Genomic DNA, 57,671 nt, shown 5'->3' with positions numbered 1-57,671 from the left:
GCGGCGCGGAGCCGTGGTCGTGGAGGTGTTCCAGCCTCGAAACCCCGTCCTGCCAGACGGGTATCACGCCGTCGGAGACCCACCAGAACACGTAAGCCGGGCGTCCTGTCCTCTCGAACCAGTCGTAACGCCTGTTCAGCGCCTCACGGTGCAGACCGGTGTAGATGGCGTCGAGGGCGGAGCGCAGGTCGGTCCAGAGGGAGAGGGTCGCGGCCAGGGCAGTGGTTTCCGCCGTGCAGCCCTTGCCGTACCAGGCCGGTACGGCGAACTCCCCCCATGCGCCCCAGTCCAAGTCGAAGTGCGTGCCCCGGCCGCCGTCTGCCGCTTCGGCATGGGCGAGGTACCCGGGGTGCTCGCTGATCTTCCGGTAGACGGCCTCGCCGGTGTCGTGGAGTTCGCGCGTGAGAGGTGAGGGATCGGCGAGAGGTGACTTCAGGACGCCGAACGTGTACAGCGCAAGATGAGGCATGCGTCTCTCCCTGGTTGGGGGTGCCTGGTGCGGGCCCGGTCGCGGGCGGCTCAGCTCGAAGGAACTCCCGTACGACCGTGGGCGATCGCCGAGGACCAGGTGAAGATAGCCGCCTCCGCGACCCCTGTCGAAGTTGCGTTTTCCCCGCCAAAATGGCCTCTCGCGCCGGCCGTTGCGGGCGCCCCGAACAGCCGGCGGATCGCGAGACGCCTCACCGCGCGTCGAGGAACGAGCTGTCTGCGAACAGGTGCTGGTCTCGGGAGTACAGGAACAGCTCCGCGTCGGCGGAACCGGAGACGAGCGCGCGGGCGGCATCGAGGTCCAGCTCCAACAGGGTCGGCGGATCGTAGGCCGTGACGGCGCCGGAGGCGATCACGGTGAGGCCGTCGGGATCGGTGGCCAGCCAGCGGAGCACCACCGCGCCGCCCTCCGCCGGATCCAACCGGCCGGCGGCAGCCAGCCAGCGCCGCAGCAGTGCCGGGCGCGACAGGTGCCGCCACACCGCGGCCACCGGCTGCGGGTAGTGACGGTAGAAGCACACAGCCTGGTGACCTGCGTCGATGGCGACGATCCTGCCGTCGGGCCTGGGGACGCTCGGGGTGCCGGTCACGCTCCGATCACCGCCTGCCGCCACCGTTGCGGCACCCCGGACTGCGTCGTCGGAGGAGGCTGGACCCACCACGCGGGAGCCCGCCGCGCGGCTCACGAACGGCGAGTCCGTGAGCCGCGCGCGGGTACCGCCCCGCACCGAGCCGTCGGCCTACGCCCCGGACACCGCGCGCGACAGGCGCGGCGGCGCCTCGACGGCGCTGGCGGCGCCGAGTTCGCGCACCGCCTCCCGCCGCGTCGCCGCGACCGGAGCCGCGAGCTGAGCCAGGGTCGCCGCCGGAGCGTGGACCGTCAGCTCGAAGTCGCGGCGGGCCTTGGCGTCCGGGGCGAGCGGCAGGCGGATGCGGCCGTCCGCGACCATCCGGCGGACCCGGCTGCGGCTGAGGCCGAGGCCGGACATGAGCAGGCGTTCGACCCGGACCGGGACCGGCAGCTCGAAGCTCACCAGCACTGTCAGCGGGGTCGGATCGTCGATCGCGTGGAGCGGCGTGCGTGCCTCCAGCTCCCAGGTGCCGCTCCAGTCCAGGCTGTAGTCGTTCTTGGCGGCGAGCGACGCACTCATCGTCAGTTCCCGCACCACGGCGAGGTCGTTGTTCTCGTACGCCTCCCTGCGGGCGGGTTCCAGCGACGACGTGTGGACGCGCTCGTGGACGGGCACCTTCGAGGTCCGGTCGCAGCCCGCGCAGCTGAGCAGCAGCCAGACGTCGAGGAGCTTGCCGTTGGCGTTTACACGGATCTTGCCCGAGGGCCGGTGCCGCGTGCTGGAGCAGTCCGGGCAACTGCGGACGACGGTGGGCAGCGCGGACTGGCGCACGGCCCAACGGGCCTTGCGTTCGGTATGCATGGTGGTCTGTTTCCTGGTTCAGCAGGAACGCGCGCAGGCCGGATCGGCTGGATCGGCCGGGGTTCCTGGGATCTGATGAGTGCTCACGAGGGCGCGTGTCATCGCCTCGGGGCGGGTGGCCGCATGGCGGGCGTCCCGAGGTCGATCGCGCAACAGGTCGTGCCTCTCCGTGGCAACTCGCGACAGCGCGTCTCATCGCCTCGGGACATGGCCGCATGGCCACATGGCCGAGCGCCGAGGGCGGTCGATCGCGTGAGCGCGCGTGTCATCGCCTCAACGCGCGGCCGGTGGCCCGGCGCAGAGGTCGATCGCGTAGGGGTGAGTTGCTACGTGGCAGTCGTCAGCACAGGTACATGCCGCACATCGTGATCTGGGGCGGCGCTCCCCCGCAACCGGTTTTTTCGGACCAACGCCGTCAGACCGGCGTAGTGCTCTGGTGATGCGCACGGCGGTCGTCACCCGCCAGGTCGGAGCGCCGGCCTTGACCAGCCGGTCGCCGCCCCGGGCGGTGACAACCGCCGTGACCAGGCGAGGCAGGTGACAACAATCTCGACCACTTGGTGACAGCTAGCGCGACCACGGCGAGGCGAACGCGCAGGTCGTAGATCGCCCTCGACCGTCGCCGGACCAGATGAACTGAGACAACACCTTGCATCCCAGCTTCCGGGACCAGCTCGCTTGAGATTTTCGGCACCTCAGCGCCTCAACCGATCTGGTCGCCACAGGTCAAAGTCCTTCCCGCAGACCAGATCATTTGGGACGGGGCATCCGCCGACTAGCGCTGACAGTCACATGTGCCCGTTCCTGTGGCCCGCGCACCGCTAACGTCGAGCCCATGATCGTATGGCTCAACGGCACCCACGGCGCAGGCAAGACGACGACCAGTGCACTCGTGCAGCAACTGATCCCCGACTCCCGGGTGTTCGACGCCGAGAAGGTCGGCGAGACACTCATGGACATCACGCCGGGCCTGCCCGGGACGGACAACTTCCAGCACTGGCCGCCGTGGCGGCCACTCGTAGTCGAGACCGCCCGCCACGTGCTCGACTACACCGGCGGGACTCTGGTGATGCCGATGACCGTCCTGGTCGAGCAGTACTGGCGTGAGATCAGCACGGGCCTCGCCCAACACGCCATTCCGGTACGGCACTTCGTACTCCACGCCGACCAGGAGACCCTCCGCGGCCGCATCGCGGGGGACACTGTGGTCGGCCCCAACTCCCGGTTCCGCCTCAACCACCTTGAGCCCTACGCCGAAGCGGCCCGTACCTGGTTGCACGCCGAGGCCGAGGTCGTCGACACCACGCACCTCACGCCCGCCCAGGCCGCCCTGCAGATCGCAGAGGCCGTCAGGAGTTGAGGTCCGCCCGCCACACGCGACAACAACGAGCTCCGGTGTCGATCGAGTAGCGCGAACAGCCTCCACCAGGGACCGGCTCAGCCCGCCCAACGCCCCACTGCGCAGGAAGTCGGCCGGCCCGACTTCCTGCGCAGCCCCGGCGCAGGATCAGACGCTGCCCGCCTTTTCCTCGACCAGGACGGCGCCGGATGCCGGTTCGGGCTTGCGCAGCGGGAGCTTGGACCAGCGGAACGGAGCCAGCAGCAGGCCGAGGTAGGAGTCCGGCAGGCGGACCTGGTCGGCCAGGCCGATGTCCTCGGGCGGCATCCGGTCACCGGGCAGGTAGAAGGTCCCGAACAGCAGATCCCACAGGACGACCTTGCCGCCGAAGTTCTTGTTGGCTTCGCGCAGGTCCCTTGAGTGGTGCCAACGGTGCCCTTCCGGTCCGGGCACCAGGTAGTTCAGCGGGCCCAGCCGGACGTCCATGTTGGAGTGCATGGTGACGCCGTGGCAGTTGTAGAAGGTGAGAAGGATGATCAGGCCGGAGATGCTGTGCAGCGTCCACCCGGTCAGGGCCAGCGGGAAGACGATCGCCACGTCGTCGAGGAAGAAGTCAATGGGGTGGAACCGGGCGGAGTTGAGCCAGTAGAGCCGCTCCGAGCTGTGGTGCACCGCGTGGAAGCGCCAGAAGACCCGCGAACCGTGAATCCAGCGATGCATCCAGTAGTAGAAGAACTCTCCCACCAGGAGCGCCAGTGCGGCCTGGGCGACGGGAGGCCAACTCGTCGGCCACAACGTGCTGTCCAGCTCTTCGGACAGCAGGACGGATCCGGCGAACAGGACCGAGAGGAACAGCGGCTCGATCAGCCGGGCGACCACCAGCAGGGCCACCAGACTGGAGGTGGCGTCCGACACGACGTCCTTGCGCGAGCGGTTCCAGCCCTCGTAGAACGGCTGGACCCGCTCCAGGACGGCCACGTACACCGAGGCGAAGAGGGTGACCATCGGCACGATGGCCCACTGCGGGAACGAGGTGTCGACCAGGGTGATGGACGCCCCGAGTGTCAGCACCATGAGGATCGGATAGCTGAGATAGCGGATGGTGAAACGCAGGGTTCTGCGCGCGGCGCCAAGTTCTCTTGCGGTTGCTAAGTTCATTCCTGATCTCCCCCTGGACTTCTTCGGAATTCTTCTGCACCCCTCCGCGCGGGACGGGCAGGTATTTATTGGCTTCCGGCCATCTGCTGCCATATCCGAACCGGCCCCAGCGGCGCGAATCCGTTTTCCTCGGCGGCCGCCAGCTCCGCGTCCCGCTCATATCCGACCAGGTCGACTCCCGGCGCCTCTTCGTGAGCACAGGAGACGAGACCGGCCCATGTCCGGGCGGATTCCCCCGGGGGGCCGAAGACGTTCGTCACCCCCGCCACACCATGGCTCAGGTGAAGCACGGCTCCCGCCACCAGGCTGTCGCCCGAGAATCCCCCGAGGAAGATCACGTCGTCATCGAGCAGAAGGGTTTCTGGGAACGTGTTCACCGATGTGTCGCCGCCCGCCCATGCCCGCTCCCACGTGCGCAACTCATCGGCACCGGTGATACGCCGCCACCGCTGGTCGGCGCCGCCCCGTGACGCCACCGGCACCGAGGCCGCGACCGCAGCCGGCCGATGGATCCACTCCGCCTCGATGAGAATTCGATAGTTCCCCGGGAGGAGATCGGCGTTGGCGAAACTGTCCTTGACGAAAAGCGGCCCCAGCGGTGCCTCCCGCAGGACGTCGAGAACCTCCGAGCCGGACATCGACGGGCTCAGAATCACCAGATTCGGGTAGTACGTGAGGCTCTTCTTCAGATTCACCCACGCGACGTCGGAGAGTTCTCCGGAGAACCCGTGCGCCCGACACATCGCCTCGCACCAGGACGAGTTGTTCCGGGCCGCGGCGAGCAGCATCGGCGCCACCTGGGAGTCGGCAGCCGCAGCCCGGTCATTGCCGAACCGTCTCACCGCGAAGGCCCCAACCGGGAGAACCGATCGACACCAGCGGACCCACAGCCTCGCAACGTCCACCAACTCCCTTTCATCAAGGCCGAATCCGCGCCCGGCCGGCTTCCGCACCGCCGACCCTTCGAAAGGGATGGGTCCTGTCCGGGAAATCCCCGGACTGCACTCCGGCCGCCCGAGCAAACGCCCCGACCGGCACACCCGAACACGACGGGCTACTGGACCGCCACTGACGCCTCGGGCCGAACGCCTTCAACGACCTTCTCGCGCATCAGCGTTGCGCAGTGCTCCGCTATGATCACCCCTGCTCATGACCACGTCAAGATCCTTTCCGGGGTCACTCCTACGGCACCCGCACACGCCCGCCGGCGTCGACGCGTCCGTGGACCGGAAGCGCGGTCGGGCCGACAATTACCGCGCACACTCGCGGTTTCGTGCACCACAATGCCCGCATGGAAACGGACACCGTGGCGGAGCTGGTCACGCGGGCACTGTCGGCAATGCGCGCCATCATCGCCTCGGACGACCCGGACGACCACGACGGCTGGGACGAGTACGCACCGCTGCTGTGGCGCGCGTCCGCCGACGAGGCGGCGCTGCCGCTCGGCCTGGAGCTCATCGGCTCCGCCGATCCGATCGAGCGCGCGACAGGCTGCGACCTGCTGCGCGACACCAACTACCACCACGAGGCAGTCCGCACCGAAACGGCCACCGCACTCGTCGCCCTCGCCCAGCGGGAAACCGACGAGCACGTGCTGCGCTCCCTGGCACGCGCGATCGAGCAGACGCACGACCCGCGCGCCGTCCCCGTCCTCGTCACCCTCGCCGGGCACCCTGACGCCGAGGTCCGCGAGCAGGTGGCCCGCTCGTTCGCCGAGGTCCTCACCGGCCTGCCGGACGGGCCGGACATCCACACCCTCATCGGGCTGACCCAGGACCAGAACCCGCACGTCCGCGACTGGGCGACGTTCACCCTCGGCGTCCAATCCGGGGCGGACAGCCCCGCGATCCGGGCCGCGCTCTGGGAGCGGACGGCCGACGAGCACGACGAGACCCGCATGGAAGCACTCCACGGACTGGCCAGTCGGCACGACCCCCGCGTCGTCCCGCTCCTCGCCGAACTGGTCGGCAACCCCGAGGGCGCACACGCCCTCACCTTCAGCGCGGAGCCGATCACGGGCGCCCCCCAACTCCTGCCGCCCCTCCCGGAGTACGAGCCCGGCGACGACTGGACCACCGACGCCGTGAACGCCTGCAACCCGGTGCGGCGGGCCCGCCTGGACGCCTTCGCCTGGGAACTGGTCTGCACGCTCCACCGGCTCCGCCCCGACCTGGACGCCGCCGTCTCGATGGAACGCTGCGGCTGGGGCCGTTTCCTCGGCATCCACGCCGCCTCGGAGGCAACGGGCTACGACATCGAGGCGCTGCTCACCCGCGCGGACGGCGACCCCATACGCGCTGCCGAACTGGTCTCAACCGACCTGCCGAGAACCCAGCCCGCCTGATCTAGCCCGACTGATCTAGCCCTTGGTGCCCCTGCCGCGCAGGAGGTCCGCGATGCGCGCGTCGACCTGCTCGCGGTCGTAGCCGCGCCGCACGATCTCGAACGCCGGCGGGGGCGGCGGTGAACCGGCTTCGGACAGGGCGCTGAGGTAGCGGTCGACTTGCTGGCGCTCGTAGCCACGCCGTACCAGGTCAAAGCCACGGAACTCTGGCGTTGTTGACACTTCGCGTGTCCTCCCACCTTCTGTGTCCACGTTGATCGCCATGGCACTGGCGATGGAAACGCCGGTGCGGCCACCGGTGCCCACCGGCGTGGCCGCAGCTCACACCCTAGACCCCACCCACCGACGGACGGCGGGCAGTCTCCGGGCCGTCGAAACCCGTCAGCCCAAGGCCGTCTGAACCCGTCAGCCCCCGCCCGTCAGCCCCGCCCCCTCCGGTCGAGTCGCAGCGGCAGCACCCCGCGGACGCGCCAGCCGCGGGCGTGCGGGCCGGCGGACAGGTCCCCGCCGAGGGCGCCGATCCGCTCGGACAAGCCGGCCAGGCCGGTGCCCCCACCGCCGGGGCGGCGGGCCGGCAGACCGCCTGGGCCACCGAGGCCGCCCTGCCGCCCGCTGTCGGTGACGGTGACCCGCAGGGCGGGGCCCGGGACGCCAACCACCTCCACCTCCAGCCGGCCCGCGCTCGGGGCGTGCCGACGGACGTTGGTCAGCGCCTCCAGGACGACGCGGTAGGCCGCGTCCTGGATCGCGTGCGGGGCGGTCCCCGCCAGGCCCGGCTCCAGTTCGAGGGAGCCGCCGGTCGTGCCGGACGCCAGGAAGCGGTCGACCATCTCCGGGAGGTCGGCGAGGCCGTGGACCTTGGTCGGCGGCGGTTCGGCGAGCGCGGGCGCCTCCGGGTCGCGCAGGGTCTGCAGGGTGTGGTCCATCGAGTCCAGCGCCCGCAGACCGGCCGCCTCCAGGCGGGACAGGAGCTCGCTGTTCTCCTCTTCGTCATAGGCGCTGACCTGGGCGGCCTGGACCTCCAGCAGGATCCCGGTCAACTCGTGGGCGACGAAGTCGTGGAGATCCCTGCCCACGTCGAGCCGCTGCTCCCGGCGGGCCCGCTGGACGGCGCGGGCCCGCTGGTTGTCCTGGCCCCGCAGGTAGAGCCCGACGCCGACGGCGCAGGCCACCGGGAACATCGCCATGGCGACGGCGACCACCGACGGTTCGAGGACCGCCTGCGGCAGCAGGCGCGTGAAGCGCAGCGGGAGCGCCATCAGCGCGAGCGCCAACGCCGAACCGACCAGGGCGGCTTGGCGGACCGGCGCCCGCCGGATCACCCTCCCGGCCAGCACCAGCATGGCCACGAACTCGACCGGGAGCCACGACAGTACCAATCCCTGCGGTCCGGGATGGACGGCGTCCGTGACGAGCGAGAGCCCCGCGACCAGGCCGGCCGCCAGGACGGGGGCGACCGGGCCCAGCGGCCGGCGCAGGATCGCGGTCGCCATCGCCGCGGCGGCGACGACGGCCCCGGTCCACGCACTCGGTGGGGCGATCGCCGCCGGGGCCGCGACCACTGCCGTCGCCGCCGCACACACCGCGCGGCGGCGACGCGTGTCAGGCACCAGTTCGGTCTGCACGGGCCGAGCCTACGCACGGCGGAGGAGCGGTACACCCCCCAGCACATGACGGATCGTCAGGCATCTGCCGTTCGGCAAACCGGCACTGGTCGACCGACTCCCCGAAGAGCCGTACGGGGCCGCTGACTTGACCTTCCCAGAGCTGTCCCTTGACCTTTCGAAGGCCGGCCACCGGCATTGAATTCGGTCCGCGGAGTCCACTCATCCGGGACGGCACATAAAAAGGCGTCAAGACCTCCCGGCTCGCCATATGGATTCCGTATGGAGTCGCGAGACGGAGGATTCCGGAACCTACGATCCATCCTTGCCGACCAGAAAGATGAATCCGATATGAAACCCCTGTCCCGCCTCAAACGCGCCCTGGCCTGCGGGATCGCCGCAGTCGCCATGGTCTCCGGCCTGACCGCACAGGCCCAGGCCGCGCCGGAGCCGCCCCTCCACGCGGACAAGACCTGTGGAACCCCGGCCTCGCCGGGCGGCGGCAACTGCATGACCGCGCTGATCAGCTCCGCCTTCGACACGATCAGGCTCATGCGCAACGCCGCCAACCTCAACAAGCTGGACAACGCGGAGTTCACCCAGAGCACCGCGTCGAAGTTGAGCGCGAAGTTTCCCGGGTTCAACGTCATGGTGTTCAAGACCGTGGGCACCGACCTGTACGACACCGAGTGGTTCAAGAACGAGTACAAGTCCGACATGAAGGGGGTGTTGATCGACACCACCTACAAGCTCAACCATTTCATGGACAAGGAGAAGAAGGAGCCCTCCGGCTACGACATATTCCGGATCTGGGTTTTCCAGGGGGACTCGACCCTCCGCAACCGCGGCGACGGCGGGTACATGAACTGGGCGTTCATCGGCAATGACGGCGACACCGTCAAGAAGGAGCCGTGGACCTGCCGGGCGGGCACCGCGCGGCCGTACAAGTGCGACGGCGACGTGCGCAGCATCCACTTCCCCGCGCGGTCCGGCTACGGCACCAGGACCGGCAGCCTGACCCCCGACTCCAGCCCCGGCTACCACGCCTGCCTGGACGTCAACGGCAACGGCAACGCGAACGGCACCCCCGTGCAGATGTGGGAGTGCAACGGCAGCGACGCCCAGAAGTGGACGTACAACGGGTACAAGCTCCAGGCGGCCAACGGCAAGTGCCTCGACCTGGAGGCCAACAAGGCCGCGAACGGGACCAAGCTCCAGGTCTGGGACTGCCTGGAGATCCCCGGTCAGCGCTGGAACATGTCGGCCAGCGGCGGTTTCCGGCACATGACGGACATGGACGACCGGTCCAAGGACGTCTGCATCGACGACTTCAACGGCCGGACCTCCAACGGCAGCACCGTGGCGGCCTGGGCCTGCGGCTCCGAGGACCGGCGTGACGCGCCCAACCAGAACTGGGCCTGGGACGGCACCCCGCCGACCACCAACCCGCCCACGCCCGGCGGAGGCGGCGGCAACAACGGCGCCGACGTGTACCTGAAGCTCGACAACGGTCTGGGCGCCGTCCCGGTCAGCGGCTCCGCCGGCGCGTCGGTCGTCCCCGGCCTCCGGGGTGGCAACGAGTCCAAGTGGAAGCTCACCTCGGTCGGCGGCGGTCGCTACCGGATCACCAGCTCGTACGGGCTGGAACTCACCGAGAACGGCAACTACATGGCTGAACTCCAGCCGTGGAGCAACTCCTCCCAGCAGAAGTGGGAGCTCGTCGGAGTCGGCAACGGCAAGTACCAGATCCGGATCTCCGACGACGACTGCCTCGCGCACGACGCCGACTTCAAGCAGCTCGGCGTGTGGACGTGCAAGTCGGGCTGGCAGCAGGCGTGGGTGCTGGAGTCCACCTCCGGCGGCGTGATCACCCCGACCGACCCGACCACCCCGACGAAGCCGGACCCGAAGCCCAAGCCGGACCCCAAGCCGAAGCCGGACACCAAGCCGACCGTCCCGACCGAGCGGCCGCTGTTCCTGAAGCTCTCCAACGGCCTGGGCGCGTCGGCCCCCACCGAGACCTCGACCTGGGGTGCGCCGATCGTGGGCGGGATCCTGGGGTACAAGGGGTCCACCTGGACGATCAAGCCGCTGGGCGGGGACCGCTACCGGATCGTCAACGACCTCGGGTACAACCTCACCGAGAACCCCGACACCTACGTCGCCGAGCAGCAGGCGTGGGGCGGCACCTCCAACCAGAAGTGGCAGTTCGTCGGCCTCGGCAACGGCAAGTACCGGGTCCAGATCGACGACGACAACTGCCTCACCCACGACTCCGACTTCAAGCAGCTCGGGGTGTGGAGCTGCGAGGGCGGCTGGAAGCAGGAGTGGACCTTCCAGCTCCTCTGACCCCGGCCGCACCAGGCCGCAGTCACGACGAAGGACGAAGGGCGCCAGCCGCGTACGGTTGGCGCCCTTCGGTCGTTCTTCTCAGCCGAGGTCCCGCCCGGAGGCGGAGTGGTAGCGCAGGCCGTCCATCAGGAGGTCGAGGAGGCGTTCCATCCGGGCGTGGTGCTCGGGGGTCGTCGCGGCCATGGACAGGCCGCTGAGGCTGAACAGCACGTCCTCCGGTTCGACGTCGGCGCGCAGCACGCCCGACTCGGCCCCGGCCCGCAGGAGTCGGGTGATCGCGGCGGTCAGCATCGCGCGGCTGTGCGAGAAGGGGTCGCCGCCGGAGGCTATGAGCGCGCGCAGCGCGTCGGACATCCCGCGCTTGGTCGTCATGTAGCGGACGAAGCCGTCCATCCAGGCGCGCAGCGCGGCGTCGGGCCCCCTACTGGCCAGGAGCTCCGCGGCGGAGTCGCACAGCTTGGCGAGTTCGCTGCGGTAGGCCGCGTCGACGAGTTCCTCGCGGGTGGCGAAGTGCCGGTAGAGGGTGCCGATGCCCACGCCGGCCTCCTTGGCGATCGCTCCGAGCGTCGCGTCCGGTCCGTCCTGGGCGAAGGCCCGTGCGGCCACTTCGATCAGTCGGTCGCGGTTGCGGCGCGCGTCGGCGCGCAGCGGCCGGGGGTCGGCGGTGGTCACGGCTGGTCCTCCTCGGGTTGCAAGCGGAGGATCCTCCGCTTAACCTGGAGACATGCGGAGGGCCCTCCGGTTTCCACTCTACCGGCCGCACCCTCCCGCGCACCCCCAGCTCCGGTCACCCAACCAGACGGGAAATGATCATGAACGCCAGCGCCCCGCGCCTCACCTCCCCCTTCGGCGCCGAGTCCACCGCCGCCGAGGTCATCTCCGGCGTCGACCTGACCGGCCGCCGCGCCGTCGTCACCGGCGGCGCCTCCGGCATCGGCGTCGAGACCGCACGCGCCCTCGCCTCGGCCGGCGCGCAGGTCACCCTCGCGGTCCGCAACCTCGACGCCGGCGCCCGCACCGCCGAGGACATCACCGCGACCACCGGCAACAAGGACCTCCGGGTCGCCCCGCTGGACCTGGCCGACCAGGCCTCCGTCGCCGCGTTCGTCGCCGCCTGGGACGGGCCCCTGCACATCCTGGTCAACAACGCCGGCGTGATGGCCTCGCCCGAGGTCCGCACGCCGGAGGGCTGGGAGCTCCAGTTCGCCACCAACCACCTCGGGCACTTCGCGCTGGCCACCGGCCTGCACGCGGCCCTGGTCCGGGACGGCGGCGCCCGCGTCGTGGCCGTCAGCTCCAGCGCCCACCACCGCTCCCCCGTCGTCTTCGAGGACATCCACTTCCGCGAGCGCGCCTACGAGCCCTGGTCCGCCTACGGCCAGTCCAAGACCGCCAACGTCCTGTTCGCGGTCGAGGCCGCCAAGCGCTGGGCGGCGGACGGTATCACCGTCAACGCCCTGATGCCCGGCGGCATCCGCACCGCCCTCCAGCGCCACGTCTCCGAGGAGGAGCTCGACCGGCTGCGCGCCCAGGCCGCCAACGGCGCGGAACTGCTGTGGAAGACCACCGAGCAGGGCGCGGCGACGTCCGTCCTGCTCGCGGCCTCGCCGCTGCTGGCGGGCGTCAGCGGCCGCTACTTCGAGGACTGCAACGAAGCCGTCCGCGGCGAACTCAGTGCCCGCACCGGCGTCGCCGAGTACGCCCTCGACCCCGAGGCGGCCGCCCTGCTCTGGCAGGTCTCGCGCGACACCCTGGGCAGCCGCGACTGACAGCCCCCAGCAGAACGCCCCGCTCCCCCAACTCGCAGAGGGGGAGCGGAGCGCGGGGCGGGCCAGTTACCTGCGCGGCCCCACCAGGGCGTAGACCCCGGCGCCGGTCACCAGCAGGCCCACCGCCGTCCAGGTGGACGCCTCCGTGCCAGGGGGGTAGGACATCCAACCGAACGCCTTCCCCACGGTGTTGGGCGGCAGCGGCGGGGAGAGGACGGCGAACGCGAGCCAGGCGGTCGGCAGGGTCCAGGCGAGGTGCGCCCCGCACACCACCGCCCCGAACGCGGCCAGGCCGGCCAGGCCCGCGGTGTCCCGGACGACGACCTCGGTGGGGGCGAACCTCGGCCCCACCGCCTGGACCGCCAGCAGCGCCGCACCCGCGACCACGCCGATCAGCAGCGCGTGCGCCGCCCGGCGGGGCGCCCACCGGATCGCGGCCGTCCTGTCCAGTGCGGCGTCCTGCCCGCCGAGCCCGACGGAGCCGGCCGCCACGCCCGCGGCGAGCACGAAGTACACGATCGGGTTGATCGCGTCCGCGTCCATCGCCCCCGTGCCGCCGCCCCGGTTGAAGGCCCACACCACCAGCGCGGTGAGCGCGACCGCGGCGGCCGACGTGGACACCTGCCGTGAACGCGCGTACAGCATCAGCCACCTCATCGCGACGCTCCCCCGGCCAGCTTCGGAACCTGCTTGTACCCCTCGCAGGAGAGCGCGGCGGCGTGCAGCTCGACGATCCGCGAGCGCTGCTCGGCCGGCGGCAGCGCCATCAGCTTCTGCCACGCGAGGTCGGCCTCCGCCCAGGTTTCGAGCGCGTACCGGCTGGTGCCCTTCTCCTGCAGCGGTTGGAGCTGGGAGTCGTGGAGGGCCCAGCTCACGGCGATGCTCTGGGCGGGGATGTCGTGGCTCCCCCCGCCCTCCTTGTCGTTGTCCGGGTAGCAGCTCGGCGCCAGGCCCCTGGCGATCAGCGCGCGGGTCAGCTTGTCACCCTTCGCGTCGGCGAGCATCCGGTCGTTGAAGTCGACCAGCAGCACGTCTGCGGAGAGTTCGCGTGGCGCGGCGAGCTCGTGCAGCGCGGTGTCCTCCCGCACCGAGGTCGGCGCCTTGTCGCCCAAGGCGTCGTGCAGCACGGGCATCGCGTCCTTGCTGCGCTGCGCGAGCTCGGCCAGGCGTGAACGGCTCGCCTGCGTCACGCACACCGGCCCGTCGCACACCAACGCCGCGGCGGCCTTGTCGACGACGTAGGTGTCGCGCGCGGCGGCCGGGAGCACCAGCAGGGCCAGGCCCAGGCCGGCCAGGACGGGAGTCACCGCGAGCAGCCGGGCCCGGCGGGTCACGGCCGCCAGCAGCGCGAAGCCGGTGGCGAGCAGGCCGAGCAGCCAGAGCGTCTGGCCGAGGTGGACGGAGCCGGACAGGGTCAGCAGCATCTGCCGCGGCTCCACGGTCGCCGGGGACAGCTGGGCGAACCGGTTCGACACCCTGCCCGTCGGCACCGCCGCTTCGTTGTTCATGCGCAGGAACAGGCCCGTCCCCACGAAGACGATCACCACCAGGGCCGGCGGCGTGAGGGTGGAGGGCAGCGCCCGCGCGACGCCCATGCCGAACACGGCGCCCGCGACCAGGGACAGTGCCGCCACCAGCGAGATCGGCAGCCAGCCGAGGGATGCGTAGCTGGTCGGACCGGCCGCCACCTGGACTCCGCCCACCAGAACCAGCAGACCGAAGCCCACCGCCAGCGCGAGCCCGATCGCACCGGCCGGCAGCGCCGCACGGCGCCAGGCCGGCAGCGGCGTGGTCGTCAGCAGCTCGGTCATCCGCGAGCGGGATTCGCGCAGCCCGTACACCGCCCCGATGCCGATCACGAACGGCCACCAGAAGGCCAGCAGGGACCGGGTCCACATGGCCATGGTGGTCCACTGGGCCGTCCACCCCGCGGTGCCGTGCCACCAGAGCGCGTCGAACGGGAAGAAGACCGCCAGGCTGCCGGCCAGCACGACGATGCCGGCCCACGGGGCGGCGGAGCGCCTCAGCTCCGTCCGCAGCACACGTCCGTTCACCAGGCGCTCCCCTGCTGGCCGGAGTTGCTGAGCAGCGCCGAGTAGCCGCGCTCCAGGGGGCTGTCGCCCGGGTGGTCGGTACTGCCCGCCGCGCCCAGTTCGTCCGGCGTGCCCTGGAAGACGAGGCGGCCGTCGGCGAACAGCACCACGTCGGAGCAGGCGGCCGCGACGTCCTCGACCAGGTGGGTGGAGACGACCACGCAGGTGTCGCGGCCCAGGTCCTGCAGCAGTTCGCGGAAGCGCAGCCGCTGTGCCGGGTCCAGGCCGGCCGTCGGCTCGTCCAGCAGCAGCACCGCGGGGGAGTTGACGATGGCCTGGGCGATGCCGGCCCGCCGCACCATGCCGCCGGACAGGGTCTTCATCCGGTGGTCGGCGCGGTCCGCCAGGCCCACCCGTTCCACGGCCCGCTGGACGGCCCCGGGGATGTCCGCCTTCGGCACCTCCTTCAGCCAGGCCATGTACTCGACGAACTCGCGCACCGTGAAGCGCTTGTAGTAGCCGAAGTCCTGCGGCAGGTAGCCGATCTGGCGGCGCAGGGCCCGGTGGTCGACCACCCGGCCCCCCAGGGAGGTGCCGAGCATCTCCAGTTCGCCCTCGGTGGGGCGCAGCACGGTGGCCAGCGTCCGGATCAGGGTGGTCTTGCCCGCTCCGTTGGGCCCGAGGAGCCCGTGGGCGCCGATGCCCAGGGAGAGGTCGAGCCCGTCGACGGCCATCTTGCTCCGTCCGACGCGTACCCTCAGGCCGCTGGCCCGGATCTCCCAGGCGTAGGTCTTCGGCGCGGTGTCGGCCGCGCTCGCCGTATACGTCATGCGATGGTCCCTTTCCAGGGTGGACATGGGTTTCACAGCGTTGAGTACGCGTCCCTGCGGGCGATCACGGCGCAGACGCCGAGCGCGAGGAGCAGCCCCCACACGGGCAACTGGTCGCGGTGCAGGGCGAGTTCGAGGACAGCGGGGATGCGGCCGGTGACGAACGTGGGCACCACGACGGCAGCGCCCCACACGGTCACCAGCCCCACGGCGGCGCGGGTCACGCCGATCACGGTGCCCAGCGCCAGGGCGGTGGAGGTGAAGGCCAGGGAGGGCAGCAGCCACTGCGCGGCCGTCGTGTTCCCGGTCAGCCATCCCCCCAGCAGGAGCCCGGGCACGACCACCACGAGGACCGCGGTGGTGCGCCTGAGCAGCAGGGCCAGGCCGGCCCGGGCGGTCGAGGCGGTCAGTTCGTGCGCCGGGTCCAGGCCGCGCGACCACGATGCGGCGACACCGCACAGCGGCAGCACGGGCGCGATCAGCGCCACCATCGAGGAGCCGCCGAAGACCTTCGCCGGCGCGGCCACGTCCAGCAGCAGCGCCATCAGGGTGACGACGGCGGTCATCGCCAGCCACGGGGTCATGGCCGGTGTCAGCCAGGCCGACACCCAGGTCGGGCGGTGCCGCCTCCGAGGCGCCCCGACGGCCGCGCCCAACTGCGCGTCCAGACCGGCCCGGACGGTGTCGACGAGCGCGGCGACGCCGGGCGCCTCGGTGGCCACGGAGGCCGCCAGCAGGCTCCGGCACGGCGCGCACGTCTCCAGGTGGGCCTCCAGTGCCCACACCGTGTCCGCGGCCATCGCCGTGTCACCACGCGCGTAGTCGTCGATCAGCCGCCTCGACGCGTGTTCCGCGTTCATGCCAGCGCCTCCCGCATCGCGATCCGGGCCCGGCGGGCACGGGTCTTGACCGTGCCTTCGGGCAGTCTGAGCAGGACGGCGGTCTCCCGGACGGAGAGCCCGTCGAGCACCGTCGCCTGCAGTACGTCTCGGAGTTCCGGCGCCAGCCGCCGCAGGGCGTCGCCCACGTCGCCGCCGACGGTCCCGGCGAGCGCCTCCTCCTCCGCCGCGGGCACCACGGCCCGCTCGGCGGCGGCGACCGGCGGTTCGGCGTGGTGGGCACGGCGCCGGAAGGCGTCGACGAGGCGGCGCGCCGCGATCGTCCACAGCCATCCGACGGCCGTCCCGCCGACGGCGCTCCCGGCGAACGCACCGGCCGCGCGCCACACCGCCAGATAGGTCTCCTGCATGACCTCGGCGACGATCTGCTCGTCCGCGCAGCGGCGGCGCAACCGCACCGCCAGCCATGGCGACGTGCGCCGGTACAGCTCGTCGAACGCCGCGCGGTCACTTCTGGCGATCAGCCGGACGAGGCGTTCCTCGTCCAGCTCGTCCAGTGCTCTCCTGCGTGATCTCACACCAGCCAGACGCCGGCGACCGCGCGCAGGTTCTGCGTTCGACATGACCTGCGTCACATGAAAGCAGCACAGGAAGTCGGCCTACCCGACTTCCTGCGCTGCGGCGACCTCGACGCCCGGATCAGGCACCTGCGGTGGCGAGCACCCCGCCGCCCTACCGGTCCTCGGCCGTCCGCGCCAGCAGCGCGATCTCGGCCGCCACCGCCTCCGGCTCGGCCGCGACGGCGATGTCGAACACCGGCAGCATGTCCCGAACCGGCCTGGCCGACACGAGGACCACCCGGTACCGGCCCGCTCGCACTCCCCGATCGCCACCGGCGCTCCGGCCTCCCGAAAACCGCTTGCCGGGCGGACGACGGCCCCCGTACCGTCGCCCGGCGTGACCCCGACCCTGCGCACCGAGCGCCTGCTGCTCGACCCGTACGTCCTCGCGGACGAAGAGGACTTCGTGACGCTGTTCCAGGACCGGGAGGTGTCCCGGTGGATGGGCGACGGCCCGCAGTCCGAGGCCGAGGACCGGGCCCTGTTCGGCCGCATCTTCACCCAGGTGTACGCCTCGAACCGGTTCGACGTCTGGGCCGTCCGGCAGGGCGGCCGCCTCGTCGGGCACGCCGAGATCAAGCCCACCACCGTGGTCGAGGGCTTCGAGATCGTCTACGCGCTGGCCCCGGAGGCGTGGGGCCGCGGCCTGGGCACCGAACTGGCGGCCGCGATCGTCGACTACGGCTTCACCGCCCTGGGGCTGGCCGAGGTGCACGCGACGGTCGCCGACGCCAACCTCGCTTCGCTGGCATTGCTGGGCAGGATCGGCTTCCGGCACGTCCGCGACATCACGGAGGACGACGGCAGCACGACCCGCCTGCTCACTCGGGGCCGCGCCGATGCCGCCGGAGCCGCCTCGCCGTAGCCGTCCCGCCGGAACAGAAAGACCGGAACGAACGCTCCCCCGATCGGGGGAGGCCCCCCATGAGCTGCGCCGCAATACTGGTGATCATGATCAGGGGAATCCGGCCGCTGCTGCGCGGCTCCACGTACTCGGGTGTGCTGTTCGCCTTCCTCGGCGCGCTGGCGAGCCTGCCGCTACTGCCGTTCGCGATGCTGCCGATGATGGCCTGGCCGTCCGGCCCCTACCTCACGCGGGCGGTGCTCACCCTGCTGTTCTGGGCGGCGCTGCTCGCCGTGGTCGGGCTGGCCCGCACCACCCGGCGGGTGCTGATCGGCGGCGTCCGCCGGCTGCTGAGGGTGTCGCTGCCGGATCCGGTGTCCGGCGCCCGGGCGGCGGACGCCCCCGGCACCGACCGTTGGCGCACCCCGCTGTGGCTGGTGCTGCACGTGGCGCTGGGCTGGGTGGGAGGCCTGGCCAGCCTCGTGCTGCTCGGCGCAGCCGTGGCCCTGCCGGGCGGCTGGGTCTCCGGTGATGCCCGGCTGAGCTGGCCCGGCCGGTCGGTGCAGCTGACGGGCGCCTGGAGCTGGGTGGTGGCGGCGGCCTGCCTGCTGCTGGCGCCGGTGGTGTGCGCGGCGGTGGCGGGCGCGCTGCGCGGGCTGGCCCCGAAGCTGCTGGGTCCGTCGGCGGCCGAGCGGCTGGCGCTGGCGGCGGAGCGGGAGCGCCGGCTGGCCGAACGCAACCGGCTGGCCCACGAGTTGCACGACTCGATCGGGCACACCCTGACGGCGGCCACGATCCAGGCGGCGGTGGCGGGCGAGGTGCTCTCCGCCGACCCGGTGGCGGCGCGGGCCGCCATGCGCAGCATCGAGGAGTCGACCCGGGCCGCCCTGGAGGACCTGGACTACGTGCTGGGCGCGCTGCGCGAGGAGGAGTCGGGGGCGGCCCCGGCCCGGACCTTGGCCGACCTGCCCGAGCTGCTGGACCGGCTGCGGCACGCCGGCGCGGTGGTGGAGCCGGAGCTGTCCGGCGAGCTGGCGCAGGTGCAGGGGACGCTCTCCCGGGCGGCGTACCGGATCCTCCAGGAGGGGCTGACGAACGCGCTGCGGCACGGAGCGGGCGGCCCGATCGAGGTCCGGGTGGCGGCCGGGCCGGACACCCTGGAGCTCAGCGTGGCCAACCGGACCGGGGCGGGCCCGCGCCAGGGCGCCTTCCCGACCTCCGGCCACGGCCTGCCGGGCCTGGCCGAGCGGGTCCGGCTGCTGCACGGCGAGATCGAGGCCGGGCCGGACGGGCCCCAGGCCTGGCGGCTGGCCGTCCGGCTGCCCGTACGGTTGTCGGCATGACCGGCCCAGATCCCACCGACGCCGCGCCCGACGCCCCGGGCGACGCCACCGGCACCCCCGTCACCCTCCTGATCGCGGACGACGACGAGGTGACCCGCAGCGGCCTGCGCACCCTGCTCGCGGCGCAGCCGGGGATCACGGTGGTCGGGGAGGCGGCCGACGGCGTCGACGCGGTCGAGCAGGCGCAGCGGCTGCGGCCGGACGTGGTCCTGATGGACGTACGGATGCCGCGCCGCAACGGGATCGAGGCCACCCGGCAGTTGCTGGCCGAGTCGGCCGCGCCGCCGAAGGTCGTGGTGATCACCACCTTCGAGAACGACGGCTACGTCACCGCCGCGCTCAGCGCGGGGGCGAGCGGGTTCGTGCTGAAGCGGCTTCCGGTGCGGCAGATCGCGGAGGCGGTGCGGGTGGCGGCGGCCGGGGAGGCGATCCTCTTCCCGGCGGCGCTGCGCCGGATGGTCTCCGCCCGCCCGCTGGACTCCGCCGAGGCGTTGCCCCGGGCGGCGTTGACGGTGCGGGAGGAGGAGGTGCTGCGGTCGATGGCCACGGGCCAGTCCAACCCGGAGATCGCGGAGTCGCTCAGGGTGAGCCTGGAGACGGTGAAGACGCACGTCGGGAACGTGCTGACCAAGCTCGGCGCGCAGAACCGGACCCACGCCGTGGTGATCGCGTACGAGTCCGGCCTGGTGGTGCCGGGGCTCGCCGGCTGACCCGGCCCGCCCCGGCACCCGCCCTCGGTCAGGAATCCAGCTCGCCGAGGAAGTCCAGCGCGATGGCCCAGGCCCGCTCCGCCGCCTCGGCGTCGTAGTCGGCCAGCTCGGTGTCGGTGAACAGGTGCCCGGCGCCCCGGTAGCGGTGCACCTCGACGTCGGCCCCGGCCCGCCGCATCCCCAGGTACCAGGCGTTCAGCCAGTCCTCGGTCTCGAACGGGTCCGGCTCGGCGACGTGCAGCTGCACCGGGATCTCGGTGGCCGCGTCCTCGCGCAGGTCGGAGGTGCCGTGCAGGAGCAGCAGGCCGCGGGCCTTGTCGTCGGCGAGGGCGAGGTTCTGCGCGAGCGAGCCGCCGAGCGAGAAGCCCGCGTAGACCAGGCCGCCGTCGGACAGCGGAGCGGCGGCGGTGACGGCCCGGCGCAGCAGTTCCTCGCTGCCGCCGACCTCCTCCTGGTACGCCAGTCCGGCCTCGATGTCGTCGAAGGTCCGCCCGTCGTACAGGTCCGGGGTGTGCACGGTGTGCCCGGCGGCGCGCAGCCGGTCGGCGGCGGCGTGGACGGCGGAGCGCAGCCCGAGGGCGGAGTGGAAGAGGACGATCTGGGCCACGGTCGGGGTCCTTCGGCAGCTGAGGGCGGGTACTCCCCCATGATCCCGCATGATCCGGCGACCCGACTTCCCCGGCCCGCCCACCCCGGCCTCCCCCGCTCGCCCGCCCCGGGCAACCACACCCGCCCGCTCCACGACGGATCGTCAGGTCACCTGATTTACCTACGCTTTACTAACGGGTAACCTTCCGGACGTGAACGATCTTGTCCATGACATGGCCCCTGCCCACCCGCGCCGCCGCCAGGTCCTGAAGGCCGGCGCGCTGGCCGCCGGCGCGACCGCCGCCCTGCCGATCGCCCTCCCCACCCCCGCCGAAGCCGCCGAGCCGGCCCAGGCCACCCAGACCGCCCAGGCCGCCGGAGCCGCCCAACCCGCGCAGGCCCCCGAAGCCGCCCCCCGCTTCCTGCACGGCATAGCCTCCGGCGACCCCCTCCCCGACGGCGTCCTGCTCTGGACCAGGGTGACGCCCCGCCCCGAGGCCCTCCCCGGCTCGGGCCTCGGCCCCGACACCGAGGTCCGCTGGGAGCTGGCCGCCGACCAGGCCTTCACCCGCGTCGTCGCGAGCGGCACGGTGACCGCCACCGCCGCCGCCGACCACACCGTCAAGGCCGACGTCCGCGGCCTGACCCCGGACACCCCCTACTGGTACCGCTTCACCGCCGCCACCGCCACCACTGGTACCAGCAGCGCCGTCTCCCCCACCGGCCGCACCCGCACCACCCCCGCCACCGACGCCGCCCTCTCCCGGCTGCGGTTCGGCGTCGCCTCCTGCGCCAACTGGGAGGGCGGCTACTTCTCCGCCTACCGCCACCTCGCCGCCCGCGGCGACCTGGACGCCTTCCTCTTCCTCGGCGACTACATCTACGAGTACAAGACCGGCGAGTTCTGCGCCCGCGGCACGGTCGTGCGCCCGCACGCCCCCGCCCACGAGATCCTCACCCTCGCCGACTACCGCACCAGGCACGGCCAGTACAAGACCGACGACGACCTCCAGACCCTGCACGCCAAGCTCCCGACCATCGCGATCTGGGACGACCACGAGTTCGCCAACGACGCCTGGTCCGGCGGCGCCGAGAACCACACCCCGGGCACCGAGGGCGCCTGGGCCGACCGGATGGCCGCCGCCAAGCAGGCCTACTTCGAGTGGATGCCGGTCCGGCCCTCGATCGCCGGCACCACCTACCGCCGCCTGCGCTACGGCAAGCTCGCCGACCTGCACCTGATGGACCAGCGCTCGTTCCGCTCCCAGCAGGCGAAGACGGGCAGCGGCGCCGTCGACTCGGCCGACCGCACCCTCACCGGCCGCGCCCAACTGGACTGGCTCAAGGCCGGGTTGTCCGCCTCCGACACCACCTGGCGACTGATCGGCAACGAGGTGATGATCTCCCCGGTCGCCTTCCTCTCGCTGCCCGACTACCTGCTGCGCCCGCTGGCCAAGCTGCTCGGCCTGCCCGGCGAGGGCGTGGCGGTCAACCCCGACCAGTGGGACGGCTACACCCACGACCGCCGCGAGCTGCTCGGCCACCTCAAGGCGAACGGGATCACCAACACCGTCTTCCTGACCGGCGACATCCACTCCGCCTGGGCCGCCGACGTCCCGAACGAGGCCGCCACCTACCCGCTGTCCGGCAGTGTCGCCACCGAGTTCGTGGTCACCTCGGTGACCTCCGACAACGTCGACGACCTGCTGAAGGTCGCCCCGCAGACCGTCTCGCTGGCGGCCGGCACCGCGATCAAGGCGGCCAACCCGCACGTCAAGTGGGTCGACCTGGACTCGCACGGCTACGGGGTCCTGGACATCACGCCCGAGCAGACCCAGATGGACTACTACGTCCTCTCCGACCGCACCCGCAAGGACGCGACCAGCAGCTGGACCCGCTCCTACCGCACCCGCACCGGCACCCAGCGGATCGAGCGCGCGAACGCCCCGATCGCCTGACCCCAGCCCTGACCCCCGCCCTGCGCCCCACCCCGGTCACCCACCCCGGTCACCCACCCCGGGCCCGCCGCACCCCCGCGGCGGGCCCGCAGCACAACGGCCCTACGACACCACGTCCTTGCGCGCGAACCCCCGGAACGCCAGCGCGAGCAGCACCGCCGCGTACGACAGCGACAGCGAGACGCCCTGCACCATGCCGCCCCACTCCAACTGCGGCTGCAGGGCGTCCGCCCAGGCGTACTGCCAGTGCGCGGGCAGCCACTCCCGCAGGCCCCCCAGCGCCGTGACGGCGTCCAGCACCCCGGTGATGATCGACGCGAACACCGCCCCGCCGACGGCGCCCAGCGGCGCGTCCGTCGCCGTGGAGAGCCAGAACGCCAGCGCGGCGATCACGATCTCGGCGAGGAACACGTACGCCGCCGCGACGGCCAGCCGGGGCAGCGCCTCCCCGGCCGAAAGGCTGGCCCCGGTGGGCAGTTTGAGGTCCCCCCAGCCGTACGCGGCGGTGCCGACGACCAGCCCGATCAGCGGCAGCATCGCCACCGCCACCGCCGAGAACGCCAGCCCGACCGCGAACTTGCGGGCCAGCAGCCGGGCCCGGGGCACCGGCGCGGCCAGCAGGTAGCGCAGCGAGGACCAGCTCGCCTCGGAGGCGACCGTGTCGCCGCAGAACAGCGCCACCGGGATGACCAGCAGGAAGCCGGTGCCCACGAACAGCATGGTGGCGGCGAAGTTGGGCCCGGACGCGGTGGCCAGGTCGATGAAGGTGGTCCGGTCGGGGCGGCTCGGGGTGCCGCCGATCTGGAACGCGGCCAGCATCACGAACGGCAGGGCGGCCAGCACCGCACCGATCACCAGGGTGCGGCGCCGCCGCAGTTGGCGCATCGCCTCCACCCGCAGCGGCAGTGTCCGGCCCGCCCGGTACCCCTCGGCGTGGTCCGCCGACACGACGCCGCTCACGTCACCGCTCACGCCATCACCCACCTCGCTGCTCACCTCACTGCTCACGCCACCGTTCGCACCCCTGCTCACGCCGCACCTCCGATCAACGACAGGAACGCGTCCTCCAGCCGCCGCTGCGGCCCGGCGCTCTCCACCGGCACGCCGAGGCGCACCAGTTCGGCCAGCAGTTCGTGCGCCGCCAGCCCGTCCAGGCGCACCAGCAGCCCGCCCTCGACGGCCTCCGCCGAGCCGACCCCGGCCAGCGCGCCGACCTTCTCGACGACCGACCCGGGCTCGTACCCGGCGGGCACGCCGAGGAACAGCAGCTCGCCCGCGCCGACGATCTCGCCGACGGCCCCGGTGGTGATCAGCCGCCCGCGGTCCATCACCACCAGGTCCGTGCAGCTCTGCTCGACCTCGGCGAGCAGGTGGCTGGAGACGATGACGGTACGGCCGGCGGCGGCGTACCGGATCATCACCTCGCGCATCTCGCGGATCTGCGGCGGGTCGAGCCCGTTGGTCGGCTCGTCGAGGATCAGCAGGTCCGGCATCCCGAGCATGGCCTGGGCGATGGCGAGCCGCTGCCGCATGCCCTGCGAGTAGGTCCGCACGGCGCGGTCGAGCGCCTCGCCGAGACCGGCGATGGCCAGCGCCTCGTCGAAGCGGGCGTCCTCCTCCGGCCGGCCGGTGGCCTGCCAGTACAGCCGCAGGTTGGCCCGGCCGGTGAGGTGCGGCAGGAAGCCCGCGCCCTCGACGAAGGCGCCGACCCGGGAGAGCACCGGCGCACCGGGGCGCACCAGGTGGCCGAAGATCCGGATCTCGCCCGCGTCGGGCCGGATCAGGCCCATCAGCATCCGCAGCGTGGTGGTCTTGCCGGCGCCGTTGGGCCCGAGCAGGCCGAGCACCTGCCCCTGCTCCACCCGAAAGCCCAACTCCCGTACGGCGTAACGGTCCTGGGCGCCCTTGTAGCGCTTGCTCAGGCCGGTGATCTGCAACGGCACCCCGGCCAGCGCCGGGTCGTACGCCGGCCCGTCGCCCGCCCCCCGCCGACGGCGGCGCAGCAGCCGGGGCGACAGCACCAGGCCCAGCGCCACCACGACGGCCGCCAGCGGCAGCAGCCAGGTGCGCGCGGGCAGCGGCGTGGCCTCGGTGACGAGTTCGTCGTCGGTCGGCACGGTGAGCGCCCCGGCCGGCGCGACCCGGTAGGTGGCGGGCTCGACGGGCGAGGCGTACGCGAGGTCGGTGGCGGCCAGCACGAGCCGCAGCCGGTGCCCGGTGGCGAAGGTGTGGTCGACGGCGGGCAGCGCGACCGTGACGGTGCGGCCCGCGTCGGCGCCGGTGACCCGCAGCGGGGCGGCGAGCTGCTGCGGGAGCACGGCCTTGCCGTCCGGGCCCACGTCGTACAGCTTGGCGAAGAGCACCGCGTCCGGCCGGTCGGCGTGCACCTGGACGGGCACGGTGGGCTGCCCGGTCAGGTGCAGCGGCTGGCCCAGCGGCGCGGAGTCGAAGGCGGCGTGCTGGCCGGGGAAGTCGAGCGACAGCCCGGCGCCGAGCGAGGCGGCCTGGCTGAGCGCCCCGATCCCGGGCAGCGTCGAGATCCCGGGCGGGGCGCCGCCGGGCGGGTTGGCGATGGTCTGCTCGCCGCCGGCCAGTTCGACGCCGTGGGAGCCGGTTCCGTCCAGGCCCGGGTAGCGGTCGGCGGAGGCGCCGCGCAGCACGGCCTGGAAGCCGGTGGAGTCGACGCCCCCGGTGCGGGTGACCCGGAACGCGGGGCCGGTGTCGTCGCCCTGCCCCTTCAGGTAGTGGTCGAACCAGGCGGTCACCCGGTCGTCGACCCGGGCGCTGGTGTCGGTGCCGCCGTCGTGCCCGCCGGCGAACCAGTCCACCGAGACGGGCGCGCCGTTGGCCGCGACGGCCCGGGCGATCCGGTCGCCCTGGTCGAGCGGGAACAGCGAGTCCTGCTGGCCCTGCACGACCAGGGTGGGCGCCTTGAGCTGCGCGGCCACCGAGGACGGGCTGGAGCGGTCCAGCAGTGCGACGGCCTCCGGGTCGGCGTGCCCGGCGGTGGCGACCCGGTCGTACATCTGGCAGAGCGACTCCAGGAACCGCCCGCAGCCGACCGGCCCGCCCGCGGCGTCACCGCCCTGCCCGGAACCGCCCTGCCCGGGAGCGCCCTGCCCCGGCCCGGCCCCGCCGCCGCGCGGCGCGCCGCCGGAGGGGCCGAGGTCGCCGGCCGCGCCGGTGGTGAAGAAGATCCCGGCCCAGAGCTTCTTGAACACGCCGTCGACGGCGCCCGAGCCCTGCACGCCCTGCGGGAACAGCGCGTCGGCCAGGTTCCACCAGGTGATCTGGGTGGCCACCGCGTCGATCCGGTGGTCGTACGCGGAGGCCAGCAGCGAGACGGCGCCGCCGTACGAGGCACCGGTGATGCCGACCCGGGGGTCGCCGGGCCCGTCGAGCTGCACCTCGGGCCGCTGGGCCAGCCAGTCCACCAGGTGCTTGACGTCCTCGACCTCGCGGTCGGGCGCGTTGAGGCCGATCTTCCCGCCCGAGTGCCCGAAGCCGCGCGCCGACCAGGTCAGCACCGCGTAGCCCTGTCGGGCCAGCTGCTGGGCGCGTTCGCGCTCGCCGTCCTTGGAGCCGCCGAAGCCGTGCGCGAGCAGGACCGCCGGGCGCGGGGTGCTGCCGGTGGTGAAGAAGGAGGTGTCCACCTGGACCTGCTGGTCACTGCCGGGGGTCTCCGGCATGGCGAGGAAACGGTCCTCCTGATGGACCGCCGGCTCACCGCCGGACGCCACCGTCGCCGTACCCGCCCCGGCCACCACCACCAGGGCCACCGCACCGGCCACCACCCTGCGCCGCACCGTCGTACCCCGGCTGCGCCACCGGCGCCACGCCCCACCGAACTCCATGGGGGCTGATCGTATCCGCCCCCCGGGTAGGCGTCCGATAAGGCCACCGCCGAAGCCGCCGCTTGCGCCCTGTTCACCCCGTTGCGTCCGGGTACCGCACGGGAAAACGGAGATCCCCGCACCCCGTCAGGGGCACGGGGATCCGCACGGCCGGGCCCGAAGCCCTACAGCACCCGCGTCATCGTCCGATGCGGTATCCCCGCGGACTCGTACACCGGGCCCTCGGCCGTGTACCCCAGCCGCTCGTAGAACCCCAGCGCCCCCACCTGCGCGTGCAGTTCCACCTCGACGGCCCCGCGGTCGAGCCCGGCCGCCTCGATCGCCCGCACCAGCTGGGCCCCGAGCCCGGTCCCCCGGGCCGCCGACACCACCGCGAGGCGTCCGAGCAGCACCCGGCCCTCGACACCCCCGGTGAGCTTCAGCGCCTGCTCCCCGAAGATCAGCCGTGCGGTCCCGAGCGCGGTCCCGTCCGCCGCCACGGCCAGCAGGTGCACCGAGGTCGCGTCGTACTCGTCGTACTCCAGTTCCTCCGGCACGTGCTGCTCGACGATGAACACCTCGCGCCGCACGTCCCGCACCAGAGTCAGGTCCGCGGCGCCCGCCGCGGTCCGGATGGCCGCCGTCATCTCAGCTCTCCGACGAGATGATGTCGAGCGCCTTGCGCAGGTCGGGCGAGTACTCGCTGGAGAACTCGACCCACTGCCCGTCCGCCGGGTGCTCGAAGCCGAGCGACACGGCGTGCAGCCACTGCCGGGTCAGCCCGAGCCGCTTGGCCAGCGTCGGGTCGGCGCCGTAGGTCAGGTCGCCCACGCAGGGGTGGCGCAGCGCGGACATGTGGACCCGGATCTGGTGGGTGCGCCCGGTCTCCAGCTTGATGTCGAGCAGCGAGGCCGAGCGGTAGGCCTCGACCAGGTCGTAGTGGGTGACGGACGGCTTGCCGTCCTTGGTCACGGCCCACTTCCAGTCCGAGCTGGGGTGCCGTCCGATCGGCGCGTCCACGGTGCCGCTCAGCGGGTCCGGGTGCCCCTGCACGAGGGCGTGGTAGCGCTTCTCGGTGATCCGGTCGTGGAACTGCCGCTTGAGGTCGGTGTACGCGCGCTCGGACTTGGCGACGACCATCAGCCCGGAGGTGCCGACGTCGAGCCGGTGCACGACGCCCTGGCGCTCGGCGGCGCCGGAGGTGGAGATCCGGTAGCCGGCCGCGGCGAGCCCGCCGATGACGGTGGTGCCGGTCCAGCCGGGGCTGGGGTGCGCGGCGACGCCGACCGGCTTGTCGACGAGCACGATGTCCTCGTCGTCGTGGACGATCCGCATGCCCTCGACCGGCTCGGCGATGATCCGCACGGGGGCGGCGGGGGCGGGGATCTCGACCTCCAGCCAGGAACCGGCGGTCACCCGGTCCGACTTTCCGGCCACGGCGCCGTCGAGCGTCACCTTGCCGTCGGCGGCCAACTCGGCGGCCTTCGTCCGGGAGAAACCGAACATCCGGGCGAGGGCGGCGTCGAGGCGCTCGCCCTCCAGGCCGTCGGGTACGGGGAGGCTGCGGATCTGCGCTGCGGTACTCACCCGTACGAGTATGCCGGAACCGCGGCCCTCCGCCGCCCGCCCGACCGCCCGGGGCCCCTGCTACTCGGTCTTGCCGCCCTGCTGGTGGACGGTGCCGTCCGGGTTGCTGCCCCGGAAGGAGAGCAGCACGACGAGGATTCCGCCGCAGACGATCGCCGAGTCGGCGAGGTTGAAGACCGCGAAGTGCTGGACGGAGATGAAGTCGACGACGTGCCCGCGGAAGACGCCCGGCGAGCGGAACAGCCGGTCGGTGAGGTTGCCCAGGGCCCCGCCGAGCAGCAGCCCGAGCGCGATCGCCCAGGGCAGGCTGTACAGCCGGCGGGCGATCCGCCAGATCACCACGATGACGGCCGAGGCGATCATCGTGAAGACGACGGTCAGCGCCTGCCCCATGCCGAAGGCGGCGCCGGAGTTGCGGATGACCTGGAAGGTGACGACGTCCCCGATCACCTTGATCGCCGCGTGGTTCTCCAGCCGGGCCACGACCAGCAGCTTGCTGCCGAAGTCGATCAGGAAGGCGAGCAGCGCGACGACCATCAGCACGCCGATCCGCCGACGGCCCTTCGGCGCCTCCGCCGCGGCCGGGGCGGTCGCCTCGGCGGGCTCGGCAGGCTCCGCGGGCTCGGTGGGCTCGGCCACGGCCACCTCCACGGCTTCGGCGGGGGTCGGGACGGCGTCGTCCCGCGTCTGGGGGGAACCTTGCGTACTGATGATCCGCTCCGCTGCCGGTGGAGCTCCCCCGGTTGGAGGTGGGGGAGGGTGGGCCCATGGTCGCCGTACCGGACACCTCCGAACCGGACGTGTCCCAGGATTCAGGCGACGTTACGGGGTCGAGCGTACGGCAAGCCCGACCCCCTGCGCCGCCCCGGTCGGCCGCGTCAGCGGCGTTCCTGCTTGGCCTTGCACTGCACGCAGAGCGTGGCCCGGGGGAAGGCCTGCATCCGGGCCTTTCCGATGGCCTGCCCGCAGGACTCGCAGGTGCCGAAGCCGACGCCCTCCAGCCTGGTCAGGGCCCGCTCGGTCTGGGCGAGGCTGTCCCGGGCGTTGTTGGCGAGCGCGAGTTCACTCTCCCGCGAGATGTTCTTCGTACCGGCGTCCACCTGGTCGTCACCGGCTCCGTCGTTGGAGTCACGCATCAGGCCGGAGATGGCCGCCTCGGCGGCGTCGATCTCGTTCTGCAGCCGCTCCAGCTCGCTGATGAGCTCGGTGTGCAGCTCGTGGACCTCGTCGGTGGTCCACGGGTCCTCGCCGGGCCGGACCGGCAACGTGGCCGGGTCCACCGACTCGGCGCCGCGCGGCACGGTGACGGTGTCGGTGCTGCTCTTCTGCCGTGCGGTAGTGGTCACGGTCCCCTCCCCTGGATCGGCCGCCACGGCCTTGCGTGCCCGCTTGGTGGCGGTACCCGCGCCGGTTGCCTTCTCAGCCATGGCTTCGACCCCATCTACGAACGAATCGAGCCGCCGGTTCCCGGCGGCCTCCAGTGCCGGAACGATAATCCCGATCAAAACCGGTCACAACATGACATTCCGACGCCCCATGATGATCCCACCCAGGCAGTCGCCCCAGCCGCCACGCCCCGCGCGCTGACCAGACTTGTGCCCAGATCACCCCCGCCTAACCACCACCGCCGCCGGCCCCGGAGCGCCCCGGCCGTCCACCGCGGGGAAAAACGATTTGGACAAACCGACTCACCCGGCCGATACACTGGCCCTGCAAGGCGCAGATGGGACGAGTACCGACGTACGCAGCCACCAGCGACCCGGGGACGGTGCGAGCCCGGGGGTGTGCACGGCGGGAAGATCACCCCGGAGCCGCCGGAAGAACGGCCGCCCGCCACCGCGCGGGCCGGCCCACTAGACCCGGCAGCAAGCCCAAACAAGAGGGCCGCAGCAGCACCGCGGCCAAGGAGGGTGGTACCGCGGGGCGGCTCGCCGTCTCGTCCCTCCGTCGGATCCCGTTCACATCCGCCGGAGGTATGACGCCCGCGATGAGCACCTACAACTCCGTCCCCGCACAGGTGGACCTGCCCGCCCTCGAACACCAGATCCTGTCGTTCTGGCAGGACAACAAGATCTTCCAGCGCAGCCTGGAGCAGTCCGAGGGCCGCCCCGAGTGGGTCTTCTACGAGGGCCCGCCGACCGCCAACGGCATGCCCGGCGCCCACCACATCGAGGCCCGCGTCTTCAAGGACGTCTTCCCGCGCTTCCGGACGATGAAGGGCTACCACGTCGCCCGCAAGGCCGGCTGGGACTGCCACGGCCTCCCGGTCGAGCTCGCCGTCGAGAAGGAGCTGGGCTTCTCCGGCAAGCAGGACATCGAGGCGTACGGCATCGCCGAGTTCAACGCCAAGTGCCGCGAGTCGGTGACCCGCCACACCGACGCCTTCACCGAGCTGACCACCCGCATGGGGTACTGGGTCGACCTCGACGAGGCCTACCGGACGATGGACCCGTCGTACGTCCAGTCCGTCTGGTGGTCGCTCAAGCAGATCTTCGACAAGGGCCTGCTGGTCCAGGACCACCGGGTCGCCCCCTGGTGCCCGCGCTGCGGCACCGGCCTGTCCGACCACGAGCTGGCCCAGGGCTACGAGACCGTCGTCGACCCCTCGGTCTTCGTCCGCTTCCCGCTGACCAGCGGCCCGCTGGCCGGCCGGGCCGCGCTGCTGGTCTGGACCACCACCCCGTGGACCCTGGTCTCCAACACCGCCGCCGCCGTCCACCCGGAGGTCACCTACGTGGTGGCCACCGACGGCGAGGAGAAGCTGGTCGTCGCCGAGCCGCTGCTCGCCAAGGCCCTCGGCGAGGGCTGGGAGGCCACCGGCGAGTCCTTCACCGGCGCCGAGATGGAGCGCTGGGCCTACCGCCGCCCGTTCGACCTGGTCGAGATCGAGAACGCGCACTACGTCCTCAACGCGGACTACGTCACCACCGAGGACGGCACCGGCATCGTCCACCAGTCGCCCGCCTTCGGCGCGGACGACCTCGCGACCTGCCGCAAGTACGGCCTGCCGGTGGTCAACCCGGTCCTCGCCGACGGCACCTTCGCCCCCGAGGTCCCGCTGGTCGGCGGCCAGTTCTTCAAGAAGGCCGACGAGGCCCTGGTCGCGGACCTCAAGGAGCGCGGCCTGCTCTTCCGCCACCTCCCGTACGAACACAGCTACCCGCACTGCTGGCGCTGCCACACCGCGCTGCTCTACTACGCGCAGCCGTCCTGGTACATCCGCACCACCGCGGTCAAGGACGCCCTGATCCGGGAGAACGAGGCCACCAACTGGTACCCGGAGACCGTCAAGCACGGCCGCTTCGGCGACTGGCTGAACAACAACATCGACTGGGCGCTCAGCCGTAACCGCTACTGGGGCACCCCGCTGCCGATCTGGCGCTGCGAGGAGGGCCACCTCACCTGCGTCGGCTCGCTGGCCGAGCTCTCCGAGCTCACCGGCACCGACCAGAGCGAGCTCGACCCGCACCGCCCGTACATCGACGACGTGACCTTCGCCTGCCGCGAGTGCGGCGGCGCCTCGACCCGGGTCCCCGAGGTCATCGACGCCTGGTACGACTCGGGCTCGATGCCCTTCGCCCAGTACGGCTACCCGTACCAGAACAAGGAGCTGTTCGAGAAGCGCTACCCGGCGCAGTTCATCTCCGAGGCGATCGACCAGACCCGTGGCTGGTTCTACACGCTGATGGCGGTCGGCACCCTGGTGTTCGACAAGAACAGCTACGAGAACGTCGTCTGCCTGGGCCACATCCTGGCCGAGGACGGCCGCAAGATGTCCAAGCACCTGGGCAACATCCTGCAGCCGATCCCGCTGATGGACCAGCACGGCGCCGACGCCGTCCGCTGGTTCATGGCCGCCGGCGGTTCGCCCTGGTCGGCCCGCCGGGTCGGCCACGGCACCATCCAGGAGGTGGTCCGCAAGACCCTCCTCACCTACTGGAACACCGTCGCCTTCCAGGCCCTGTACGCCCGCACCGCCGGCTGGTCCCCCTCGGCGGCCGATCCGGCCCCGGCCGACCGCCCGCAGCTGGACCGCTGGGTGCTCTCCGAGCTGAACACCCTGGTCCGCGAGGTCGACGCCGCCTTCGAGGCGTACGACACCCAGCGCGCCGGCAAGCTGCTGTCCGGCTTCGTCGACGACCTGTCCAACTGGTACGTCCGCCGCGGCCGCCGCCGCTTCTGGCAGGGCGACGCGGCCGCGCTCGCCACCCTGCACGAGGCGCTGGAGACGGTCACCCGCCTGATGGCCCCGATGACCCCGTTCATCACCGAGCAGGTCTGGCAGGACCTGGTCGTCCCGATCGCCGCGGACGCCCCGGCCTCGGTCCACCTGGCCACCTGGCCGCAGGCGGACGAGTCGCTGATCGACACCGACCTCTCCCGGCACATGGCGCTGGTCCGCCGCCTGGTGGAGCTCGGCCGGGCCACCCGCGCCGAGTCCGGCGTGAAGACCCGTCAGCCGCTGTCCCGCGCGCTGATCGCCGCCCAGGGCTGGGACGAGCTGCCCGCCGACCTGCGCGCGCAGATCGCCGAGGAGCTCAACGTCTCCACCCTGGAGTCGCTCGCCGAGGTCGGCGGCTCGCTCGTCGACACCAGTGCCAAGGCCAACTTCCGCGCCCTGGGCAAGCGGTTCGGCAAGGGCGTGCAGGACGTCGCCAAGGCGGTCGCCGCCACCGACGCCGCCCGCCTGGCCGCCGAACTGCGCGCCGACGGCGAGACCTCGGTCGAGCTGAACGGCGAGCCGGTCGCCCTCTCCCCGGACGAGGTGATCATCACCGAGACCCCGCGCGAGGGCTGGGCCGTCGCCAACGAGTCCGGCGCCACCGTCGCCCTCGACCTGGCCATCACCCCGGAGCTCAAGCGGCTCGGCGTCGCCCGCGACGCCATCCGCCAGATCCAGGAGGCCCGCAAGAACTCCGGCCTCGACGTCGCCGACCGGATCGTCCTGCGCTGGCGGGCCACCACCGAGGAGACCGCCGAGGCCATCGCCGAGCACGGCCCCCTCGTCGCCGAGGAGGTCCTGGCCACCGACTTCGCCGCCGGCACGGCCGACTGGGACTCCGAGACCTTCGCCGACGAAGCCCTCGGCCTCGCCTTCCAGCTCCGCAAGGCCTGACCGACTCCGAAGCCGCCGTCACCCCGCCCGGGGCGACGGCGGCTTCGCCGTACCCGCGCGCCCCTGAAGTGGCGTCACCACCCCGCGCGCGCCCATCCCCCGCCCCCGTCCGCACCACAGCAGAGCGCCCCCTGTTCGACCCGTGGGTCGAACAGGGGGCGCTCTCAAAAGGCCGTGCTACAACCTCAGTTGTCGCCGTCCTCGTCGATCAGGAAGCCCCGCATCGGCGCCGGAGCCTGCTGCATCGGCTGCGGAGGCTGCGGGCGGACGGCCGCCATCGGCTGCGTCATCCCGGCCGGCTGCATCTGCGGCGCGCCGGTGTTGCCACCGGACGCCTGGCCGCCGAAGCTCGGCGCCGGCGGGTTGCCGCCGAAGGAGCTCTGCCCACCGAACGACGGCGCGTTGCCGCCGAAGGCCGGCTGGTTGCCACCGAAGGCCGGGGCACCGCTCATCGCACCGGCACCGGCCGGAGCCATCGACGAGGCCGCCGGCGGCAGCGACGCGGTGGCGGGGATCCGCGGCGGGGCGAGCGAGTCGTCGGCCTGCGACTCCAGCTGGCGCAGCTGGGTCTCCAGGTACGACTTCAGGCGCGTCCGGTACTCGCGCTCGAACGCCCGCAGGTCCTCGACCTTGCGCTCCAGCGTGGCGCGCGCGGACTCCAGCGAGCCCATCGCGACGCGGTGCTTCTCCTGCGCGTCCCGCTCCAGGGCGTCGGCCTTGGCACGGGCGTCGCGCTCCAGGCCCTCGGCGCGGCTGCGGGCCTCGCCGACGATCTTGTTGGCCTCGGAACGGGCCTCCGAGATCGCCTGGTCGGCGGTCTGCTGAGCGAGCGCCAGAACACGGGCGGCACTGTCGCCACCGGGGCCCTGCTGCTGCATGGGGGCGCCGAGCGGGCCGCCCATCTGCTGCTGCGGCGGGCCGCCCATGGGGCCACCCATCGGCTGCATCTGCTGCTGCTGGCCCATGCCCTGGCCCATCGGGTTGCCCATCTGCTGCGGACCACCGGGGCCGCCCATGGGCTGGAGCATCTGACCGCCCATCGGCTGCACCAGCTGCTGCTGGCCGCCCATGGTCTGGTTCATCTGCTGCTGCTGGCCGCCCATCTGCTGGGGGCCGGCGGGGAGCTGCGGGGCGCCGGAGGGCAGGCCGAGCGGCTGGTTGCCCATCTGCTGCTGCTGCGGGCCGCCCATCTGCTGCTGCTGCTGCGGACCACCGGGGCCCATCTGCTGCTGCTGCGGACCGGGGCCCTGCTGGCCGGGAACCGGCGGGCCGGATATGGCGGCCGGGACGGGGGCGCCGGAACGGGCGTCCTGCGGCGGCTCCTTCCGCATGTTCGCCTGGTTCTGCGCGGCGGCGCGAGTCGCGGCGGCCAGCTTGGCGCGCAGGTCCTCGTTCTCGCGAAGCAGGCGGGTCAGCTCTCCTTCGACCTCGTCGAGGAAGGCATCGACCTCGTCCTCGTCATAGCCTTCGCGCAGGCGGACGGTCGTGAACTGCTTGTTCCGAACGTCCTCGGGGGTCAATGGCATCTCTTCACCTCAACGTGATCGTCGGCACACCGGCATCCTGTCGCATCGCTCACCTACGACTAGGGCCGCACAAGCGAGATCAGGACATACACAATGATCATCAGTACGAAGAAGGACAGGTCGAGCGCCACGCCCCCGAAACGCAACGGCGGAATGAACCGCCGAAGAAGCTTGAGCGGCGGATCCGTGACAGTGTACGTGGCCTCCAGGACCAGGACCATGGCCTTGCCGGGCCGCCACGAACGCGCGAACTGGAAGACCCAGTCCATGACCAGTCGCACAAGCAGGAACACCAGGAAGACGGTCAGGGCGTAGTAGAGCACCGCCCACACGATGTCCATCGCGTTTCCCTCTCCCCGGTTCCGGGCCCTCGGGCCCGCCGCTCGTCACCTGTCGCTAATCCACTGTTGATCAGATCCACACGTAAAGTCGTGGCCGGGTCAGCTCTGGTTGAAGAACCCACCCTCGGCGATCCGAGCCTTGTCCTCCGCCGTGACATCGACGTTAGCAGGCGACAGCAGGAACACCTTCTGTGTCACGCGCTCGATACTGCCGTGCAGACCGAAGACGAGTCCAGCGGCGAAGTCTACGAGTCGCTTCGCGTCGGTGTCGTCCATCTCGGTCAGATTCATGATCACGGGGGTCCCGCCACGGAACTGTTCCCCGATGGTACGGGCCTCGTTGTAGGTTCGCGGGTGCAGCGTGGTGATGCGGTAGGGCTCTCGTTCGTTCACTACCTTGGGCATGATCACCGGGGCGCTCTTCTCCAGGTTGTGGCGGCGTTCGGGTGTGATGGACGACACGGGGGCCATCCTCGGGGTCTCCTGCCGGATCGGCACCGCGGCCGGAACCGGCTGCGGGGTGATCGAGGAGACCGGGGCGGGCGCGGCGGCCGGCCGGGGGATGTCCTCGGTCCGCTGTCCCGTTCGAATCGGCTCGGGGTCCGCGTCGTAGTCGTCGTCAGGGTCGTACCCCTGACCGTCGTACGTCTCGTCCTCCACGAGGCCGAGGTAGACCGCCATCTTGCGCATTGCGCCGGCCATGCTCCTGTCTCCTCCGCTCATAGCCACCTCGCTGGCGCTCGGTGGCGGCTTCGCGAAACGCGCACCTTCCGATGGTCGCTCGCTCTGCTCGCTCCGTGCGGACCGGCTCCGTCCCGGCGGCCAGGCCGTGCGGCCCTGCCTGCGGATTCCGCGGTCCACCCACGACGGCCCGTCAGGCCGACGGCCGGTCAGAGTTCTTGGGGTGGGGGCCGCGGAGCTGCGATCCACGGTTCGCTAGCGCTCCGAGGAGCTGCTAGATTCTGTCCTATTTTGTCCTGCAGTCTGATCTACTACCCGGTGACGTTACCTGAGGGGTGACCTCACTCCGAGTACCGCCGTTCCGACGCGCACATGTGTCGCCCCGGCGGCAATCGCCTGCTCAAGGTCACCGCTCATCCCTGCGGAGACCATGGTGGCAGCAGGATGGGTCGTGCGTACTGCGGTTGCGATTTCCGTCAGCCGCTCGAAGGCGCGGAGCGGGTCCCCGGCGAGCGGACCGGCCAGCGGAGCGACGGTCATCACACCGTCCAGCCGCAGGCCGGGCGTGTCGGCGATCGCGTCCGTGAGTTCCGCGACATCCTCCGGGGCGACTCCGGCCCGGTGGGCCCCCTCGCCGTGCTCCTTGTCCAGGGCCACCTGCACCAGGCAACCCAGCTCCGGGCGCTCGGACTTGAGCACCGCCGCGGAGAGCGACCCGACCAGCCGCAGCCGGTCCACCGAGTGCACGTGGTTCGCGTACCGGACGACCGAGCGGACCTTGTTGGTCTGCAGCTGTCCGACGAAGTGCCAGTCAAGAGGAAGGTTTCTGCACTGCTCTGCCTTGGGTGCGGCGTCCTGGTCGCGGTTCTCCGCGACATCCGTCACACCCAGTCCGGCCAACAGCGCGGTGTCCTCGGCGGGGTAGGTCTTGGTGACGACGACCAGGGTGACCTCGTCGCGCGGCCGTCCGGCAGCCGCACAGGCGTCGGCGATCCGCCGCTCGACCACGTCGAGGTTGGTCCCCAGCTCCTCGTACCGGGCCCGCTGCCCCTCCGTCAGGGTCTCCAGCCAGCTCTGGTCGGGAAGGCCGCCGCGACTCCCCGGGAACGGTCCGTAGATGTCGTTCGTCATCAATGATCAGAGCCCAACCAGACGTAGCTCGCGAGCCGGCCGGTGCGCTGCTCGCGGCGATAGGAGTAGTGGTCCGCGGATTCGAGGGTGCAGACCGGTGACCGCACCAACTCGGTGACCCCGGCGGCGGCCAGCTGGGCCGCGACCCCCTCGGCCACGTCCAGCGCCGGTGTTCCCCAGGAGGTCTCGGCGAACGCGGCGGGCACCACCGCGGCGACCTCCGCCCGCAGGCCGGCCGGCACCTCGTAGCACCGGCCGCAGACCGCCGGGCCGGTGGCCGCGGCGATCCGGCCGGGTTCGGCCCCCAGTTCGACCATCGCCCGCACGACCGCGGGCACCACCCCGGCCGCCAGCCCGGGCCGGCCCGCGTGGGCCGCGCCCACCACGCCCGCCACCGGATCGGCCAGCAGCACCGGGGTGCAGTCGGCGGTCAGGACGGCGAGCGCCAGCGGCCGGTCGGTGACCACCGCGTCCACCGTGGGGGCGTCCCCCGGCGACTGGCGCTGCGTCACCACGGCGACCTGCGCACCGTGCACCTGGTTCATCCAGACCACGTCGGCCGGGTCGAGCCCGAGCTCCCCGGCGGCGATCGCCCGGTTCTCCCGGACGGTCTCCGGGTCGTCCCCCACCGCCCCGCCGAGGTTGAGCTCCCCGTACGGCGAAGTGCTCACCCCGCCCCACCTGTCGGTGAAGGCGAAGTGAGCACCCGCGCGTACGGCGTGATCGATCACTTAAGGAAATCCGGGACGTCGAGCTCCTCCGCCGGGCTCTCGACGTACGGCTGCCGGACCGGCTGCACCTGCGGCGGCACCGGGGCGGCGGTCACGGTCTCGGTGGCCCGCGGCGAGGAGTGGGTCTCCCCCTCCGAACGGGAGGTCACCGAGCCGATGCTCCCGTAGGACGGCCGGGTGGCCGGGCGCTCCGGGGCGGCCGGCGGCGTGGCCGCGGCGGGGGTGGCCTTGACCACCGGGTCGCGGACGATCGCCGGCGGCTGCCCGCCGTCGAAGCCGGCCGCGATGACGGTGACCCGGACCTCGTCGCCGAGCGCGTCGTCGATGACCGCGCCGAAGATGATGTTGGCCTCGGGGTGCGCGGCCTCGCTGACCAGCTGGGCCGACTCGTTGATCTCGAACAGGCCGAGGTCGGAGCCGCCCGAGATGGAGAGCAGCACGCCGCGGGCGCCGTCGATCGAGGCCTCCAGCAGCGGCGAGGAGATCGCCATCACGGCGGCCGCCTTGGCGCGGTCCTCGCCGCGGGCCGAGCCGATGCCCATGAGCGCCGAACCGGCCTCCGACATGACGGACTTGACGTCGGCGAAGTCGAGGTTGATCAGGCCGGGGGTGGTGATCAGGTCGGTGATGCCCTGGACACCGGAGAGCAGGACCTGGTCGGCCGAGCGGAACGCGTCGAGCACGCTGACCTGGCGGTCCGAAATGGACAGCAGCCGGTCGTTGGGGATCACGATGAGGGTGTCGACCTCTTCGCGCAGGCTCGCGATGCCGTCCTCGGCCTGGTTGGCGCGGCGGCGGCCCTCGAAGGTGAAGGGCCGGGTGACCACGCCGATGGTCAGGGCGCCGAGCGAACGGGCGATGTTGGCGACCACGGGCGCGCCGCCCGTGCCCGTGCCACCACCCTCACCCGCGGTGACGAAGACCATGTCGGCCCCCTTGAGGACCTCCTCGATCTCCTCGCGGTGGTCCTCGGCGGCCTTGCGGCCGACCTCAGGGTTGGCGCCGGCGCCGAGGCCCCGGGTGAGTTCACGGCCCACATCGAGCTTGACGTCGGCGTCGCTCATCAGGAGGGCCTGCGCATCGGTGTTGATCGCGATGAACTCGACGCCCTTGAGACCGACCTCGATCATCCGGTTGATGGCGTTGACACCACCGCCGCCGATTCCGACGACCTTGATGACTGCGAGGTAGTTCTGCGGTGCTGCCACGTCGAAGGCCTCTCGCCTCGAATTTCCGGGTCGGTCCGACCCGACGGGGGATCGTACCGACGGATGTCGATGGGTAGGGAGCCTGGTTTCTGACTGAATGTCCGAAATGCCGACCGCCGACCCCAACCCTAAACTTGACCTTTAGGGTTAGTCCTGTGCCTCCGTCACATCACCAGGGGGCACAGTCTGGTGACACAGGACACTAGGTGGCTCCAGGCACGTGTTTCAACGAACACGCCGAGCTTCCCCTTTTCTTTTGAGCCTATGTGATCATCGGCCGGCATATGAAACCGGGGTGACCACCAAGGGTCGGGCCGACACTTCACAGCGTCAACCCCTCCCTCAGGCACAGAACCTACCGGATCATCCCGACACCGCCGGCGCCTCCGGCGCACTCACGTCGAAGTTCGAGCCCTTCTGAGCCATCAACGCGACCAGTGTCCGGGCCTTGCGATCGGTCTGCTCCGGGCTCCCCCAGCGCACCGTTGCACCCCCGCTGAGCTGCAGCTGAATATCGTCGTACGAGTGCACCAGCACCGCTCCGGCCCGCTTCGCCACCTCGGGCGGCAGTCCGGCGGCCACCGACACCGCGCCCTGCACCAGCTGCGCACGGGAGATCACCCCGTCCGCGTCCTTCGCCTGCTGACTGAGCCGCAGTTCCACCACCGGCACCCCCTCCGGCGGGGCCGCCTCGGTGGCGAAGCTCACGCCGACGGCGTCCACCTGGGTGAACTGACCGTCCTCCCCCTTGACGGCCGCCACCGCCGTGCGCTGGACGACCTTCACCCGCAGGGTGTGCGGCCAGCCCCGCCACACCTCGGCCTTCGCCACCCGGGGGATCGCCTCCACCCGGTGCTGGACGGCGTCCAGGTCCACTCTGGCCAGCGGGCCGTCACCGATCCCGCCGATCGCCTCGCGGACCTGGTCCGCCGTCAGCTTCTCGTCCTTCGACCCCTGGACCGCGACCTCGCGCACGTCCAGCACCGAGGAGAAGAACACCACCCAGGCCAGCACGCCCAGCACCGCGGCGCCGAGCACGCTCAGCACCACGATGCCCCGCCGGGAGAGCCGGAGCCGAGGAGCGGACTCCTCGGCCTCCAGCTCTTCCTCCAACGGGTCGGCGAGCCGGCCGTCAGCCACGGCGGCGACCGCCGCGGGAGGCCTGGATGGCCTCGTAGACCATGCCGACCAGCAGGTCGTCGGCGTCCCGGCGGCCGAACTCGGCGGCGGCCCGGCTCATGTCCCACAGCCGCTGCGGGTCGGTGAGCACCGGCAGCACGTTCTGCAACACCCATTCCGGGGTCAGCTCGGCGTCGTCCACCAGCAGGCCGCCGCCGGCCTTGACCATCGGCTGGGCGTTCAGCCGCTGCTCGCCGTTGCCGATCGGCAGCGGGACGAACGCGGCGGGCAGCCCGACGGCGGCCAGCTCGGCGACGGTCATGGCACCGGCCCGGCAGAGCATCAGGTCCGCCGCCGCGTAGGCGAGGTCCATCCGGTCGACGTACGGCACCGCGCGGTACGGCGGCATCCCGGGGATGTCCTCGACCTGCGGCAGCTCGTTCTTCGGGCCGACGGCGTGCAGGATCTGCACGCCGTACTGCTGGAGCCGCGGGGCGATCGCGGTGACCACCTCGTTGAGCCGGCGCGCGCCCTGGGAGCCGCCGGAGACCAGCAGGGTGGGCAGCCGCTGGTCGAGGCCGAAGTAGTGCCGGGCCTCCGGCCTGGCGGCGCCCCGGTCCAGGGTGGCGATGGTCCGGCGCAGCGGGATGCCGATGTACCGGGAGTCGCGCAGCTTGCTGTCCGGCGTGGAGACCGCGACGAAGTCCGTGTAGCGGGCGCCGATCTTGTTGGCCAGGCCCGGACGGGCGTTCGCCTCGTGCACCACGATCGGCACGCCGGCCCGCTTGGCGGCCAGGTAGGCGGGCATCGCGACGTAGCCGCCGAAGCCCACCACGGCGTCCGCGTTGACCCGCTCGATGATCTCCTGGGCGGCCCGGACGGTGCCGCGCAGCCGGCCGGGGACGGTGATCAGCTCGGGGGTGGGCTTGCGGGGCAGCGGGACGGCCGGAATCAGCTCCAGCTGGTAGCCGCGTTCCGGCACCAGCCGGGTCTCCAGTCCGCGCTCGGTTCCCAGGGCGGTGATCCCGATGGACGGGTCGTGCCTGCGGAGGGCGTCCGCGAGGGCCAGCGCCGGCTCGATGTGACCGGCGGTCCCCCCGCCGGCGAGTACGACATGCACCGAAATTCACCGCTCCCTGCGTGCCGGCCCCGGGGCCGGGCGCGCTGTGGTTCGTCGTCGTGGCAGCACCCGGGCCAGTCGTCTCCTGATCCGGGAGTTCTTGCTCCGGGCGGCCAGCGCCGCCTTCGCGCCCGAGGTGCTGCGCGCCAGGCACAGCAGCACTCCGATCGCGGACATGGCCGACAGCATGGCGGAACCCCCGTAGGAGAACAGCGGGAGCGGGACGCCCGCGATGGGCAGCAGTCCCAGCGCCGACCCCAGGTTGATCATGGCCTGCGCCATGATCCAGGTGGTGGCGGCTCCCGCGGCGTACCTGACGAAGGGGTCCTTCGTACCGATGGCCACACGGATACCCGCGTAGCCTAGTGCCGCGAAGAGACCGATCACCGACAGCGTCCCCACCAGGCCCAGTTCCTCGCCGGTCGCGGCGAAGATGAAGTCGGTGTGCGCCTCGGGCAGCTGGCCCCATTTCTCCACGCCGGCACCGAGGCCGGTGCCGAAGCCTCCGCCGAGCGCGAACGAGTAGACGCCGTGCAGCGCCTGGAAGCAGGCCCCGTCGGGGTCGGGCTTGGTGACGCCGATGCAGCCCAGGCGCTCCGCCCGGTGCGGGACGCTGATCACCAGCGCGGTGCAGACGACCACGGCCACCCCTACGGTGGCCACGAACAGCCGCAGCGGCGCGCCGACCATCCAGAGCATCGCGAACAGCATCGCCACCAGGATCATCGAGGTGCCCATGTCGCCGCCGAGCATGATCAGCGCGAGCAGCAGCAGGGCGCCCGGCACCAGCGGGACGAGCAGGTGCTTCCAGGTGGTGAGGGTGCCGGCCTTCTGCTTGCGGGCGAGCAGGTCGGCGCCCCAGAGCACCAGCGCGAGCTTGGCGAACTCCGAGGGCTGGAACTGGAAGAAGCCGAAGTCCAGCCAGTTCTGGTTGCCGTTGATCCGCACCCCGATGCCGGGCACGGCGACCAGCGCGAGCGCGCCGATCACCCCGAACATCACCGGGTAGACGATCACCCGCAGCACCGCCAGCGGCACGGAGGCGAAGCCGATCAGCAGGACCAGGCCGAGGATGGCCGCGATCAGCTGCTTGAGGAAGTAGTACTGCGCCGAGTGGTGCTGGCCCAGGGCGAGGATCTGCGAGGCCGAGAAGACCATCATCAGGCCGAGCACCACCAGCAGCAGCGTCGTGCCGATGACGAGCAGGTAGGGCGTGAGCGGCCGGTCCAGCCAGTACCGCACCCGGTACCGGAAGGCCCGGACCCGGGCCAGCGGTCCGGCCGACTTGTACTTGGTCGTGGTGGCCGAGATCACGCGCCACGGCTCGGCGGCCTCCCGCTCCGGTGCTCCGGAACCCGCCCTGCCCTGCCCAGCCACTCCCCGCTCACTCTCTCTTCACGGCTCACCCGCCGCCGGGCCGCTTTGGCCCGGCACGGCCCTTCGGCTCACTCCCCGCGGTCCGCCAGCTGCCGGACCGCGGCGGCGAAGAGGTCGCCGCGCTCGCCGTAGTTGGTGAACATGTCCATCGAGGCGCAGGCCGGTGCCAGCAGCACCGTGTCACCCGACCGGGCGAGCGAGGCGGCCGTCCGGACGACCTCCGCCATCGCCACCGCGCCAGTCTGGCCCTCGGCCGCCTCGATCACCGGGACATCCGGAGCGTGTCGCTCCAGCGCCTCCCGGATCAGCGCGCGGTCCTCGCCGATCAGCACGGCCGCGCGCAGCCGCCCGGCAGCGCCCTGGACCAGGTCGTCGAAGGTCGCGCCCTTGGCCAGGCCGCCGGCGATCCAGACGACCGGCCGGTAGGAGGCCAGCGAGGCGGCGGCGGCGTGGGTGTTGGTGGCCTTGGAGTCGTCGATGTAGGTGACCTCGCCGACCACGCCGACCTCGGCGATCCGGTGGGCGTCCGGGCGGAAGGCCCGCAGGCCCTCCCGGACGGCCTTCGGCTCGACGCCGTACGCCCGGGCCAGCGCCGCCGCGGCGAGCGCGTTGGCGATGTTGTGCGGGGCCGGTGGGTTGACGTCCTCGACGGCGCCCAGCTCGGCCGCGTTCTTGGCCCGGTCGGCCACGAACGCGCGGTCCACCAGCAGCCCGTCGACCACGCCGAGGTTCGACAGGGCGGGCGCGCCGAGGCCGAAGCCGATCGCCCGGCAGCCCTCCTCGACGTCGGCCTCGCGGACCAGCGCCTCGGTGGCCGGGTCGGCCAGGTTGTACACGCAGGCGACGGTGTTGCCCTGGTAGATCCGGCCCTTGTCGGCGGCGTACGCCTCCATCGAGCCGTGCCAGTCGAGGTGGTCGGGGGCCAGGTTGAGCACGACCGCCGAGTGCGGGCGCAGCGAGGGCGCCCAGTGCAGCTGGTAGCTGGAGAGCTCGACGGCGAGCACGTCGTAGGGCTCCTCGGCGAGGACCGCGTCCAGCACCGACACCCCGACGTTGCCGACGGCGGCGGTGCGCCTGCCGGCGGCGGTGAGGATCGAGGCGAGCATCTGGACGGTGGTGGTCTTGCCGTTGGTGCCGGTGACGGCCAGCCAGGGGGCGGGCTCGCCGGTGGCGGGCAGCGGCCGGCGCAGGCGCCAGGCGAGTTCGACGTCGCCCCAGACCTCGATGCCGGCCGCCGCGGCGGCGGCGAACAGCGGGCGGTCGGGCGCCCAGCCGGGCGAGGTGACGACCAGCCGGGTGCCCTCGGGCAGGCTGTCGCCGTCGCCGAGGCGGACGGTGACGCCGAGCGCCTCCAGCTCGGCGGCCCGGGCGGTCAGGCCCGCGCCGCTGCCGCCGTCCACCACGGTGACGTGGGCGCCGAGGCCGTGCAGGACGCGCGCGGCGCTGATGCCGGAGACGCCGAGCCCGGCGACGACGACGGGCAGCTTCACGAACTGCGAATTGATCAACTGGGGGTTCGTCATCCGGTCCGGTATCCCGCGTAGAAGAGGCCGAGGCCGACGGCCACGCAGAGTCCCTGGATGATCCAGAACCGGACCACGACCAGGACTTCGCTCCAGCCCTTGAGTTCGAAGTGGTGCTGCAGTGGCGCCATCTTGAAGACGCGCTTGCCGGTCATCCGGAACGAGCCGACCTGGATGATCACCGACAGGGTGATGATCATGAAGAGGCCGCCGAGCAGGATCAGCAGCAGCTCGGTGCGCGAGCAGATCGCCAGGCCGGCCAGGGCGCCGCCGAGGGCGAGCGAGCCGGTGTCGCCCATGAAGATCTTGGCGGGCGAGGTGTTCCACCAGAGGAAGCCGAAGCAGGAGCCCATCAGGGCGGCGGCGACCACCGCGAGGTCCAGCGGGTCGCGGACGTCGTAGCAGCTGACGGTCGCGGTGACGGAGTAGGCGCAGCTCTGCCCGTACTCCCAGACGCCGATGAAGGTGTAGGCGCCGAAGGCCATCACCGAGGCACCGGTGGCGAGGCCGTCCAGACCGTCCGTCAGGTTCACGCCGTTGGAGGTCGCGGCGATCATGAAGTAGGCGAAGATGACGAACAGCACCGGGCCGATCGACCAGCCGTAGTCCCGCACGAAGGACAGGTGCTGGGACGCCGGGGTGAGCCCGCGGTCGTCGTGGAACTGCAGCGCCAGCACGGCGAAGGCCAGGCCGACGATGGACTGGCCGGCCAGCTTCGCCTTGGCCCGCAGACCGAGCGAGCGGCGCTTGACCACCTTGATGTAGTCGTCCAGGAAGCCGACCAGGCCCAGACCCGCCGTCAGGAAGAGCACCAGCAGGCCGGAGGCGGTCGGGCTCTCGCCCGTTATCGCCTTGGTCCCGAAGTAGGCGATCAGGGTCGCCAGGATGAAGGCGATGCCGCCCATGGTGGGCGTGCCCTTCTTGCTGTGGTGCGCCTTCGGCCCGTCGTCACGGATGTACTGGCCGTAGCCCTGCCGGGCGAGCAGCTTGATCAGGGCGGGGGTGCCGGCCAGCGACAGGATCAGGCCGATCATGCCGGAGAAGAGGATCTGCTTCATTACGCGGCCACACCGTCCGAGAGGAGGGCCTCGGCCACCTTCTCCAGCCCCACCGAACGGGACGCCTTCACCAGGACCACATCCCCCGGCCGAAGTTGACTGCGCAGCAGCTCGACCGCCGCGTCCGCGTCGGACACCAGCACCGACTCCTCACCCCACGAACCTTCGTTCCTCGCGCCGAGTTCCATGCAGGCCGCCTCGCGTCCACCGACCGCCACCAGCTTGGTGACGTCCAGTCGGACGGCGAGCCGCCCGATGGCGTCGTGCTCGGCCAGGCTCTCCTCGCCGAGCTCCCGCATCTCGCCGAGCACCGCCCAGGTGCGGCGGCGCTCCGGGCCGCGTCCCCCCATCGAGACCAGCGCCCGCAGCGCGGCCCGCATCGAGTCGGGGTTCGCGTTGTAGGCGTCGTTGACGACGGTGACACCATCGGCCCGGTCGACGACCTCCATGCGCCAGCGGGACAGCGCACCCGCTTCGCCCAGGGCGGTCGCGGTGTCGTCGACGGACATCCCGAGCTCCACCGCCACCGCAGCGGCGGCGAGGGCGTTCGAGACGTGGTGCTCACCGTACAGGCGCAGCTGCACGGGCGCGGAACCGGCCGGGGTGGTGAGCGTGAAGGACGGCCGTCCGGCGGCGTCCAGCTGAACGTTCGTCGCCCGGACGTGGGCGTCCGGGGATTCCCCGAACAGGACCACCTTCGCCCTGGTACGGCTGGCCATCGCGCGCACCAGCCGGTCGTCCGCGTTGAGGATCGCGGCGCCGTCGGCGGGCAGCGCCTCGACGAGTTCGCCCTTCGCCTCGGCGATCGCCTCCTGCGAGCCGAACTCGCCGACGTGCGCGGTGCCGACGTTCAGCACCAGGCCGATCCGGGGCGGCGTGATCGTGGTGAGGTACTCGATGTCGCCCTTGTGCCGGGCGCCCATCTCCATGACCAGGTGCCGGGTGCCGGGCTCGACCCGCAGCGCGGTCATCGGGTGGCCGATCTCGTTGTTGAGCGAGCCGGGCGGGTAGACCGTGTCGCCGATGCGCTGCAACAGCTGCGCGATCAGGTCCTTGGTGCTGGTCTTGCCGGCCGAGCCGGTCAGCGCGACGACGGCGGTGCCCTCGGCGCGGGCGACCACGGTCCGGGCCAGCTTGCCGAGCGCGTCCACCACACTGTCGACCAGGACGGCGGGCACGCCGACCGGGTGGTCGGCCAGCACCGCGACGGCGCCGGCCCCGACCGCGACGGCGGCGTAGTCGTGGCCGTCCACGTGCTCGCCGACGAAGGCCGCGAACAGGCCGCCGGGGCGCACCTTCCGCGAGTCGACCTCGACCGGGCCGGTCACCAGGGCGCCGGGGTCGGCGCCGTCCAGGATGCCCCCGACTGCGGCGGCCACCTCGGCGAGGGTCAGTGCGATCACTGCTGCTCTACTCCTCGGTCGCCCCGGGCGGCCGTGGTCTGCGTGATGGATTCGCGCAGCACCTCCCGGTCGTCGAAGGGGCGGATCTCGTCTCGTACGTACTGGCCAAGTTCGTGGCCCTTGCCGGCCACCAGCACGGTGTCCCCGGCGTGGGCGCGGGCGACGGCGATCCGGATCGCCTCGGCCCGGTCGGGGACGACCAGGACGGTCCCGCGCTCGGCCTCGGGCACCGCTGCGGCGCCGGTCAGCATGCTGGCGAGGATCGCCAGCGGGTCCTCACTGCGCGGGTTGTCGCTGGTCAGCAGGGCGGTGTCGGCGAGCCGGGCGGCGATGGCGCCCATCGGGCCGCGCTTGTGCGGGTCGCGGTCTCCGCCGCAGCCGACGACGACGTGCAGCCGGCCCTTGGTGACCTCGCGCAGCGAGCCGAGGACGGCCTGGAGGGCGTCCGGCTTGTGCGCGTAGTCGACCACGGCGACGAACGCCTGTCCGGCGTCCACCCGCTCCAGCCGGCCCGGCACGCCGGGCACCGCGGCGACGCCGGCCACGGCCCGCTCCAGCGGCAGGCCGGCGGCGACCAGCAGGGTGATCGCGGCGAGCGCGTTGGCCACGTTGAACGGGCCGGGCAGCGGCACGGCCGCGTCGGCCTCGGCGCCGTCCGGGCCGAGCACCCGGAAGGTGGAGCCGACCGGGCCGAGCTGGACGTCCACCGCCCGCCAGTCGGCCTCGACGGCGCCGGTGGCGGAGAAGGTGGTCACCGGGATCTTGGCCTCGGCGGCCAGCCGGCGGCCGTACTCGTCGTCCACGTTGACCACGCCGTGGCGGGACTTACCGGGCTGGAAGAGCCGGGCCTTCGCCTGGAAGTAGTCCTCCATGTCCGGGTGGAAGTCGAGGTGCTCGGGGGTGAGGTTGTTGAACAGGGAGACGTCGTACGTCACCCCGTCGGTGCGGCCGTAGACCAGCGCGTGGCTGGAGACCTCCATGGTCACCGCGTCCGCGCCGCGCTCGGCCATCACGCCGAGGATCGCGTGCAGGTCGGTGGCCTCGGGGGTGGTGCGCTCGCTCTTGATCCGCTCGTCGCCGACCCGCATCTCGACGGTGCCGATCACCCCGGGGGCGCGCCCGGCGCCGAGCAGGCCGCCCTCGACCAGGTAGGAGGTGGTGGTCTTGCCGTTGGTGCCGGTCAGCCCGATCATCAGCAGCCGCTCGGAGGGGCGGCCGTAGACGGCGGCCGCGAGCTCGCCCATCCGGGCCCGCGGCCGGTCGACGACCAGCAGCGGCAGGCCGGTGCCGGCCGCCAGCTCGGCGCCGGCCGGGTCGGTGAGCAGCGCCGCCGCGCCCGCCGCCGCGGCCTGGGCCGCGAAGGCCGCGCCGTGGTGGTTGGCGCCGGGGAAGGCCACGTACACGTCGCCGGGGCGCACCGCCCGGGAGTCGTGGGTGACGCCGCTGACGAGGCCCCCCTCGACGGGGTCGAGGCCCAGCTGGCGGGCCAGTTCGGCGAGCGGCAGGGCGGCGGTCCCGGCCGGGCGGGGCGGACTCACGGTGATTTGATCGGGTTTCGGCACGGCGGGAAGGCTATCCGCCGAAGGGTGTCCAGGGCCAAACCGGCCCTTCGCCGCGCCGCCGTCCGGCCCGACCCGCTCGTTGCTCATGCTCGCTCACGGCTTCCACTCGACGGGCAGGTTGGGCGCCTCGCTGCCGCTGGGCGGGACCTGCATGGTCTTCAGGGTGAACTCCATCACCTGCTTGAACACCGGTCCGCACAGCTGGCCGCCGAAGTGGCCGTTGACCGGCCCCTGGAGGGTGCAGGAGACGGTGTACCGGGGGGCGTCGGCGGGGGCGAAGCCGATGAAGGAGGCGGTGTAGCCGTCGTAGCCGACGCCGTTGGCGGCCCCCCGGTTGGCGGTGCCGGTCTTGCCGGCGACCCGGTAGCCGGGGATGGCGGCCTTGCCGCCGGTGCCCTGCTCGTCGTCGACGACCGACTCCAGCATCGAGGTGAGGGTCTTGGCGGTCTCTTCGCCGACCACCCGGGTCTGCTCGCCCGGCGGGGTCGCGGTGTACTTGCCGTCCGGGCTGGTGGTGCCCTGGACGATGCTGGGCGCGACCCGGACGCCGCCGTTGGCGATGGTCGAGTACACCGAGGTGGCCTGCAGCGCGTTCATCTGCATCGGGCCCTGGCCGAAGGAGGTGTTGTACTTCTCCGAGGCGACAAGGTCCTCCGGCTTCTTGAGCTTCCCGGCCGTCTCGCCGGGGAAGTTCAGACCGGTCGGCTGGGCGACGCCGAACTTGCGCATGTAGCTGTCCAGGATCTGGTTGGCCTTCAGCTGGTCGCCGTCGCCGAGCGTCTCCATGGCCTCGATGGTGCCGATGTTGGAGGACTTGGCCAGCACCCCGGCCAGGGTCAGGTACCAGGTTTTGTGCTCGATGTCGTCCTTGAACTGCTGGCCGGCCCGGACCAGCGGGTAGGGCACCGTGACCTTGGTGTCCCAGGTGGCCTTGCCGGTGTCCAGGACGGCTCCCAGGGTCATCAGCTTGGCGGTGCTGCCCGGCTCGTACGCGTCGACCAGCGCGGCGTTGCCCATCTGGGACTGCTTGGCGGTGCTCAGGTCGTTCGGGTTGAAGCCGGGCGCGGTGGCCATCGCGAGGACCTGACCGGTCTTCACGTCCTGGACGACGACGTAGCCCTTCTCCGCCCCGGAGTTGGCGACCTGGTCGGTGAGCGCCCGCTGGGCGGCCCACTGGATGTCCCGGTTGATGGTCAGCTTCACGTCGGTGCCGGGCACGGCCGGGTCCATCGAGCCCCCGGCGGTGGGCACCAGCCGGCCGCCCGCCTGGGCGTAGCTGCTGTGCCCGTCCTTGCCGGCGAGCTGCTTCTGGTACTGGAGCTCCAGGCCGCCGGCGCCCTCGCCCTCGCCGTTGACGAAGCCGACCAGGTTGGCGGCCAGGCCGTCGGCGGGGTAGATCCGCTTCTGGGTCTCCCGGTTGAACACCCCGGCCAGCGGGTTGGCGCACTCGTTGTCGACCCGGGTGCGTCCGCCCTGGCCGGCGGCCTTGGTCAGCAGCCGCTTCTGGGCCTGGCAGGTCCGCGAGCCGGCCTGCTTCTCCAGGCCCGCCTTGAGGTCGCTGATCTGGCTCTTGGTGGCCGGGGTCTGCTGGGCGGCGAGCCGCTTGTAGCGGGTCTTGGGGGTGTGCAGGTCGGCGGCGATCTTGTCCTTGGGCACGCCGAGGATCGGCGACAGCAGGGCGGCCGCCTGCTCCGGGGCGTCCGGGATGCCGGTCGCCGCCGGGGTGAACATCGCCGGGTCGGCGGTGATGTCGTACGCGTCGACGGTGGCGGCCAGCGCCACCCCGTCGGAGGACGTTATCGAGCCGCGCTCGGCGGTGATCGGGATGTTCAGGTAGCGGTTGGTGTTGGCGTCGGCGGCCAGCGCGTCGGAGTCCAGCAGCTGGAGCTGCACCAGGCGGCCGGCGAACACCGAGAACACCAGCGACATCACCACGGTGATCACCCGCAGGCGGCGCTTGGGCTCGGCCAGCCGGAGCGCCTTGGGGCGCTGCGGGCGGCGCGGCCGGACGGCGGCCTGGCTCCGGGCCGGCGGGCGGCCCTCGGGGCGGCGCTGCTGCGGTGCCCGGGGTGTACGGGCGGCGGCGGCCTTGGCGGGCTGTCCCTTGACGGGCTGCCCCTTCGCGGGCTGCCCCTTTGCGGGCTGGGCCTTGCCGGCGGACTGGCCGCGCGGCGCGGCCGCGCGGGGCGCGGCGCCCTTGGGCGGCTGACGGCGGCCGTTGCCGGAGCCTCCGGACGGCTGACGTGGCGTGCTCATCGGCCCGCACCTCCGGTCGACGGTGCGGGCGCGGCCGGGGAGGCCGGGTTGATCTGGACCACGGAGTCACCGGCAGTCGCCCCCGGACTCGGTGCACCTGGGGGCGCACCCGTCGGGGCGCTCGGCGCCGGCTGCTTCATCGGCCACGGGTCGACCGTCGAGCGCTTGACCGGCGGGCTGTCCTGCGCCGGTCCGGGCGTGCCGATCACCTTGCCGCCGTTCGGGACGTCCAGGAAGGCCATCCCGCCGGCCGGGACCATGCCCAGCTCGGCGGCCCGCCGGGCCAGCGCGTCCGGCGCCGAGCTCTGGTCGATCTGGTGCTGGAGGCCCTGCTTCTCGTCGGTCGCCACGGTGGTCTGCTTCTGCAGCCGGGACAGCTCGAAGGAGCCCTCGTTGAGCGCCGTGTTCAGCGCCAGCAGCCCGAGCAGCCCCGCCGCGAGCAGCACCACCACGAGCACCGCGAACGGCGTGCGGCCCCGCACCGGACGCCGCCCCGGCCGGACCGTGATCCGCGCCCTGCCCTGTCCGGGGAACGATCCCCGCCCCGCCCGGACCTCACCGGCCACCGGCCCCACTGCTCTCCTCCGCCCTTCGGACCCCGCCGGGGCCAACGTTTCAGCCCCGCTTGCTACGGTCCCTGATCCTCTCCGCCACCCGCAGCCGTACGGGCGCGGCGCGCCGGTTCTCCTCGATCTCCTCCTCCGTGGCCTGCTCGGCACCACGGGTGATCAGCTTGAGCCAGGGCTGGTGCTCCTCCGGGATGAACGGCAGCCCCGGCGGCGCGGTGTTGGTCGACCCGGCGGCGAAGTACTGCTTCACCAGCCGGTCTTCCAGCGACTGGTAGGACATCACGACCATCCGACCGCCGATCGCCAGGGCCTCCAGCGCTCCGGGGATCGCCCGGTCCAGGACCTCCAGCTCGCCGTTGACCTCGATCCGCAGCGCCTGGAACGTCCGCTTGGCCGGGTTCCCGCCGGTCCGGCGGGTCGCCGCCGGAATGGCGTTCCGCACCAACTCGACCAGACGCGCGCTGTTGGTGAACGGTTCCTTCTCCCGCTCCCGCAGGATCACCGAGGCGATCTTCCCGGCGAACCGCTCCTCGCCGTAGACCTTGAGGATCCGGGCCAGGGCACCGTGGCTGTAGGTGTTCAGCACCTCCGCCGCGCTGATCCCCCGGGTCTGGTCCATCCGCATGTCCAGCGGCGCGTCCTGCGCGTACGCGAAACCGCGATCGGCCTCGTCCAGCTGCATCGAGGAGACGCCGAGGTCGAACAGGACGCCGTCCACCCGGTCGATGTCCAGGCGCTCCAGCACCTCGGGGATCTCGTCGTAGACGGCGTGCACCAGGGTGGCCCGGTCGCCGAAGGGCGCCAGCCGCTCGCCGGAGAGCTTCAGCGCCTGCGGATCGCGGTCCACCGCGACCAGCCGCACCTCGGGGAACTGGGTGAGCAGCGCCTCGCTGTGCCCGCCGAGGCCGAGGGTGGCGTCCACCACCACCGCCCCGGGGCGCGAGATCGCCGGAGCCAGGGCGTCCATGCACCGCTGCAGCATGACCGGAACGTGCTTGGGGCCCGGATCGTTGGTGGTCATGCGCGGTGGCGCCCTTCCTCAGGTGCGGAGCAGCCCGACGACCGGGAGCTTCGACCATTCTCGCCCACCACTGCACGACGCGACGACGCGGCCCGTGGTCCCCGCCCGCTCCAAGGGGAAGATCGTGACCGCCCGGCGCCGGGGAAGGTGCGCCAGGTGGGCACGGAGCGGGTGGAGGCCACGGGCCGCATCGACCGGGCCACCCGGGCCGGAAAAGCCCGGTTGACGGGATCCGGCGGGTGTGCTCCACTGCGCCGCAAACTCTATCGCGCGGACCCCGCCAGTCAATGGTCCGCTCCGGCGCACCACCCGGGCGGCGGTACGGATCACCGCAGGTCGCAGCCGTGGGACTGGCCCCGCGGAGGTGCCGGCCGGGGGCCTGCGGGAGCGGCCGCGCGCCCCACCCGCGCACCCGCCCCGCGGGCGCTCCGGGACCAGCCCGGACAAACCCTCCCGAACGCGTGGAACGGTCGGCCCGTTGTGGCTATGCGCTCGATCACAGCGGCCCGATCTGTAGCTCTCCTCCCCACCGCGGGCGCCCGAATCGCACTAACGTCGCCACCATGACAGTGACCCCCGACCGGCCGACGCCGACCGACGCTGCCGACTCCCCGCGACCCGCCATCATCGACCGCTTCGTCACGGACAACCGCGAGTACGCCGTGACCTTCCGGGACGGCGGGATGGACGCCCGCCCGGTCCAGAAGATCGCCGTGGTGGCGTGCATGGACGCCCGCCTCGACCTCTTCGCGGCACTCGGCCTCGAACTGGGCGACGCCCACGTCATCCGCAACGCGGGCGGCGTCGTCACCGACGACACCATCCGCTCCCTCACCATCAGTCAGCGCGCCCTCGGCACCCGCTCGGTCGCGCTGATCCACCACACCGGCTGCGGCCTGCTCGGGCTGACCGAGGACTTCCGCCGCGAGCTGGAACTGGAGGTCGGCCAGCGCCCGCAGTGGGCGGTGGAGGCCTTCGTCGACCTCGACGGCGACGTCCGCCAGTCCATGCAGCGGGTCCGCACCTCGCCCTTCCTGCTGCACACCGACGACGTCCGCGGCTTCGTCTTCGACGTCCACACCGGGCTCCTGCGCGAAATCCACTGAACCCCGTACCGCACCACCGCCCCCGCACCGTGCACCGCCCGGCCAACGGCGTCCGGGCATCCGGGGCCCTCCCGAGGGTGACTTCTGGTCACCGGTCAGGGGAGAATGCGCCTGCCGGTCAGACCCCGAACCACCTGGGGCGGCCAGGCCGCAGGCCGCTGCCCCGGCGCCGGATCCCCGACGGAACCGCCCCTGGGAAGGCCGCGTCAAGCATGGGGTGGGGTCCGGCCTCGGGGTGAGGCGGGCACAGGGTGCCAGGGAGCGTATACGGGTGACGAGCTACAGCGATCAGGCCGGTCTCGGCAGTTCTGCGGGGGGCGACCAGGGGACGGACGGGTACCACCGGGCCGGACTTCCCGAGCTCGCCGCGGTCGTGGACCGGATCCGCGCCAACATCGAGAGCGTGATCGAGGGCAAGCCGGAGGCCGTCCGGATCGCACTGACCGTCCTGCTCGCCGAGGGCCACCTGCTGCTGGAGGACGTGCCCGGCGTCGGCAAGACCATGCTGGCCAAGGCACTCGCCCGCTCGGTCGACTGCACCGTCCGCCGCATCCAGTTCACGCCCGATCTGCTGCCCTCGGACGTCACCGGCACCAACATCTACGACCAGCACCAGCGCGACTTCGAGTTCCGCCCGGGCGCGATCTTCGCGCAGATCGTGGTCGGCGACGAGATCAACCGCGCCTCGCCCAAGACCCAGTCCGCACTGCTGGAGTCGATGGAGGAGCGCCAGGTCACCATCGACGGCACCAGCTACGAGCTGCCCTCGCCGTTCATGGTCGTGGCCACCCAGAACCCGGTCGAGATGGAGGGCACCTACCCCCTGCCGGAGGCCCAGCGGGACCGCTTCATGGCCCGGATCTCGATCGGCTACCCCAGCCCCGAGGCCGAGTTCGCGATGCTCGACGTGCACTCCGGCGCCAGCCCGCTGGAGGACCTCCAGCCGGTGGCGCACGCCTCCGACATCCTCAAGCTGGTCGACCTGGTGCGCAGCGTGCACATCGCCGACCCGGTCCGCCGCTACGCCGTCGACCTGGTCGGCGCCACCCGCACCAGCCACGAACTGCGTCTGGGCGCCTCGCCGCGCGCCACCCTGCACCTGGTCCGGGCCGCCCGCGCCGCCGCCGCGCTCGACGGGCGCGACTACGTCACCCCGGACGACATCCAGCGCCTGGCCGTGCCCGTCCTCGCGCACCGTCTGATGCCGACCGCCGAGACCCAGCTCAGCCGCCGCACCGCCGAGCAGATCGTGACCGACCTGGTCGCCCGGCTGCCGCTGCCGCGCCCGCAGGGCGGCCCGGCCGTCCGGAGGGGCTGAGGTGGCCCCGTCCGACCCGACGTCAGGACTGCGGGCCGGGCTGCGCGGCCTCACCACCCGGGGGCGCTCCTTCCTCGCCGCCGGCGTCACCGCGGTCGGCTGCGCCTACCTGCTCGACCAGGACGCGCTGCTGCGCGTCGGCGTGCTGCTCGCCGCGCTGCCGCTGGCCGCCGCGCTGATGGTCGCCAACACCCGCTACCGGGTGGCCAGCGGCCGCCGGCTGAGCCCGCGTCGCGCGGTGGCCGGCCAGGAGGCCCGGGTCCACCTGCGGGTCGACAACGTCTCCCGGGTGCCCACCGGGCTGCTGCTCCTGGAGGACAAGGTCCCGTACGTGCTCGGGCCGCGCCCGCGCTTCGTGCTGGACCGGGTCGAGCCGCGCGGCCACCGCGAGGTCTCCTACCGGGTCCGCTCCGACCTGCGCGGCCGCTACCCGCTCGGGCCGCTCCAGCTGCGGCTGTCCGACCCGTTCGGGATGTGCGAGGTGAACCGTTCCTTCTCCGCCTCCGACGTCCTCACCGTCGTCCCCCAGGTCCAGGCCCTGCCGCACGTGCGGCTGAGCGGCGAGTGGGGCGGCCAGGGCGAGAGCCGTGCCCGCACCCTGGCGCTGGCCGGCGACGACGACGTGATCCTGCGCGAGTACCGGCCCGGCGACGACCTGCGCCGGGTGCACTGGAAGTCCACCGCCCGGTACGGCGAGCTGATGGTGCGCCGCGAGGAGCAGCCGCAGCGGGCCCGGGCGACCGTCCTGCTGGACACCCGGGAGATCGGCCACCGGGGCAGCGGCCCCGCCTCCTCCTTCGAGTGGGCCGTGAGCTGCGCCGCCTCGGTCGCCGCGCACCTGCTGGAGCGCGGCTACCAGACCCAACTGCTCACCGACACCGGCCAGTGGGTGCCCGGCCCCGGCGGCGGCAACACCGCGGCCGACGCCTCCGGGCTGATCCTGGACGCGCTCGCGGTGGCCGACCTGTCCGACGGCGGCGGCCTCTCCCGCGCCGAGGAGCCGCTGCGCGCCGGCGGCGAGGGACTGCTGGTCGCCGTGCTCGGCGAACTCGACGAGGCGCAGACCGTCCGGCTGGCCCGGCTGCGCAACCGCACCGGCGGGGCCGTCGCGTTCCTCCTCGACACCGGCACCTGGGCGGGCCTGCGGATGCTCGCCCCCAACACCGGCGGCGACGAGTTCCGCAACCGGGTCCGGCAGCTGCGCGAGGCCGGCTGGACCGTCCTGCCGGCCAGCTCCGGGGACTCCGTCCCGGACCTCTGGCAGGCCGCCGACGGCGCCAAGACGACCTCCCCCTACCGAGAAGAGACCGGCGCGTGACCACCCGGGCCAAACTGACCGTCTACTCGGCGCTGGCCACCGCCCTCGCGTCGCTCTGCCTGACCCCGCTGCTCACCACCAGGAGCTGGGTCACCCACGCCTTCCTGGTGATCGCGGTGATCGCGGCGGTCGGCGCGGGCCTGCGGCGGGCCCCGCTGTACCGCTGGACGGTGCCGGTCGGCCAGCTGCTGGTGCTGTTCCTGCTGATCCTGATCGGCTTCGCCGGCTCCGGCTCGCTGCTGGGAGGCGTGCTGCCCGGGCCGTCCTCGCTGCGCGCCCTCGACCACGTCGTCAGCTCCGGCCTGGACGACATCCAGGTGTACGCCATCCCGGCGCCCCCCAACCCGGGCCTGCGGCTGATCCTGGTCGCCGCGGTCGGCCTGGTCGCCGTCGTGGTGGACACCGTCGCGGTGACGTACCGGCGCTCGGCGCTGGCCGGGCTACCGCTGCTGGCGCTGTACTCGGTCGGCAACGGGCTCTCCGGGGACCACGGCAGCTGGCTCTGGTTCGCCCTGGCGTCGGCCGGCTACCTGGTGCTGCTGTTCGCCGAGGGGCAGGACCGGGTCTCCCGCTGGGGCCGGGTCTTCCACGGCAGCTCGCGCGACTGGACGAGCTCCGGCCGGGTCAGCCCGGGCGGCCAGCAGGTCGGCGTCCTCGCGCTGGTCGCGGCGCTGCTGCTGCCGGTCGTCCTGCCGCACTGGGACTCCGGCCTGCTGAGCCCCGACTCCGGCGGGTCCTCGGGCAGGAGCTCCATCGGGTCGGCCACCAGCCTCGACCCGCTGGTCAGCCTGGAGTCGGCGGTCACCAAGCCCACCAACAACGAACTGCTCACCTACACCCTGGACAGCGAAATCGCCGACCAGGTCTACCTGCGCACCGGGGCACTGGACCAGTTCGACGGCACCAACTGGCGGCTCGGCAGCACCACGGTCAACGACCTCCCGTCCTCCTTCCCCGCCCCCGAGGGCCTGCGGGACGCCAACCTCCCCCGGATCGAGGGCGACTTCCAGATCAGCGACCGGCTGGAGAAGAGCTGGCTGCCGATGCCCTATCCGGCCGCCTCCGTCCAGGTCCCCAACCGCTCCGACTGGAAGCTCGACCCGTTCACCCGCACCGTCCTGCCGACCAACGACCGGGCGATCCGCGGCCTGCGCTACCACGTCAGCGCCCTGGACCTGCGGCCCACCGCGAACGAGCTGCGCACCGCCTCGACCGCGCCGCAGGACATCCGGGACCACTACACCAGCCTCCCCCAGGACCTCCCGCCGGTCGTCGCGCAGCAGGCCCACGAGGTCACCGCCAAGGCGACGAACGACTACGACCGGGCGATGGCGCTGGTGAACTGGTTCACCGGCCCGCAGTTCCAGTACGACACCGCGGTCAACGGCGGCACCGGCAGCAACGCGATCGCGGTCTTCCTGCGCGACCGCAAGGGCTTCTGCGTCCACTTCGCCTCCACCATGGCGGCGATGGCCCGCACCCTGAAGATCCCGTCCCGGGTGGCCGTCGGCTTCACCCCCGGCGACGCCAAGGGCGGCAACGTCTACTCGGTGACCGGCCGGATGTACCACGCCTGGCCCGAGCTGTACTTCTCGGGCTACGGCTGGCTGCGCTTCGAGCCCACCCCGAGCCGCGGCAACCAGCCGCGCTACACCGAGCAGTCCACCACCGCGACCACCGCGCCGTCCCAGCAGCCGACCGCCTCCGCGCAGAGCTCGGCGCCGGTCCCGGCGCCGACCGACAGCAAGGGCTGCGACGCGAAGCAGCGCCAGCTGGGTGAGTGCGGCGACAGGAGCAAGGCCGTCAGCAGTGCCGCCGAGGACTCCTGGCTGCTGTCCGGGCAGGTCCTGGGCAGCGCCGCCGTGGTGGTGCTGGTGATCGCGCTGCTGCTGGTGCCGATGCTCTGGCGGTCGGCGCTGCGCCGGCGCCGGCTCGGCTCCGGCGGCCGGCGCGGGCCCGGCCGTGGCCCGGCCGAGCTCACCGACGCCCAGGTGCTGGCCGCCTGGGACGAGCTGATCGACTCCGCCTGGGACGTCGGAATTCCCCCGGACGAGTCACACACCCCGCGCTCGGCCGCCCGGCGGATCACCGAGAAGGCTGAGCTGGACGCGGACTCGGCGGCGGCCGCCGGTCGGCTGGCGCTGGCCACCGAACGGGTGCTCTACGCTCCGGCCGGCCAGGTCACCACCGCCCCGCTGTCGGCCGACGTCCGGACCGCCCGGCAGGGCCTGCGGGCCACCGCCAGCCGGGCCGGACGGACCAGGGCGGTGCTGCTGCCGCCGTCCTCGGCCCAGCTGTGGTGGCGGATCTCCGACGCCCTGCGAGCGGCCCGGGAGGCGGTCGGCACCAGGGTCGGCCGGGTGTCCACCGCGGTCACCGGCCCGGTGCGGCGGGTGGTCTCCCGGCGCAAGCGCAAGCCGGAGTCCGAGCAGGACCCCGGGGAGTCCTGAGCGGGGCCCGAGCGAACGGGCCGTCGCGCGGATACGAGAACGCCGGGGCGGGCAGTCGATCGAC

General features: G+C 72.4%; 49 protein-coding genes (1 of these 49 running past the window's edge). 13 read left to right on the top strand and 36 right to left on the bottom strand.

The features are described from left to right. The 3 genes from ACFVHI_RS22315 to ACFVHI_RS22305 form a co-directional block, all read right to left on the bottom strand. Positions 1 to 469, bottom strand: partial view of a DUF3291 domain-containing protein gene (locus ACFVHI_RS22315; RefSeq protein WP_063347207.1) — the 5' portion only. 89 nt of this gene lie to the left of the window's left edge; only the first 469 of its 558 coding nucleotides appear in the window; its start codon is at positions 467 to 469; the stop codon falls past the left edge of the window. A gap of 211 nt (positions 470 to 680) precedes the next feature. Next, entirely contained in the window at positions 681 to 1,079 is a 399-nt protein-coding gene (locus ACFVHI_RS22310) for an SRPBCC domain-containing protein (RefSeq protein WP_063347208.1), read from the bottom strand. A 150-nt stretch (positions 1,080 to 1,229) separates the two neighbouring features. Beyond that, on the bottom strand, positions 1,230 to 1,922 hold the full coding sequence (locus tag ACFVHI_RS22305; protein WP_063347209.1) for a DUF1062 domain-containing protein: 693 nt from the start codon (positions 1,920 to 1,922) through the stop codon (positions 1,230 to 1,232). A gap of 835 nt (positions 1,923 to 2,757) precedes the next feature. On the opposite strand from ACFVHI_RS22305, the gene ACFVHI_RS22300 reads away from it, so the two are divergent. Next, a complete protein-coding gene (locus tag ACFVHI_RS22300; protein ID WP_063347210.1) occupies positions 2,758 to 3,282 on the top strand; it encodes a hypothetical protein in 525 nt (174 codons plus the stop codon). Between the two features lie 147 nt (positions 3,283 to 3,429). Here ACFVHI_RS22300 and ACFVHI_RS22295 read toward each other — a convergent pair whose 3' ends face one another. Continuing rightward, a complete protein-coding gene (locus ACFVHI_RS22295; protein ID WP_063347211.1) occupies positions 3,430 to 4,335 on the bottom strand; it encodes a sterol desaturase family protein in 906 nt (301 codons plus the stop codon). Between the two features lie 149 nt (positions 4,336 to 4,484). Beyond that, positions 4,485 to 5,207, bottom strand: a complete 723-nt coding sequence (locus ACFVHI_RS22290; RefSeq protein WP_063351043.1) for a hypothetical protein — start codon at positions 5,205 to 5,207, stop codon at positions 4,485 to 4,487. A 503-nt stretch (positions 5,208 to 5,710) separates the two neighbouring features. Here ACFVHI_RS22290 and ACFVHI_RS22285 point away from each other — a divergent pair. Then, a complete protein-coding gene (locus ACFVHI_RS22285; protein ID WP_079135528.1) occupies positions 5,711 to 6,763 on the top strand; it encodes a HEAT repeat domain-containing protein in 1,053 nt (350 codons plus the stop codon). 15 nt (positions 6,764 to 6,778) lie between these two features. Here ACFVHI_RS22285 and ACFVHI_RS22280 read toward each other — a convergent pair whose 3' ends face one another. Further along, positions 6,779 to 7,027, bottom strand: a complete 249-nt coding sequence (locus ACFVHI_RS22280) for a hypothetical protein (RefSeq protein WP_159398405.1) — start codon at positions 7,025 to 7,027, stop codon at positions 6,779 to 6,781. Between the two features lie 155 nt (positions 7,028 to 7,182). Continuing rightward, positions 7,183 to 8,388, bottom strand: a complete 1,206-nt coding sequence (locus ACFVHI_RS22275; RefSeq protein ID WP_079135529.1) for a sensor histidine kinase — start codon at positions 8,386 to 8,388, stop codon at positions 7,183 to 7,185. A 330-nt stretch (positions 8,389 to 8,718) separates the two neighbouring features. On the opposite strand from ACFVHI_RS22275, the gene ACFVHI_RS22270 reads away from it, so the two are divergent. Then, positions 8,719 to 10,716, top strand: a complete 1,998-nt coding sequence (locus ACFVHI_RS22270; RefSeq protein WP_063347214.1) for a ricin-type beta-trefoil lectin domain protein — start codon at positions 8,719 to 8,721, stop codon at positions 10,714 to 10,716. An 81-nt stretch (positions 10,717 to 10,797) separates the two neighbouring features. On the opposite strand, the gene ACFVHI_RS22265 is transcribed toward ACFVHI_RS22270, so the two are convergent. Then, positions 10,798 to 11,391: a TetR/AcrR family transcriptional regulator gene (locus tag ACFVHI_RS22265; RefSeq protein WP_380341928.1), complete on the bottom strand. Its 594-nt coding sequence runs from the start codon at positions 11,389 to 11,391 to the stop codon at positions 10,798 to 10,800. A 140-nt stretch (positions 11,392 to 11,531) separates the two neighbouring features. Between ACFVHI_RS22265 and ACFVHI_RS22260 the strand changes: the two genes are divergently transcribed. Further along, positions 11,532 to 12,488 (top strand): SDR family NAD(P)-dependent oxidoreductase, encoded by a 957-nt coding sequence (locus tag ACFVHI_RS22260; RefSeq protein ID WP_063351045.1) that lies wholly within the window; start codon positions 11,532 to 11,534, stop codon positions 12,486 to 12,488. 66 nt (positions 12,489 to 12,554) lie between these two features. On the opposite strand, the gene ACFVHI_RS22255 is transcribed toward ACFVHI_RS22260, so the two are convergent. From ACFVHI_RS22255 to ACFVHI_RS22235, 5 genes are read right to left on the bottom strand one after another with little or no spacing between them, the layout of a single operon-like run. Then, positions 12,555 to 13,145: a hypothetical protein gene (locus ACFVHI_RS22255; RefSeq protein WP_063347216.1), complete on the bottom strand. Its 591-nt coding sequence runs from the start codon at positions 13,143 to 13,145 to the stop codon at positions 12,555 to 12,557. After that, positions 13,142 to 14,542 carry a hypothetical protein gene (locus ACFVHI_RS22250; RefSeq protein WP_063347217.1) on the bottom strand — a complete coding sequence of 467 codons (1,401 nt, stop codon included), beginning with the start codon at positions 14,540 to 14,542 and terminating at the stop codon, positions 13,142 to 13,144. The genes ACFVHI_RS22255 and ACFVHI_RS22250 overlap by 4 nt, the downstream gene beginning before the upstream one ends. After that, complete coding sequence (locus ACFVHI_RS22245; protein ID WP_208869062.1) at positions 14,539 to 15,351, bottom strand: ABC transporter ATP-binding protein; 813 nt, start codon at positions 15,349 to 15,351, stop codon at positions 14,539 to 14,541. The genes ACFVHI_RS22250 and ACFVHI_RS22245 overlap by 4 nt, the downstream gene beginning before the upstream one ends. A gap of 32 nt (positions 15,352 to 15,383) precedes the next feature. Beyond that, positions 15,384 to 16,211 (bottom strand): zf-HC2 domain-containing protein, encoded by an 828-nt coding sequence (locus ACFVHI_RS22240; protein WP_063347219.1) that lies wholly within the window; start codon positions 16,209 to 16,211, stop codon positions 15,384 to 15,386. After that, on the bottom strand, positions 16,208 to 16,711 hold the full coding sequence (locus ACFVHI_RS22235; protein WP_107453015.1) for an RNA polymerase sigma factor: 504 nt from the start codon (positions 16,709 to 16,711) through the stop codon (positions 16,208 to 16,210). Before ACFVHI_RS22235 ends, ACFVHI_RS22240 begins: the two co-directional genes overlap by 4 nt. A 436-nt stretch (positions 16,712 to 17,147) precedes the next feature. Here ACFVHI_RS22235 and ACFVHI_RS22230 point away from each other — a divergent pair, with 436 nt between their 5' ends. The 3 genes from ACFVHI_RS22230 (at position 17,148) to ACFVHI_RS22220 (ending at position 19,707) form a co-directional block, all read left to right on the top strand. After that, positions 17,148 to 17,675 (top strand): GNAT family N-acetyltransferase, encoded by a 528-nt coding sequence (locus tag ACFVHI_RS22230; protein ID WP_063347221.1) that lies wholly within the window; start codon positions 17,148 to 17,150, stop codon positions 17,673 to 17,675. A gap of 86 nt (positions 17,676 to 17,761) precedes the next feature. Then, on the top strand, positions 17,762 to 18,997 hold the full coding sequence (locus ACFVHI_RS22225; RefSeq protein WP_063351046.1) for a histidine kinase: 1,236 nt from the start codon (positions 17,762 to 17,764) through the stop codon (positions 18,995 to 18,997). Next, complete coding sequence (locus ACFVHI_RS22220; protein WP_063347222.1) at positions 18,994 to 19,707, top strand: response regulator transcription factor; 714 nt, start codon at positions 18,994 to 18,996, stop codon at positions 19,705 to 19,707. Before ACFVHI_RS22225 ends, ACFVHI_RS22220 begins: the two co-directional genes overlap by 4 nt. A 28-nt stretch (positions 19,708 to 19,735) precedes the next feature. On the opposite strand, the gene ACFVHI_RS22215 is transcribed toward ACFVHI_RS22220, so the two are convergent. After that, complete coding sequence (locus ACFVHI_RS22215; RefSeq protein ID WP_063347223.1) at positions 19,736 to 20,365, bottom strand: dienelactone hydrolase family protein; 630 nt, start codon at positions 20,363 to 20,365, stop codon at positions 19,736 to 19,738. A gap of 163 nt (positions 20,366 to 20,528) precedes the next feature. Between ACFVHI_RS22215 and ACFVHI_RS22210 the strand changes: the two genes are divergently transcribed. Beyond that, positions 20,529 to 22,253 (top strand): alkaline phosphatase, encoded by a 1,725-nt coding sequence (locus ACFVHI_RS22210; RefSeq protein WP_063347224.1) that lies wholly within the window; start codon positions 20,529 to 20,531, stop codon positions 22,251 to 22,253. 102 nt (positions 22,254 to 22,355) lie between these two features. On the opposite strand, the gene ACFVHI_RS22205 is transcribed toward ACFVHI_RS22210, so the two are convergent. The 6 genes from ACFVHI_RS22205 to ACFVHI_RS22180 all read right to left on the bottom strand — a co-directional run bounded on the left by ACFVHI_RS22205 (position 22,356) and on the right by ACFVHI_RS22180 (position 29,019). Continuing rightward, a complete protein-coding gene (locus ACFVHI_RS22205; protein ID WP_063347225.1) occupies positions 22,356 to 23,225 on the bottom strand; it encodes an ABC transporter permease in 870 nt (289 codons plus the stop codon). A gap of 56 nt (positions 23,226 to 23,281) precedes the next feature. Next, complete coding sequence (locus ACFVHI_RS22200) at positions 23,282 to 26,107, bottom strand: alpha/beta fold hydrolase (RefSeq protein ID WP_063347226.1); 2,826 nt, start codon at positions 26,105 to 26,107, stop codon at positions 23,282 to 23,284. 164 nt (positions 26,108 to 26,271) lie between these two features. After that, positions 26,272 to 26,733 carry a GNAT family N-acetyltransferase gene (locus ACFVHI_RS22195; protein WP_063347227.1) on the bottom strand — a complete coding sequence of 154 codons (462 nt, stop codon included), beginning with the start codon at positions 26,731 to 26,733 and terminating at the stop codon, positions 26,272 to 26,274. 1 nt (position 26,734) lies between these two features. Continuing rightward, the gene (locus ACFVHI_RS22190) at positions 26,735 to 27,673 is read right to left on the bottom strand and encodes an RluA family pseudouridine synthase (RefSeq protein WP_063347228.1); all 939 of its coding nucleotides are present in this window, start codon (positions 27,671 to 27,673) and stop codon (positions 26,735 to 26,737) included. Between the two features lie 60 nt (positions 27,674 to 27,733). Then, positions 27,734 to 28,387 (bottom strand): signal peptidase II, encoded by a 654-nt coding sequence (gene lspA, locus ACFVHI_RS22185; protein WP_079135530.1) that lies wholly within the window; start codon positions 28,385 to 28,387, stop codon positions 27,734 to 27,736. A 164-nt stretch (positions 28,388 to 28,551) separates the two neighbouring features. Then, positions 28,552 to 29,019 (bottom strand): TraR/DksA family transcriptional regulator, encoded by a 468-nt coding sequence (locus ACFVHI_RS22180; protein ID WP_244293330.1) that lies wholly within the window; start codon positions 29,017 to 29,019, stop codon positions 28,552 to 28,554. Between the two features lie 641 nt (positions 29,020 to 29,660). Here ACFVHI_RS22180 and ileS point away from each other — a divergent pair. After that, positions 29,661 to 32,789: an isoleucine--tRNA ligase gene (gene ileS / locus ACFVHI_RS22175; protein ID WP_063347230.1), complete on the top strand. Its 3,129-nt coding sequence runs from the start codon at positions 29,661 to 29,663 to the stop codon at positions 32,787 to 32,789. A gap of 185 nt (positions 32,790 to 32,974) precedes the next feature. On the opposite strand, the gene ACFVHI_RS22170 is transcribed toward ileS, so the two are convergent. The 16 genes from ACFVHI_RS22170 to rsmH form a co-directional block, all read right to left on the bottom strand. Then, positions 32,975 to 34,315 (bottom strand): DivIVA domain-containing protein, encoded by a 1,341-nt coding sequence (locus tag ACFVHI_RS22170; protein WP_063347231.1) that lies wholly within the window; start codon positions 34,313 to 34,315, stop codon positions 32,975 to 32,977. Positions 34,316 to 34,374: 59 nt separating this feature from the next. Then, positions 34,375 to 34,656: a YggT family protein gene (locus ACFVHI_RS22165; protein ID WP_063347232.1), complete on the bottom strand. Its 282-nt coding sequence runs from the start codon at positions 34,654 to 34,656 to the stop codon at positions 34,375 to 34,377. A 99-nt stretch (positions 34,657 to 34,755) separates the two neighbouring features. Then, a complete protein-coding gene (locus tag ACFVHI_RS22160; RefSeq protein WP_031071810.1) occupies positions 34,756 to 35,358 on the bottom strand; it encodes a cell division protein SepF in 603 nt (200 codons plus the stop codon). Between the two features lie 303 nt (positions 35,359 to 35,661). After that, positions 35,662 to 36,468, bottom strand: a complete 807-nt coding sequence (locus tag ACFVHI_RS22155) for a YggS family pyridoxal phosphate-dependent enzyme (protein WP_079135532.1) — start codon at positions 36,466 to 36,468, stop codon at positions 35,662 to 35,664. Further along, positions 36,468 to 37,199 carry a peptidoglycan editing factor PgeF gene (pgeF, locus tag ACFVHI_RS22150; protein WP_363368413.1) on the bottom strand — a complete coding sequence of 244 codons (732 nt, stop codon included), beginning with the start codon at positions 37,197 to 37,199 and terminating at the stop codon, positions 36,468 to 36,470. Before pgeF ends, ACFVHI_RS22155 begins: the two co-directional genes overlap by 1 nt. Continuing rightward, positions 37,196 to 38,407, bottom strand: coding sequence for a cell division protein FtsZ (ftsZ, locus tag ACFVHI_RS22145; RefSeq protein WP_380341913.1), 1,212 nt, complete (start codon positions 38,405 to 38,407; stop codon positions 37,196 to 37,198). Before ftsZ ends, pgeF begins: the two co-directional genes overlap by 4 nt. Positions 38,408 to 38,770: 363 nt before the next feature. After that, positions 38,771 to 39,547: a cell division protein FtsQ/DivIB gene (locus ACFVHI_RS22140; RefSeq protein WP_063347234.1), complete on the bottom strand. Its 777-nt coding sequence runs from the start codon at positions 39,545 to 39,547 to the stop codon at positions 38,771 to 38,773. After that, on the bottom strand, positions 39,540 to 40,646 hold the full coding sequence (gene murG / locus ACFVHI_RS22135; RefSeq protein ID WP_063347235.1) for an undecaprenyldiphospho-muramoylpentapeptide beta-N-acetylglucosaminyltransferase: 1,107 nt from the start codon (positions 40,644 to 40,646) through the stop codon (positions 39,540 to 39,542). The genes ACFVHI_RS22140 and murG overlap by 8 nt, the downstream gene beginning before the upstream one ends. A 6-nt stretch (positions 40,647 to 40,652) precedes the next feature. Beyond that, positions 40,653 to 42,023 carry a putative lipid II flippase FtsW gene (gene ftsW, locus ACFVHI_RS22130; RefSeq protein ID WP_063347236.1) on the bottom strand — a complete coding sequence of 457 codons (1,371 nt, stop codon included), beginning with the start codon at positions 42,021 to 42,023 and terminating at the stop codon, positions 40,653 to 40,655. 68 nt (positions 42,024 to 42,091) lie between these two features. Beyond that, entirely contained in the window at positions 42,092 to 43,546 is a 1,455-nt protein-coding gene (gene murD / locus ACFVHI_RS22125; RefSeq protein ID WP_063347237.1) for a UDP-N-acetylmuramoyl-L-alanine--D-glutamate ligase, read from the bottom strand. Beyond that, the gene (gene mraY, locus ACFVHI_RS22120) at positions 43,543 to 44,604 is read right to left on the bottom strand and encodes a phospho-N-acetylmuramoyl-pentapeptide-transferase (RefSeq protein WP_063347238.1); all 1,062 of its coding nucleotides are present in this window, start codon (positions 44,602 to 44,604) and stop codon (positions 43,543 to 43,545) included. The genes murD and mraY overlap by 4 nt, the downstream gene beginning before the upstream one ends. Beyond that, entirely contained in the window at positions 44,604 to 46,007 is a 1,404-nt protein-coding gene (murF, locus tag ACFVHI_RS22115; RefSeq protein WP_063347239.1) for a UDP-N-acetylmuramoyl-tripeptide--D-alanyl-D-alanine ligase, read from the bottom strand. Before murF ends, mraY begins: the two co-directional genes overlap by 1 nt. Beyond that, the gene (locus ACFVHI_RS22110) at positions 46,004 to 47,656 is read right to left on the bottom strand and encodes a UDP-N-acetylmuramoyl-L-alanyl-D-glutamate--2,6-diaminopimelate ligase (protein ID WP_079135533.1); all 1,653 of its coding nucleotides are present in this window, start codon (positions 47,654 to 47,656) and stop codon (positions 46,004 to 46,006) included. The genes murF and ACFVHI_RS22110 overlap by 4 nt, the downstream gene beginning before the upstream one ends. Positions 47,657 to 47,662: 6 nt before the next feature. Continuing rightward, on the bottom strand, positions 47,663 to 49,825 hold the full coding sequence (locus tag ACFVHI_RS22105; protein WP_063347241.1) for a penicillin-binding protein 2: 2,163 nt from the start codon (positions 49,823 to 49,825) through the stop codon (positions 47,663 to 47,665). Then, positions 49,822 to 50,307 carry a hypothetical protein gene (locus ACFVHI_RS22100; protein WP_079135534.1) on the bottom strand — a complete coding sequence of 162 codons (486 nt, stop codon included), beginning with the start codon at positions 50,305 to 50,307 and terminating at the stop codon, positions 49,822 to 49,824. Before ACFVHI_RS22100 ends, ACFVHI_RS22105 begins: the two co-directional genes overlap by 4 nt. Before the next feature lie 133 nt (positions 50,308 to 50,440). Further along, a complete protein-coding gene (rsmH, locus tag ACFVHI_RS22095) occupies positions 50,441 to 51,415 on the bottom strand; it encodes a 16S rRNA (cytosine(1402)-N(4))-methyltransferase RsmH (RefSeq protein WP_063347242.1) in 975 nt (324 codons plus the stop codon). Positions 51,416 to 51,978: 563 nt separating this feature from the next. Between rsmH and ACFVHI_RS22090 the strand changes: the two genes are divergently transcribed. The 4 genes from ACFVHI_RS22090 to ACFVHI_RS22075 all read left to right on the top strand — a co-directional run bounded on the left by ACFVHI_RS22090 (position 51,979) and on the right by ACFVHI_RS22075 (position 57,607). Further along, positions 51,979 to 52,521: a carbonic anhydrase gene (locus ACFVHI_RS22090; protein WP_063347243.1), complete on the top strand. Its 543-nt coding sequence runs from the start codon at positions 51,979 to 51,981 to the stop codon at positions 52,519 to 52,521. Between the two features lie 373 nt (positions 52,522 to 52,894). Next, the gene (locus ACFVHI_RS22085; RefSeq protein WP_244293604.1) at positions 52,895 to 53,839 is read left to right on the top strand and encodes a MoxR family ATPase; all 945 of its coding nucleotides are present in this window, start codon (positions 52,895 to 52,897) and stop codon (positions 53,837 to 53,839) included. A 1-nt stretch (position 53,840) separates the two neighbouring features. After that, positions 53,841 to 55,157: a DUF58 domain-containing protein gene (locus tag ACFVHI_RS22080; RefSeq protein WP_063347245.1), complete on the top strand. Its 1,317-nt coding sequence runs from the start codon at positions 53,841 to 53,843 to the stop codon at positions 55,155 to 55,157. Next, on the top strand, positions 55,154 to 57,607 hold the full coding sequence (locus ACFVHI_RS22075; RefSeq protein WP_063347246.1) for a DUF3488 and transglutaminase-like domain-containing protein: 2,454 nt from the start codon (positions 55,154 to 55,156) through the stop codon (positions 57,605 to 57,607). Before ACFVHI_RS22080 ends, ACFVHI_RS22075 begins: the two co-directional genes overlap by 4 nt. Positions 57,608 to 57,671: the final 64 nt, after the last annotated feature.

The organism is Kitasatospora sp. NPDC127121, from assembly GCF_042677305.1.
In the GTDB taxonomy this organism is placed as follows: Bacteria; Actinomycetota; Actinomycetes; order Streptomycetales; family Streptomycetaceae; genus Kitasatospora.
Note: the sequence above shows the minus strand (reverse complement) of the source record. Positions and strands in the feature narration are given on the sequence as shown.

Bases quoted from the DNA above. Each gene is read 5' to 3' on its own strand.
- ACFVHI_RS22305 (WP_063347209.1), bottom strand. From the start codon at position 1,922: ATGCATACCGAACGCAAGGCCCGTTGGGCCGTGCGCCAGTCCGCGCTG.
- ACFVHI_RS22300 (WP_063347210.1), top strand. From the start codon at position 2,758: ATGATCGTATGGCTCAACGGCACCCACGGCGCAGGCAAGACGACGACC.
- ACFVHI_RS22295 (WP_063347211.1), bottom strand. From the start codon at position 4,335: ATGGTGCTGACACTCGGGGCGTCCATCACCCTGGTCGACACCTCGTTC.
- ACFVHI_RS22290 (WP_063351043.1), bottom strand. From the start codon at position 5,207: ATGCTGCTCGCCGCGGCCCGGAACAACTCGTCCTGGTGCGAGGCGATG.
- ACFVHI_RS22285 (WP_079135528.1), top strand. From the start codon at position 5,711: ATGGAAACGGACACCGTGGCGGAGCTGGTCACGCGGGCACTGTCGGCA.
- ACFVHI_RS22280 (WP_159398405.1), bottom strand. From the start codon at position 7,027: ATGGCGATCAACGTGGACACAGAAGGTGGGAGGACACGCGAAGTGTCA.
- ACFVHI_RS22270 (WP_063347214.1), top strand. From the start codon at position 8,719: ATGAAACCCCTGTCCCGCCTCAAACGCGCCCTGGCCTGCGGGATCGCC.
- ACFVHI_RS22260 (WP_063351045.1), top strand. From the start codon at position 11,532: ATGAACGCCAGCGCCCCGCGCCTCACCTCCCCCTTCGGCGCCGAGTCC.
- ACFVHI_RS22255 (WP_063347216.1), bottom strand. From the start codon at position 13,145: ATGAGGTGGCTGATGCTGTACGCGCGTTCACGGCAGGTGTCCACGTCG.
- ACFVHI_RS22245 (WP_208869062.1), bottom strand. From the start codon at position 15,351: ATGACGTATACGGCGAGCGCGGCCGACACCGCGCCGAAGACCTACGCC.
- ACFVHI_RS22240 (WP_063347219.1), bottom strand. From the start codon at position 16,211: ATGAACGCGGAACACGCGTCGAGGCGGCTGATCGACGACTACGCGCGT.
- ACFVHI_RS22225 (WP_063351046.1), top strand. From the start codon at position 17,762: ATGATCAGGGGAATCCGGCCGCTGCTGCGCGGCTCCACGTACTCGGGT.
- ACFVHI_RS22220 (WP_063347222.1), top strand. From the start codon at position 18,994: ATGACCGGCCCAGATCCCACCGACGCCGCGCCCGACGCCCCGGGCGAC.
- ACFVHI_RS22215 (WP_063347223.1), bottom strand. From the start codon at position 20,365: ATGCGGGATCATGGGGGAGTACCCGCCCTCAGCTGCCGAAGGACCCCG.
- ACFVHI_RS22210 (WP_063347224.1), top strand. From the start codon at position 20,529: ATGGCCCCTGCCCACCCGCGCCGCCGCCAGGTCCTGAAGGCCGGCGCG.
- ACFVHI_RS22200 (WP_063347226.1), bottom strand. From the start codon at position 26,107: ATGGAGTTCGGTGGGGCGTGGCGCCGGTGGCGCAGCCGGGGTACGACG.
- ACFVHI_RS22195 (WP_063347227.1), bottom strand. From the start codon at position 26,733: ATGACGGCGGCCATCCGGACCGCGGCGGGCGCCGCGGACCTGACTCTG.
- ileS (WP_063347230.1), top strand. From the start codon at position 29,661: ATGAGCACCTACAACTCCGTCCCCGCACAGGTGGACCTGCCCGCCCTC.
- ACFVHI_RS22170 (WP_063347231.1), bottom strand. From the start codon at position 34,315: ATGCCATTGACCCCCGAGGACGTTCGGAACAAGCAGTTCACGACCGTC.
- ACFVHI_RS22165 (WP_063347232.1), bottom strand. From the start codon at position 34,656: ATGGACATCGTGTGGGCGGTGCTCTACTACGCCCTGACCGTCTTCCTG.
- ACFVHI_RS22160 (WP_031071810.1), bottom strand. From the start codon at position 35,358: ATGGCCGGCGCAATGCGCAAGATGGCGGTCTACCTCGGCCTCGTGGAG.
- ACFVHI_RS22155 (WP_079135532.1), bottom strand. From the start codon at position 36,468: ATGACGAACGACATCTACGGACCGTTCCCGGGGAGTCGCGGCGGCCTT.
- murD (WP_063347237.1), bottom strand. From the start codon at position 43,546: ATGACGAACCCCCAGTTGATCAATTCGCAGTTCGTGAAGCTGCCCGTC.
- mraY (WP_063347238.1), bottom strand. From the start codon at position 44,604: ATGAAGCAGATCCTCTTCTCCGGCATGATCGGCCTGATCCTGTCGCTG.
- ACFVHI_RS22110 (WP_079135533.1), bottom strand. From the start codon at position 47,656: ATGAGCAACGAGCGGGTCGGGCCGGACGGCGGCGCGGCGAAGGGCCGG.
- ACFVHI_RS22105 (WP_063347241.1), bottom strand. From the start codon at position 49,825: ATGAGCACGCCACGTCAGCCGTCCGGAGGCTCCGGCAACGGCCGCCGT.
- rsmH (WP_063347242.1), bottom strand. From the start codon at position 51,415: ATGACCACCAACGATCCGGGCCCCAAGCACGTTCCGGTCATGCTGCAG.
- ACFVHI_RS22090 (WP_063347243.1), top strand. From the start codon at position 51,979: ATGACAGTGACCCCCGACCGGCCGACGCCGACCGACGCTGCCGACTCC.